Annotated in this window: 55 protein-coding genes and 2 pseudogenes (1 of these 57 running past the window's edge); 13 read left to right on the top strand and 44 right to left on the bottom strand. The window is 37.4% G+C overall.

Going from position 1 to position 57,671, the window contains the following annotated elements:
* From ACOI1C_RS16120 to ACOI1C_RS16055, 14 genes and pseudogenes are all read right to left on the bottom strand, one after another.
* Window positions 1-254 carry the 5' portion of a glyceraldehyde-3-phosphate dehydrogenase gene (locus ACOI1C_RS16120; protein WP_422511605.1) on the bottom strand. Its footprint begins 778 nt before the window's first position, so the window shows 254 of its 1,032 coding nt (coding positions 1-254); the start codon lies at window positions 252-254; the stop codon falls past the left edge of the window.
* Window positions 255-403: 149 nt separating this feature from the next.
* Window positions 404-1,003, bottom strand: a complete 600-nt coding sequence (gene coaE / locus ACOI1C_RS16115; protein ID WP_422511603.1) for a dephospho-CoA kinase — start codon at window positions 1,001-1,003, stop codon at window positions 404-406.
* Window positions 1,004-1,016: 13 nt separating this feature from the next.
* Window positions 1,017-1,652, bottom strand: a complete 636-nt coding sequence (gene ytaF, locus ACOI1C_RS16110; protein WP_422511602.1) for a sporulation membrane protein YtaF — start codon at window positions 1,650-1,652, stop codon at window positions 1,017-1,019.
* 68 nt (window positions 1,653-1,720) lie between these two features.
* Window positions 1,721-2,548, bottom strand: a pseudogene (gene mutM / locus ACOI1C_RS16105) (DNA-formamidopyrimidine glycosylase).
* 26 nt (window positions 2,549-2,574) lie between these two features.
* Window positions 2,575-5,202, bottom strand: coding sequence for a DNA polymerase I (polA, locus tag ACOI1C_RS16100; protein ID WP_422511601.1), 2,628 nt, complete (start codon window positions 5,200-5,202; stop codon window positions 2,575-2,577).
* A 461-nt stretch (window positions 5,203-5,663) separates the two neighbouring features.
* On the bottom strand, window positions 5,664-6,593 hold the full coding sequence (gene hflC / locus ACOI1C_RS16095) for a protease modulator HflC (RefSeq protein WP_422511598.1): 930 nt from the start codon (window positions 6,591-6,593) through the stop codon (window positions 5,664-5,666).
* The gene (hflK, locus tag ACOI1C_RS16090; RefSeq protein WP_422511596.1) at window positions 6,586-7,560 is read right to left on the bottom strand and encodes an FtsH protease activity modulator HflK; all 975 of its coding nucleotides are present in this window, start codon (window positions 7,558-7,560) and stop codon (window positions 6,586-6,588) included. The genes hflC and hflK overlap by 8 nt, the downstream gene beginning before the upstream one ends.
* Before the next feature lie 231 nt (window positions 7,561-7,791).
* On the bottom strand, window positions 7,792-9,561 hold the full coding sequence (pnpS, locus tag ACOI1C_RS16085) for a two-component system histidine kinase PnpS (RefSeq protein WP_422511594.1): 1,770 nt from the start codon (window positions 9,559-9,561) through the stop codon (window positions 7,792-7,794).
* Window positions 9,554-10,273, bottom strand: coding sequence for a winged helix-turn-helix domain-containing protein (locus ACOI1C_RS16080; protein ID WP_422511592.1), 720 nt, complete (start codon window positions 10,271-10,273; stop codon window positions 9,554-9,556). The genes pnpS and ACOI1C_RS16080 overlap by 8 nt, the downstream gene beginning before the upstream one ends.
* A gap of 1,398 nt (window positions 10,274-11,671) precedes the next feature.
* Complete coding sequence (locus tag ACOI1C_RS16075) at window positions 11,672-12,148, bottom strand: MaoC/PaaZ C-terminal domain-containing protein (protein WP_422511591.1); 477 nt, start codon at window positions 12,146-12,148, stop codon at window positions 11,672-11,674.
* A gap of 118 nt (window positions 12,149-12,266) precedes the next feature.
* Window positions 12,267-13,208, bottom strand: coding sequence for a malate dehydrogenase (gene mdh / locus ACOI1C_RS16070; protein WP_422511589.1), 942 nt, complete (start codon window positions 13,206-13,208; stop codon window positions 12,267-12,269).
* A 73-nt stretch (window positions 13,209-13,281) separates the two neighbouring features.
* Entirely contained in the window at window positions 13,282-14,553 is a 1,272-nt protein-coding gene (icd, locus tag ACOI1C_RS16065; protein WP_422511587.1) for an NADP-dependent isocitrate dehydrogenase, read from the bottom strand.
* Between the two features lie 81 nt (window positions 14,554-14,634).
* Window positions 14,635-15,753: a citrate synthase gene (gene citZ / locus ACOI1C_RS16060; protein ID WP_422511585.1), complete on the bottom strand. Its 1,119-nt coding sequence runs from the start codon at window positions 15,751-15,753 to the stop codon at window positions 14,635-14,637.
* 297 nt (window positions 15,754-16,050) lie between these two features.
* Window positions 16,051-16,509 (bottom strand): DUF441 domain-containing protein, encoded by a 459-nt coding sequence (locus ACOI1C_RS16055; protein WP_422511583.1) that lies wholly within the window; start codon window positions 16,507-16,509, stop codon window positions 16,051-16,053.
* 184 nt (window positions 16,510-16,693) lie between these two features.
* On the opposite strand from ACOI1C_RS16055, the gene ytvI reads away from it, so the two are divergent.
* On the top strand, window positions 16,694-17,812 hold the full coding sequence (gene ytvI / locus ACOI1C_RS16050) for a sporulation integral membrane protein YtvI (RefSeq protein ID WP_422511581.1): 1,119 nt from the start codon (window positions 16,694-16,696) through the stop codon (window positions 17,810-17,812).
* Window positions 17,813-18,085: 273 nt separating this feature from the next.
* On the opposite strand, the gene ACOI1C_RS16045 is transcribed toward ytvI, so the two are convergent.
* The 8 genes from ACOI1C_RS16045 to dnaE all read right to left on the bottom strand — a co-directional run bounded on the left by ACOI1C_RS16045 (window position 18,086) and on the right by dnaE (window position 28,855).
* Window positions 18,086-18,478 carry an FxsA family protein gene (locus tag ACOI1C_RS16045; RefSeq protein ID WP_422511580.1) on the bottom strand — a complete coding sequence of 131 codons (393 nt, stop codon included), beginning with the start codon at window positions 18,476-18,478 and terminating at the stop codon, window positions 18,086-18,088.
* 95 nt (window positions 18,479-18,573) lie between these two features.
* Entirely contained in the window at window positions 18,574-20,331 is a 1,758-nt protein-coding gene (gene pyk, locus ACOI1C_RS16040) for a pyruvate kinase (protein WP_422511578.1), read from the bottom strand.
* A 34-nt stretch (window positions 20,332-20,365) separates the two neighbouring features.
* Window positions 20,366-21,325: a 6-phosphofructokinase gene (gene pfkA, locus ACOI1C_RS16035; protein ID WP_422511576.1), complete on the bottom strand. Its 960-nt coding sequence runs from the start codon at window positions 21,323-21,325 to the stop codon at window positions 20,366-20,368.
* A gap of 218 nt (window positions 21,326-21,543) precedes the next feature.
* A complete protein-coding gene (gene accA / locus ACOI1C_RS16030; protein ID WP_422511574.1) occupies window positions 21,544-22,521 on the bottom strand; it encodes an acetyl-CoA carboxylase carboxyl transferase subunit alpha in 978 nt (325 codons plus the stop codon).
* Window positions 22,515-23,378: an acetyl-CoA carboxylase, carboxyltransferase subunit beta gene (gene accD, locus ACOI1C_RS16025; protein ID WP_422511572.1), complete on the bottom strand. Its 864-nt coding sequence runs from the start codon at window positions 23,376-23,378 to the stop codon at window positions 22,515-22,517. The genes accA and accD overlap by 7 nt, the downstream gene beginning before the upstream one ends.
* Window positions 23,379-23,530: 152 nt before the next feature.
* Window positions 23,531-24,151 (bottom strand): FadR/GntR family transcriptional regulator, encoded by a 621-nt coding sequence (locus ACOI1C_RS16020; RefSeq protein WP_422511570.1) that lies wholly within the window; start codon window positions 24,149-24,151, stop codon window positions 23,531-23,533.
* Complete coding sequence (locus ACOI1C_RS16015; protein WP_422511569.1) at window positions 24,148-25,389, bottom strand: NAD(P)-dependent malic enzyme; 1,242 nt, start codon at window positions 25,387-25,389, stop codon at window positions 24,148-24,150. The genes ACOI1C_RS16020 and ACOI1C_RS16015 overlap by 4 nt, the downstream gene beginning before the upstream one ends.
* Before the next feature lie 118 nt (window positions 25,390-25,507).
* Window positions 25,508-28,855, bottom strand: a complete 3,348-nt coding sequence (gene dnaE, locus ACOI1C_RS16010) for a DNA polymerase III subunit alpha (RefSeq protein ID WP_422511568.1) — start codon at window positions 28,853-28,855, stop codon at window positions 25,508-25,510.
* Window positions 28,856-28,971: 116 nt separating this feature from the next.
* On the opposite strand from dnaE, the gene ACOI1C_RS16005 reads away from it, so the two are divergent.
* The 3 genes from ACOI1C_RS16005 (at window position 28,972) to ACOI1C_RS15995 (ending at window position 30,139) form a co-directional block, all read left to right on the top strand.
* Window positions 28,972-29,313, top strand: a complete 342-nt coding sequence (locus tag ACOI1C_RS16005; RefSeq protein ID WP_422511566.1) for a YtrH family sporulation protein — start codon at window positions 28,972-28,974, stop codon at window positions 29,311-29,313.
* Entirely contained in the window at window positions 29,310-29,825 is a 516-nt protein-coding gene (gene ytrI, locus ACOI1C_RS16000; RefSeq protein ID WP_422511564.1) for a sporulation membrane protein YtrI, read from the top strand. The genes ACOI1C_RS16005 and ytrI overlap by 4 nt, the downstream gene beginning before the upstream one ends.
* Before the next feature lie 110 nt (window positions 29,826-29,935).
* Entirely contained in the window at window positions 29,936-30,139 is a 204-nt protein-coding gene (locus ACOI1C_RS15995) for a hypothetical protein (protein ID WP_422511562.1), read from the top strand.
* Window positions 30,140-30,853: 714 nt separating this feature from the next.
* Here the strand turns inward: ACOI1C_RS15995 and ACOI1C_RS15990 are convergent.
* Both ACOI1C_RS15990 and ACOI1C_RS15985 read right to left on the bottom strand, forming a co-directional pair.
* Window positions 30,854-30,943: a DUF3967 domain-containing protein gene (locus tag ACOI1C_RS15990; RefSeq protein ID WP_422511629.1), complete on the bottom strand. Its 90-nt coding sequence runs from the start codon at window positions 30,941-30,943 to the stop codon at window positions 30,854-30,856.
* Window positions 30,944-31,101: 158 nt separating this feature from the next.
* On the bottom strand, window positions 31,102-32,040 hold the full coding sequence (locus ACOI1C_RS15985; protein WP_422511561.1) for a DHH family phosphoesterase: 939 nt from the start codon (window positions 32,038-32,040) through the stop codon (window positions 31,102-31,104).
* Window positions 32,041-32,185: 145 nt separating this feature from the next.
* Between ACOI1C_RS15985 and ACOI1C_RS15980 the strand changes: the two genes are divergently transcribed.
* Window positions 32,186-32,503, top strand: coding sequence for a YtpI family protein (locus ACOI1C_RS15980; protein WP_422511559.1), 318 nt, complete (start codon window positions 32,186-32,188; stop codon window positions 32,501-32,503).
* Window positions 32,504-32,535: 32 nt separating this feature from the next.
* Window positions 32,536-33,051: a hypothetical protein gene (locus ACOI1C_RS15975; RefSeq protein ID WP_422511558.1), complete on the top strand. Its 516-nt coding sequence runs from the start codon at window positions 32,536-32,538 to the stop codon at window positions 33,049-33,051.
* Between the two features lie 746 nt (window positions 33,052-33,797).
* On the opposite strand, the gene ACOI1C_RS15970 is transcribed toward ACOI1C_RS15975, so the two are convergent.
* The 9 genes from ACOI1C_RS15970 to ACOI1C_RS15930 form a co-directional block, all read right to left on the bottom strand.
* The gene (locus tag ACOI1C_RS15970; RefSeq protein WP_422511556.1) at window positions 33,798-34,295 is read right to left on the bottom strand and encodes a GNAT family N-acetyltransferase; all 498 of its coding nucleotides are present in this window, start codon (window positions 34,293-34,295) and stop codon (window positions 33,798-33,800) included.
* 116 nt (window positions 34,296-34,411) lie between these two features.
* A complete protein-coding gene (locus tag ACOI1C_RS15965) occupies window positions 34,412-35,725 on the bottom strand; it encodes a DRTGG domain-containing protein (RefSeq protein ID WP_422511555.1) in 1,314 nt (437 codons plus the stop codon).
* Between the two features lie 58 nt (window positions 35,726-35,783).
* On the bottom strand, window positions 35,784-36,029 hold the full coding sequence (locus tag ACOI1C_RS15960; RefSeq protein ID WP_422511553.1) for a hypothetical protein: 246 nt from the start codon (window positions 36,027-36,029) through the stop codon (window positions 35,784-35,786).
* Between the two features lie 89 nt (window positions 36,030-36,118).
* Entirely contained in the window at window positions 36,119-36,796 is a 678-nt protein-coding gene (locus ACOI1C_RS15955) for a metal-dependent hydrolase (protein WP_422511552.1), read from the bottom strand.
* A gap of 21 nt (window positions 36,797-36,817) precedes the next feature.
* On the bottom strand, window positions 36,818-38,368 hold the full coding sequence (locus tag ACOI1C_RS15950; protein WP_422511550.1) for a polyamine aminopropyltransferase: 1,551 nt from the start codon (window positions 38,366-38,368) through the stop codon (window positions 36,818-36,820).
* Window positions 38,369-38,447: 79 nt separating this feature from the next.
* Entirely contained in the window at window positions 38,448-38,843 is a 396-nt protein-coding gene (locus ACOI1C_RS15945) for a DUF350 domain-containing protein (protein WP_422511548.1), read from the bottom strand.
* 23 nt (window positions 38,844-38,866) lie between these two features.
* The gene (locus tag ACOI1C_RS15940) at window positions 38,867-39,472 is read right to left on the bottom strand and encodes a DUF4247 domain-containing protein (protein ID WP_422511546.1); all 606 of its coding nucleotides are present in this window, start codon (window positions 39,470-39,472) and stop codon (window positions 38,867-38,869) included.
* 84 nt (window positions 39,473-39,556) lie between these two features.
* Window positions 39,557-40,225, bottom strand: coding sequence for a PspA/IM30 family protein (locus ACOI1C_RS15935; RefSeq protein WP_422511545.1), 669 nt, complete (start codon window positions 40,223-40,225; stop codon window positions 39,557-39,559).
* A gap of 15 nt (window positions 40,226-40,240) precedes the next feature.
* Entirely contained in the window at window positions 40,241-40,747 is a 507-nt protein-coding gene (locus ACOI1C_RS15930; RefSeq protein ID WP_422511543.1) for a DUF4178 domain-containing protein, read from the bottom strand.
* 205 nt (window positions 40,748-40,952) lie between these two features.
* Here ACOI1C_RS15930 and ACOI1C_RS15925 point away from each other — a divergent pair, with 205 nt between their 5' ends.
* Window positions 40,953-42,044 carry a M24 family metallopeptidase gene (locus ACOI1C_RS15925; protein WP_422511542.1) on the top strand — a complete coding sequence of 364 codons (1,092 nt, stop codon included), beginning with the start codon at window positions 40,953-40,955 and terminating at the stop codon, window positions 42,042-42,044.
* Window positions 42,045-42,085: 41 nt separating this feature from the next.
* Here the strand turns inward: ACOI1C_RS15925 and ald are convergent, their stop codons facing one another.
* The 3 genes from ald to ACOI1C_RS15910 form a co-directional block, all read right to left on the bottom strand.
* A complete protein-coding gene (gene ald, locus ACOI1C_RS15920; RefSeq protein WP_422511541.1) occupies window positions 42,086-43,207 on the bottom strand; it encodes an alanine dehydrogenase in 1,122 nt (373 codons plus the stop codon).
* A gap of 182 nt (window positions 43,208-43,389) precedes the next feature.
* Complete coding sequence (locus ACOI1C_RS15915; RefSeq protein WP_422511539.1) at window positions 43,390-43,761, bottom strand: hypothetical protein; 372 nt, start codon at window positions 43,759-43,761, stop codon at window positions 43,390-43,392.
* An 84-nt stretch (window positions 43,762-43,845) separates the two neighbouring features.
* Window positions 43,846-44,607 (bottom strand): SDR family oxidoreductase, encoded by a 762-nt coding sequence (locus ACOI1C_RS15910; protein ID WP_422511537.1) that lies wholly within the window; start codon window positions 44,605-44,607, stop codon window positions 43,846-43,848.
* Window positions 44,608-44,702: 95 nt separating this feature from the next.
* Between ACOI1C_RS15910 and ACOI1C_RS15905 the strand changes: the two genes are divergently transcribed.
* A complete protein-coding gene (locus ACOI1C_RS15905; protein WP_422511536.1) occupies window positions 44,703-46,064 on the top strand; it encodes a purine-cytosine permease family protein in 1,362 nt (453 codons plus the stop codon).
* A gap of 291 nt (window positions 46,065-46,355) precedes the next feature.
* Here the strand turns inward: ACOI1C_RS15905 and ACOI1C_RS15900 are convergent, their stop codons facing one another.
* Window positions 46,356-46,523: a hypothetical protein gene (locus ACOI1C_RS15900; RefSeq protein ID WP_422511534.1), complete on the bottom strand. Its 168-nt coding sequence runs from the start codon at window positions 46,521-46,523 to the stop codon at window positions 46,356-46,358.
* 136 nt (window positions 46,524-46,659) lie between these two features.
* Here ACOI1C_RS15900 and ACOI1C_RS15895 point away from each other — a divergent pair, with 136 nt between their 5' ends.
* On the top strand, window positions 46,660-46,974 hold the full coding sequence (locus tag ACOI1C_RS15895) for a hypothetical protein (RefSeq protein WP_422511533.1): 315 nt from the start codon (window positions 46,660-46,662) through the stop codon (window positions 46,972-46,974).
* Between the two features lie 744 nt (window positions 46,975-47,718).
* On the opposite strand, the gene ACOI1C_RS15890 is transcribed toward ACOI1C_RS15895, so the two are convergent.
* The 6 genes and pseudogenes from ACOI1C_RS15890 to ACOI1C_RS15865 all read right to left on the bottom strand — a co-directional run bounded on the left by ACOI1C_RS15890 (window position 47,719) and on the right by ACOI1C_RS15865 (window position 53,074).
* Window positions 47,719-48,900 (bottom strand): endonuclease, encoded by a 1,182-nt coding sequence (locus tag ACOI1C_RS15890; protein ID WP_422511627.1) that lies wholly within the window; start codon window positions 48,898-48,900, stop codon window positions 47,719-47,721.
* Window positions 48,901-49,190: 290 nt separating this feature from the next.
* Window positions 49,191-50,414, bottom strand: coding sequence for an MFS transporter (locus tag ACOI1C_RS15885; protein ID WP_422511531.1), 1,224 nt, complete (start codon window positions 50,412-50,414; stop codon window positions 49,191-49,193).
* Between the two features lie 119 nt (window positions 50,415-50,533).
* Complete coding sequence (locus tag ACOI1C_RS15880) at window positions 50,534-51,379, bottom strand: MBL fold metallo-hydrolase (protein ID WP_422511529.1); 846 nt, start codon at window positions 51,377-51,379, stop codon at window positions 50,534-50,536.
* Between the two features lie 15 nt (window positions 51,380-51,394).
* A pseudogene (locus ACOI1C_RS15875) lies at window positions 51,395-52,371 on the bottom strand (quinone oxidoreductase family protein).
* A gap of 287 nt (window positions 52,372-52,658) precedes the next feature.
* Window positions 52,659-52,922, bottom strand: a complete 264-nt coding sequence (locus tag ACOI1C_RS15870) for a GNAT family N-acetyltransferase (protein WP_422511527.1) — start codon at window positions 52,920-52,922, stop codon at window positions 52,659-52,661.
* Entirely contained in the window at window positions 52,919-53,074 is a 156-nt protein-coding gene (locus ACOI1C_RS15865; RefSeq protein WP_422511525.1) for a hypothetical protein, read from the bottom strand. Before ACOI1C_RS15865 ends, ACOI1C_RS15870 begins: the two co-directional genes overlap by 4 nt.
* A gap of 345 nt (window positions 53,075-53,419) precedes the next feature.
* Between ACOI1C_RS15865 and ACOI1C_RS15860 the strand changes: the two genes are divergently transcribed.
* From ACOI1C_RS15860 to ACOI1C_RS15850, 3 genes are all read left to right on the top strand, one after another.
* A complete protein-coding gene (locus tag ACOI1C_RS15860) occupies window positions 53,420-54,700 on the top strand; it encodes a YheC/YheD family protein (protein ID WP_422511523.1) in 1,281 nt (426 codons plus the stop codon).
* A 160-nt stretch (window positions 54,701-54,860) separates the two neighbouring features.
* Window positions 54,861-55,373, top strand: coding sequence for a transposase (locus ACOI1C_RS15855; RefSeq protein WP_422511522.1), 513 nt, complete (start codon window positions 54,861-54,863; stop codon window positions 55,371-55,373).
* 36 nt (window positions 55,374-55,409) lie between these two features.
* Window positions 55,410-56,411 (top strand): IS3 family transposase, encoded by a 1,002-nt coding sequence (locus ACOI1C_RS15850; protein ID WP_422511625.1) that lies wholly within the window; start codon window positions 55,410-55,412, stop codon window positions 56,409-56,411.
* A 210-nt stretch (window positions 56,412-56,621) separates the two neighbouring features.
* Here the strand turns inward: ACOI1C_RS15850 and ACOI1C_RS15845 are convergent, their stop codons facing one another.
* The gene (locus ACOI1C_RS15845) at window positions 56,622-57,023 is read right to left on the bottom strand and encodes a hypothetical protein (protein ID WP_422511520.1); all 402 of its coding nucleotides are present in this window, start codon (window positions 57,021-57,023) and stop codon (window positions 56,622-56,624) included.
* A gap of 141 nt (window positions 57,024-57,164) precedes the next feature.
* Between ACOI1C_RS15845 and ACOI1C_RS15840 the strand changes: the two genes are divergently transcribed.
* A complete protein-coding gene (locus ACOI1C_RS15840) occupies window positions 57,165-57,527 on the top strand; it encodes a hypothetical protein (protein ID WP_422511519.1) in 363 nt (120 codons plus the stop codon).
* Window positions 57,528-57,671: the final 144 nt, after the last annotated feature.

The raw sequence follows: 57,671 nt of genomic DNA, 5'->3' as shown, positions 1-57,671 counted from the left end.
CAAGGTAATTCCAGAGGATCTCTTGAGCTTAACAGTTGTACTCGTTTTCCATTTACAATTAAGGCTCCATCTTCTGCAATAACTTCTCCTACGAATTTTCCGTGTATTGTATCATACTTGATCATATGAGCTAGCGTCTCTGCTGGATAGCTTGCATTGATCGCAACAATCTCTAAATTGTCCTCTTGGATTGCATTTCTAAACACCATTCTCCCAATACGGCCAAACCCATTGATTGCTATTCTTCCTCTCATGTCTTCGTCTCCCTTATATATGTTATACTTTATATTCTTTTTCTTGTAATTAGTATAACATAAAACGTTTACATTTTGATCATATTTTTTTTTGTAAACCTTCTTTTTGTAGATTGAACCCAATAAAAAAACTTGCCAGTATTGGCAAGTTAATTTACATTCCATTTTTTTAGAATTTCCATGAGTTGTTTTTTTGTTTCTTGTAGAGTTCCATTATTCGTAATCACATCGTCGGCCAATTCTTTTTTTTCTAGTAAAGGCATCTGAGAACTAATTCTTGCCCTTGCTTCTGCTTCTGTTAATGAGTTTCTTGTCATTAATCGATCAAGCTGTAAATCAAAATCAACATAAACAACGATGGTCTTATTCACCATATAAGTAAGTTTACTTTCAAACAATAATGGTATATCTAAAATGACTGTTTCAAACCCAGAATGTAAATACTGCTCTTTTTGATCCGTCATTCTTTTTCTGATTGCAGGATGAACGATGCTATTTAACATTTTCCGCTTTTCCTCATCTTGAAAAATAATGGAACCCATCTTTGCTCGGTCGATAGTACCATCTTGCTCTACAACTTCATTTCCAAACACTGCAATAATTGCTTCATAGGCAGGCTCACCCCTAACGACTACTTCTCTTGCAATAATATCCGCATCAATGATTGGAAAACCTAATTCTCTAAGCATGTTAGATACTGTACTTTTCCCGCTGGCAATTCCACCAGTTAAACCAATTGTTACACCCATTTAATGCCTCCGATTATAGTTTCCAGATCCCAATCATGATGAGCAATAGTCCTGGTAGAAATGAGAACTTTTGAATCCATTTGTTATTTGAAAAAAGTTGACCGCCTTTTAACCCTAAAAACAAAAAAAGAGAAGACATTGTTGCAACTAAAAGAGCCATTATATATGGGGAATAACCTAATAATGCAGCACCAATACCAGCTCCAAATGCATCAAGTGATAGTGCAACACCTAACAACAACGCTTCAATCCCAGTTATAGCGCCGGATTTGTCAATATCTGCTGCCATTGGTTTTCGCAAAATGTGAATAGCAACACCTAAAGCTTTAATTTCAAATTTGACAATCAATGCTTTTTCTTTGGTTTCATCTTGTTCTTTCTCAGGTCGAAAAAATTGAAATAAGACCCAAGCCCCAATTCCTACCAAGACAATACCACCAATTTTTTCTGCCCATTCTGGAGAGAGGACTAAGGATATGAGACTCCCTACTCCCATTGCTAAAATCAGCGTTAAAGCTGAACATAGGGCAATGACAAGTATAGAACGCAACGGCATATGCATTTTTCGTAGGCCATAAGTAAAACCAACGCTAAAGCTGTCTAAGCTAACAGCAAATGCAAGCAGGATGAGAGAGATGGATTGTAACATAATCAGTGCTCCTTCCATTTATCAACTAAGATAGTATATGGAAGGAGCCCATCCATTGTTAAAGTGATTTAGTTTTTCTGGCAAATAGGACAGATATGAGTTCCTCGTCCTCCTACAACTAGCTTCTCAATCTCTGTACCGCAACTTTTACATGGATCACCCTTACGTGCATATACGAGGTGATCAAGCTGAAACATGCCTATTTGCCCTTGTGTATTAACATAGGAGCGAACGGTACTTCCACCTTTTTCAACAGCTTCCGATAGAGTCGCAACGATCTCTCTATGAAGACCTTCCACTTCTTTTCTTGTTAAAGAATTAGCTGCGCGTTCTGGGTGAATTCCTGATCTAAATAAAGCTTCGTCAACATAAATGTTCCCTAGACCTACAACCAGCTTTTGATCTAATAAGACCACTTTAATTTTCCGATTTGACTTTGTTAATCCATCCAGTAAATGCTGTACCGAAAAATCATGCGAAAAAGGTTCAGGTCCAAGCTGTGTAAGTGGAGAGTCCTTTTCCTCATCCCCTGCTAGATAAAGATGCATCGTTCCAAATTTGCGGACATCTCGATAACGAAGCTGAGAGCCATCCGTAAAGGTAAACAAAACATGAGTGTGTTTATCTTAGGGTTCATCAGCAAGGTATACTCCGTATCGTCCCTCCATTCTTAAATGCGAGACTAGTACATAATCATTGAACAGAAACTTTAAAAACTTCCCTCTTCGTTCAATATCGCCAACCGTTTGACCGACTAAGGCATCTGTGAATTGCTCGACTTGTTCTGGCCTTTTGATCATTTTCGGCCAAAATACTTCAACCTTTTGTATCGTTTTTCCTTTGACAAGCTCTAGCAAGGTTCTCCGCACTGTTTCGACTTCTGGTAACTCTGGCACATTCTCAATTCCTTTCAACGAAACGTTTATTTCGCTTCATACCATGACGGACCATAAGCATAATCAACCTTTAATGGAACCTTTAGCTCAAGGGCATGTTCCATGACCCTAGGAATGAGTTCCTTTAACGCTTCGATTTCATTAACAGGAGCCTCTACAATAAGTTCATCGTGTACTTGTAATAGAAGTTTAGCCTTGAGGCCTTCCTCTTTTAATGCAAATGCTAAATCAATCATTGCTTTTTTTATAATGTCCGCCGCACTTCCTTGAATAGGAGTATTCATAGCTGTTCTTTCTGCAAAACCTCTTAAGTTAAAGTTTCTATTTGTTATGTCAGGGATATATCGACGTCGCTGCATCAGTGTGCTTACAAACCCTGCTTGCTTTGCTTCATGGACAATATCCTTCATATATTCCTGAACTCCTGGATAACTTTCTAAGTACCGCTCAATAAAAGTAGCAGCCTCTTTTCTCGTAATGTTTAGCCCTTGTGATAAGCCATAGTCACTAATGCCATAAACAATTCCAAAGTTAACAGCCTTTGCTTGTCTTCTCATATCAGACGTAACTTCTTCTGCCTTGACCTTAAATACATCCATCGCTGTCTTCGTATGAATGTCTAAATCATTTTGAAAAGCATCTATCAGCTTTTCATCATTAGCTATATGAGCTAAGACTCTAAGCTCAATCTGTGAATAATCCGCTGCAAAGATGACCCAATCTTCGTGTGAGGGAACAAAGGCTTGTCTTATTTTACGACCTTCTTCTAAACGAATTGGGATATTTTGAAGGTTTGGATCAATCGAGCTTAGTCTACCTGTTTGAGTAAGAGCTTGATTGAATCTCGTATGCACTTTACCCGTTTCTTTATTGATGACTTTTAGTAAGCCTTCTAAATACGTGGAATTTAATTTACCTAATTGACGGTACGTTAAAATCGCCCGGATAATTTCATGTTCTCCTTCTAGCTTTTCTAATATGTCAGCTGAAGTAGAATAACCAGTCTTTGTCTTTTTAGCAGTTGGTAAGTTTAATTTTTCAAAAAGAATCGTTCCTAACTGTTTTGGAGAGTTAATATTAAAGATTTCACCAGCGAATTCATAGATTTCCTTTTCAAGCTGAGCTAAGCGTATTGAAAGTTCATCTCTCATATCCTCTAGTCTCTTCTTATCTACTTTTATCCCCGTGCACTCCATTTCAGCTAAGATAAATGACAACGGTAACTCAAGATGCTCATATAGTTCTAACTGCTGATTTTCCTTTAACTCCGCTTCAAACTGCTCACGAAGCTCTCGTAGGGCAATAGCCTTTCTAATTATGTGCTCACTATGCAGCAATTCATCTGGAGCTTTTCGTTTTGCGCCTTTCCCGAATACAGACTCATCAGATTGTAGTTGAAAAAATCCTTTCTTCTTTGCAATAACAGCTAGATCCTCGGTTGCTTCTGCAGGATTTAGGATATATGAAGCTATGATTAAATCAAAATCTATTCCCTTTAATTCAATGCCCTTACATTGAAGTGCCACAATGGCTTTTTTTCCATCAAAAAGAGTCTTTTTATTCGTTTCGTCACTAGCCCATGTCTTAAATTCCTCAGAACTTAGGGCAACGTCTGTGGGGATATAATAGTTTCCATTTTCATTTACAATAGCAAACCCTTGAATGTCAGCCTGATGATAATGCACGTCCATAATTTCAACAAATAATGTAGCTTCTTCTGTTAAAATCTCTTTATGAATCGCATCGACATGTTCGAAAGAAATCTCTGTTAATTCAACCTTTTCTTCGACTTCTCCTACATTCATTTTATCTAGCAATGTTTGAAAATTAAGCTCTTTAAACAGTGAAATAACGGCTTGCTCGTCATAGCCATCGTATGCAAGTTCATCCAATGTCATGGTGATTGGTGTTTCACGGAATATAGTTGCTAGTTCTTTACTCATTAATGCTTGCTCTTTATTTTCTTCAAGCTTCTCTTTTAACTTCCCTTTTAACTCATCAAGATGCTCATACATATTTTCTACGGTTCCATATTCTTTTAACAGCTTAATCGCTGTCTTTTCTCCAACGCCAGGTACTCCTGGGATATTATCTGAGTTATCTCCCATTAGTCCCTTCATATCAATCACTTGACTTGAAGTAATTCCTAACTTTTCATCTAGGAAGCCAGGCGTGTAGGAATCTACCTCTGTAATTCCTTTTAGAGTGATGTCAACAGTCGTTTTTTCGGAGACTAATTGTAAAAGATCTTTGTCTCCTGTAATGATTTTTATTTCTGTATCCGATTCTTCGGCTATCTTTGATAACGTTCCAATAATATCATCAGCTTCATAGTTTTCAAGCTCATAACGTTTAATTTGATAGGCATCCAGTAGCTCTCGAATGAATGGCATTTGCTCAGAAAGCTCGGGTGGAGTTTTCTGTCTGCCACCTTTATATTCCTTAAACGTAGTATGTCGAAATGTCGTTTTTCCCGCATCAAAGGCTACTAACATATGACTCGGTTTCTCTTCTTCTAGAATTCTTAATAAAATCATCGTGAATCCATATATCGCGTTTGTATGTACACCTTTATCATTATTCAATAAGGGTAAGGCAAAGAATGCCCTATAAGCTAAGCTATTTCCATCAATTAGTACAACCTTTTTAGTCATAGTAACCATCTCCACTTCTTTTTTAAGTGCTATGTATTTTAAATATGTACTGTTTTGGTTTTTGGTTTTTGCTCTTTTCTAAAAGATTGTTGATTTTAGATATGAGTTAGTGAAAGCAACGCGTTGATAAATATGTTGATTGGAGCGGAAGGTGCGAGACTCCCGCTTAGAGCAGCGGGACAGGTGAGACTCACGAGAGGCGCATGGCGCTGAGATAGGTTTTTTCACGATAGTGAAAAACAACCTTCCTTTATCGCCCGCCCCGGGCAATGGTGCATCCTCTCGTTCCAATCAACCACTCCTCGTTTTGGTTAATAGCAACAAAGTTTACGAAAACAGCCTTGTTTTTAAAATTGGTTTTCGTGCTTGGCTGCCCTACCCCGAGTTGCCTCTCAATAATAAAAGCCATTTTCCTTATTCTATCATGAGATAGTTTTGAAAGGAAAATGGCAGGATAGGTTCTAGTCTAAATTTCCAGTTAGAATTCTAGCGTAAGGTGAATCTGAAGGAATGATGATCACTGTTTCGCCATTAATTGTTTTCTTATAAGACTCAAGTGTACGATATAAGTCATAGAATACTTGATCTTGACTATATGTTTCATTATAAACTCTTGCAGCTTGAGCTTCACCCTCTGAACGTATTAATTCAGCATCAGCTTTTGCTTTGGCTAGTAGTTCCGTTACTTCTCTATCCGTATTGGCAATCAATCGGTTTTTCTCAGCGTCCCCCATTGATAAATATTGTTGTGCTGTCGATTCACGCTCTGAAACCATTCTTGTAAAAACAGATTGTTCGTTTTCTGATGGAAGATCTATGCGTTTAATTCTTACGTCTGTCACAGAAATCCCGTAGTTCGCTTCTTTAAGTAAGTCATTTACTCGCTCCGTCACACGGTCATTCAAGCTACCTCTTGAGGATTTTTCATCGTTTATTATTTCATCATAGTTTAACTGACCAAGTTCTGCACGAACGACGGAGAAAATAAATTCGCCCATCTTTGTTTCAGCATTTACTACGCTTCTTGCATTTGAGATCATTTTCTTTGGATCTTCAATTTGCCATACAGCATAGTTATCAATTGTCATACGCTTTTTATCTTTTGTATTTATTTCCTCTTTCTGAACCTCAAAAACCATTTGGTATTTTGGAAGTGTTTCAACGGTTTGGATAAATGGGATTTTATAGGCTAATCCTGGGGTTGGAATGAAATCAATGACTTCACCAAACTGCCGAATTACTTTATACTCACCTTCTTTTACGATGAATAAATTAGTGATTAATGTAAGAAATAAAACAAATAGAATAATTAAGAATAATCCTGCTTTTGTATATTTTTTCCACTCTGGTGGTTTCTTCTCATTAATATTGATAACGTTTTGATCAGTCATTTTTTTCACTCCCTTCTGTTACTGCTGGTGCTGGTGGTGTTTGAGTTTGCCCATCTAAAGGGCGAATCGGGAAATATTTCATCGTGTTACCATCATCATTCATGATGTAGATTTCTGCATTAGGTAGAACAGACTCTAGTGTTTCTAGTATAAGTCTTTTTCTAGTAATTTCAGGCGCTTTCACATATTCCGTGTAGATCGCATTGAATTGAGCCACATCTCCTCGAGCTTGCTCAATACGGGCTGTTCTGTCACCCTCCGCTTTGGAAATTAGAGCGTCCTTTTCTCCTTCAGCTTCTTGGCTTCTTTTGTTTGAATATTTATTAGCCTCGTTTATCTTTGTATTCATCGTTTCACGTGCGTCTGTTACATTGGTAAAAGCTCTTCTTACCTCTTCATTCGGTAATTCAACATCCTGTAGCTTAACAGTAGCAATTGAAATTCCAATATCATACTTCTCTATAAGTACAGCTAATAACTCTCTAACCTCAGCTTCAATTTCTGCTTTTCCAGATGTTAAAGCGTCATCTATTTTTGAACCACCTATAATACTTCGTAGGGAGGAAGAGGTCGCATTGTATAGAATAATCTCTGGGTCCACAGAGTTGAACAGGTACTTTGATGGTTCTGTAATTTTCCATTGTACAACCAAGTCAGCGAGCACAATATTTTCATCCCCAGTTATCATCTTTGTTTCCTCTGGGTATTCCGTTACTTTTCCGTCTTCCTCTTTATATCCAAATTGTAAACTGAATGTTTCTCTAGATAGTTTTTCAACATCTTGAATTGGCCAAGGTAGTTTGAAGTGTAGGCCGGATTCCATTACAGAAGTGTCTACTCTTCCTAATGTTAAGATGACTGCTTGATCTGATTCATCCACGGTGTACCATGAAGTGAACCCAATAATTCCTAGGATGATAATCCCAAGACCTAATCCAGTTATATTTAAAAGACGTCTTATACTCATAGATTTAATCCCCCTAATTCTTATGTCCTACTATTTACGTTTTGAGAATGCATTTGGTTTCAAAAAAAGGCTAATTAACTTTGCTTATTTATAAAATAAAAAAAGGACGAGAGCGAACAAGTTCGTCTCGTCAAAATGATTGGCTCCTTGGATGAAGGGGTTTCATTTCAATAGTATATATTGTATATGAAGGAAAAATGAATTCACCATTAAGTTATTGTAAATGTTTCCCTACTTAATTAAATTCTTTTGAAATTTGACTGTAAATGTAGTTCCTTTTCCTTGCTTACTTCTTACTGCAACTCTTCCATGGTGGGCTTCAACTAAGTGTTTGACTATAGCAAGACCGAGCCCTGTCCCACCTGAGTTTCTCGTTCTTGCTTTATCTACTCTATAAAAGCGTTCGAATATACGTGGTAATTCATCTTCAGTGATTCCAATCCCATTGTCCGCTACTTTTACATGTGTTTGATTCTGATGATTTTCTAATGAAACAATCACCACGCCATTCGATGGAGTATAGGCAATTGCATTGTTGATGAGATTGATAAAAATTTGCTTGAGTCTGTAAAGATCACCATCAATAATGGTTCTCTCTTTTACATGAAGTTCAAGAGAAATCTGTTTATCTTCTGCTTTTCCTTTGAGCATCACAATGATTTCTTCAAGGACTTCTTTTAAATCAACCTTTTGCCAGTTAATGGAGAAGCCTTGCTGTTCCATTTTGGATAGATCAAGAAGGTCTTGAATTAAACTTTGTAAACGATCACTTTCTTTTAATATGATGGTTAGAAAGTTTTCTGTAAGCTTCTCATCCTTCATCGCACCGTCTAATAAGGTTTCAGAGAACCCTTTAATTGAGGTAATCGGTGTTTTTAATTCATGAGAAACATTCGCTACGAAATCTTTACGCATCTGCTCTAGCTTTTTAATTTCTGAAATGTCATGGAATACGAGAACGATACCTTTCCATTCATCATTTGTTCCGATGATAGGTGCCCCATAAACTTCAAAATGCTTTCTCTCAATTTCAAAAGAAAGAAGCATTTGCTTACGTACCTTGACTTCAGTCATAAAAATTTCTTCAACTAATGAGATAATCTCTTTATGCAAAATGGCCTCGTAATAAAGTCGATAAAGATAATCAATTGGGTCAACATTAAAAATTTCTTTGTATGTACGATTAATGAGATTAATGTAACCTCTACCATCAATTAGAATCAACCCACTACCCATACTTTCAATAAGGGTTGTAAGTCGATCTTGCTGCATTTCTTGTGCTTTGGCCATATCTTGAAGGTTACGCGCAAGTATATTTATCGACTGACTAAGCATCCCTGTTTCATCCAAGTGTTCTTCATAGGTTCTGGCTTTATAATTTCCTTTTGCAAGCTCTGTTGCCACAATTGTGGCTGCCTCAATCGGTTTAATATAGTGCCTGGTTATCCTAGTTCCTAAAAGTAAAATCACGATGAATGCTAAACCAAGGCTACTAATCAGTAAACCCCAAATTTGTTGATTGATTTTTTTTAAGGAGTCCACTGATAAACTTAGTAATAGATACCCTTCAACTAGGAAATCAGTTTCTTCTAAAGGAACCACATAGTAGAATTGATCCTTCTTTTCATCAATGACATGGAATGGTTTATTTTCCTCGGATCGATCCTTTAGAATTCCTTCATATTTTTCCAAGGTATCTCTAGATACAAACCCCGGTGGTTTATCTGAATCTAAAATGATCTCACCGTTTGCCCCCATGACAGTAACTCTGGAACTCAGTGCATCACCAATTTTACGAATTTGTGCTTGTAATGTAGTATCAGTAATCCCTTTTTCCTCAATTAATAACGCAACTAAATTTGCTTCCTTTTCTAATCTTTGATTAAATGTTCCTGTGTAAAAGCTTTTAAATAATTGCCCTAAAATAATTCCTAATCCCAGCATGACGATTAATATTAACGTAATGAGACCAAATATTAATCTGGAACGAAATTTATTCATCCACCTTTGGCTCCTCGAGCTTATACCCTAAACCGCGGATTGTTTTTATATAGATAGGCTTTTTCGTATTACGTTCAATCTTTTCACGTAAATGACTAATATGTACATCAACAATCCTTGTGTCACCAGCAAAATCATAGTTCCAAACAGCACTTAACAGTTGATCCCTCGTTAGTACGCGCCCTTTGTGCTTAGCTAAATACACAAGTAATTCGAATTCTTTAGGAGTTAGTTCTAGTCTTTCCTCACAGAAATAGGCCTCATAATGTTCAGGCAAAATTTTCAGATCAACAATAGAAATTTTTTCAGAGTAATCCTGATCCTTTGATTCTGGTTCATTGACAAACTGTGTTCGTCTTAGGATCGCCTTCACTCGTGCAACCACTTCTCGAGGACTAAATGGCTTCGTCATATAATCATCAGCACCAAGCTCTAAGCCCAATACTTTATCAAATTCATCATCTTTTGCTGTCAGCATTAAGATCGGTGTCATGACTTTCAACTGACGAAGTTGCTTACACACTTCAATACCATCCATTTTGGGTAGCATTAAATCAAGCACCATAATATCTGGTTGTTCTTCAATGGCCATGTTTTTCCCTGTTTCCCCGTCCATTGCTGTAATTACGTCAAAACCAGCTTGCTGTAAATTATATTGTAGCAACGTAACAATCGATTGTTCATCATCCACAACGAGTACTTTTTTGTTCATGAGATCCTCCAACCTAGACTAAAATTTCCGATTTTAATACAAGATTCATTATTTTCTTCCATCATACTATGAAAAGTCAGTATTCACAAAGTTTTTCCAGCAAAATTAGCCAAATGTAGTTTCTTAGCTTTAAAGAGGAATATACTCACAATTGCGTTTTTTCCAGTAAGGCGTTCGTTTAAGGAGGAAAATATTGATCCTTAGTGAATCTGTCGATAATTCTTATTATGGGTGAAAGTATCCACCTAAAATGTTCTTAATGTATCAAATTGTGTCTCATTCAACCTTTGTTTGTCAGATATTTTTACGAAATAGGAACCTTTCCTATAAAAAAGATCATCTCCTTAACAAATGTGGGTTGATTTATGGTGAGTAATACCTTTATCAGCTTTTATTTGGTTATATCGGCGATTTTCCGGATATATCTGCGATTATTTGGATATATCAGCGATTTTCCGGATATATCAGCGGTTTTTCGGATATATCGGCGATTTTCCGGATATATCGGCGATTTTCCGGATATATCAGCGGTTTTTCGGATATATCGACGATTTTCCGGATATATCAGCGATTTTCCGGATATATCTGCGATGATTTGGATATATCAGCGATTTTCCGGATATATCAGCGAATTTTCGGATATATCGGCGATTTTTCGGTTATATCGGCGATTTTCCGGATATATCTGCGATTATTCGGATATATCGACGATTTTTCGGATATATCAGCGATTTTTCGGTTATATCAGCGATTTTCCGGATATATTAGCGATTATTTGGATATATCAGCGATTTTCCGGATATATCAGCGATTTTTCGGATATATCAGCGATTTTCTGGATATATCAGCGATTTTTCGGATATATCAGCGATTTTCTGGATATATCAGCGATTTTTCGGATATATCAGCGATTTTTCGGATATATCAGCGATTTTCTGGATATATCAGCGATTTTTCGGATATATCAGCGATTTTTCGGATATATCGGCGATTTTCCGGATATATCAGCGATTTTCAGAATTTATCAGCGATTTTTCGGATATATCAGCGATTTTTCGGTTATATCAGCGATTTTCCGGATATATTAGCGATTATTTGGATATATCAGCGATTTTCCGGATATATCGGCGATTTTCCGGATATATCAGCGATTTTCCGGATATATCAGCGATTTTTCGGATATATCAGAGATTTTTCGGATATATCAGAGATTTTTCGGATATATCAGCGATTTTTCGGATATATCGGCGATTTCCCGGATATATCAGCGATTTTCCGAATTTATCAGCGATTTTCTGGATAAATCGGTGTTAAGCTAAATTAATCCAAATTCTGTGTTTTACATTCCTTTTTAATCAAAAAAAAGAAAGCTTCCGCCTTCTCAAAAATTGGATTTGGCTAGAAGTTTTCCAGTGCTTTCCCAGTCAGAGTTTCTATAAGGACGGGAGGAGAAACTTTTATATTTCCTTCTATTACAACCTTCTCTTCTTCATCTGTTGCCTTTACAGTGATTTCAATTTCGTCATTCTTCATGTTTATTGCAGTTACTTCAAGTAAAAATTGGATAGTCGCATAATGATAAACAGGTTTTAAAAAACGAATATGCTGCTCGATAATCATACTACCCGGTCCTGGTAAATACTTCGATACGGCAGCCGAAATGATCCCGGTTAGCATGATGCTCGGAACGATAGGTTTCTTATAAGGAGTTTGTGATGCATAGTCGTGCTGAATAAAAAGTGGATTCGAGTCATTCGTTAAACCTAAATATAAGAGTAAATCCTTATCTTCTATTTTTTCAGTGAGAATGAGCTTTTCACCGATAGTCATTTCTTCGATTCTACGACCCAGTTTTCTTTTTTTCCCTAGTAACATGTAGATGTCCCCCATATCGGTCAACTTTTCATTTAATGAAATCGCTTTCACTGAATTTGTAAAAAAACGGGGAAATAATCCCCCGTTTTTAGTAATTCTATCAACAAGCTTTAGAAGCTTATGGTAAAACGCTCATTACACTCTTCACAGATTCAACAGATTGAGATAAAGCTTTCTTCTCATCTTCTGTTAAGTCTAGCTCTATTATTTTCTCTAGTCCATTTCCACCAATGATAGTAGGAACTCCTAAGTACAAGTCGGTAAAGCCATATTCTCCTTCTAGATAGGCAACTGTAGGAAGAATACGCCTTTGATCCTTTAGGATTGCTTCAATCATAACTACGATCGAAGCAGCTGGTGCATAGTATGCACTCCCATTACCAAGAAGGTTAACGATTTCGCCGCCACCTTTGCGAGTTCGCTCTACAATTTGCTCAAGACGATCCTTCGGGATTAATGTTTCTAATGGAATACCTCCAGCATATGAATAACGAACTAAAGGTACCATATCATCACCGTGACCACCAAGAACAAATCCTGTTACATCTTTAACAGAAAGGTTTAATTCTTGAGCTACGAATGTACGGAAACGTGCAGTATCAAGCACACCTGATTGTCCAATTACACGGTTCTTAGGGAATCCAGACTCTTTATATACAGTGTAAGTCATCGCGTCAACTGGGTTAGTTAAAACAATAATCACGCAATCAGGTGAGTGCTTCACGATTTCTTTGGTTACACTCTTCATGATTTTCGCATTTGTATTCACAAGATCATCACGACTCATACCAGGCTTTCGAGCAATACCAGCAGTAATGACAACGATGTCTGAATTTGCAGTGTCCGCATAATCAGACGTACCCATAATAAATGCATCAAAACCTTGAACCGGGCTAGCTTCTAGCATGTCTAACGCTTTCCCTTTAGTCGGGTTTTCTAGTTGAGGAATATCAACTAAAACAACATCGCCAAGTTCTTTTTGAGCAGCCATTAGAGCAGTTGTCGCCCCAGTAAAACCAGCACCAACTACAGAAATCTTTCTACGTTTAATTCCAGCCATTATAAGATCCCCCTCGTGTAATTCTTATGAAAGAGTAGCTACCTCATTTGACCCGAGGTAGCTGTGGAAAAGCTTACGCCATGTTTTCAATTAATGCATTTGCAAACTCAGAACATTTCACTTCTGTCGCACCATCCATTAAACGGGCAAAGTCATACGTTACTACTTTTGAGGCAATTGTTTTTTCAATGGAATCCATAACAAGCTTTGCCGCTTCGTTCCATCCTAGATGCTCTAGCATTAATACTCCAGATAATAAAACGGAAGAAGGATTAACCTTATCTAGTCCTGCATACTTTGGAGCCGTACCATGTGTTGCTTCAAAGATAGCATGTCCAGTCTCGTAGTTAATGTTTGCTCCTGGAGCAATACCAATTCCGCCAACTTGAGCAGCTAATGCATCAGAAATATAGTCACCGTTTAGGTTTAGTGTTGCAACAACGTCAAATTCACTTGGACGAGTTAGGATTTGTTGTAAGAAAATATCAGCAATTGAATCCTTAATTACAATTTTACCAGCAACTTCTGCATCAGCTTGAGCTTTGTTCGCTGCTTCTTTTCCATGAGATTCAACGATACGATCGTACTCACTCCATGTAAATACTTTGTCACCAAATTCTTGCTCAGCTAATTCATAACCCCAAGTCTTAAATGCACCTTCAGTGAACTTCATGATGTTACCTTTGTGTACAAGTGTCACTGATTTACGTCCTTCAGCAATTGCATAAGTAATTGCAGCACGAACTAAACGCTTAGTTCCTTCTTCTGAAACAGGCTTAATTCCGATTCCAGAAGTTTCTGGGAATCGAATTTTGTTTACTCCTAATTCATTCTGTAGGAAATCAATTAATTTCTTAGCTCCTTCAGAGCCTTTTGCATATTCAATACCAGCATAAATATCTTCAGTATTTTCACGGAATATTACCATATCCGTATCTTCTGGACGCTTTACAGGTGAAGGAACACCTTGGAAATAACGAACAGGACGTAAGCAAGTATATAAATCTAATTCTTGTCGAAGAGCTACGTTTAGTGAACGAATTCCTCCACCAATTGGAGTTGTTAACGGTCCTTTAATAGCAATTATGTATTCACGAATCACGTCTAATGTTTCACTTGGTAACCATTCACCCGTTTGGTTAAATGCCTTTTCTCCAGCTAAAACTTCTTTCCAGACAATCTTCTTCTCGTCATTATATGCTTTCCCAACTGCAGCTTCTATTACTCTTGAAGCAGCAGCCCAAATATCAGGACCGATTCCATCACCTATAATAAAAGGAATAATAGGATTATTGGGTACGTTTATTGCGCCATTAGATACAGTAATTTTTTCACCTTGTGTCATTAAAATTTACCCCCAGTTAGATGTTTTATAAGTAATTAGAGGTTAGAAAGAGAATCTCTATCTAACCTAATCTTGTATTATTTAGCTGCGTTGCTCGATTGGAATGTAAGACTGCTTTCTTGGACCTGTATATTCTGCACGCGGACGGATGATACGATTGTTTTGATATTGCTCTAAAATGTGAGCTAACCATCCAGATACTCGGCTTACTGCGAATATTGGTGTGAATAAATCGTGATCAATACCTAGGCTATGGTAAACAGATGCAGAATAAAAATCAACGTTTGCAGGTATTCCTTTTTGAGAGGTAACCATTTCCTCAATTTTGATAGACATATCATAATACTTTGGCTCGCCTGTAGCAGCCGTTAACTCTTTTGACATCTTCTTAAGATGTTTTGCACGCGGATCTCCATTTTGGTAGACACGGTGTCCGAAGCCCATAATTTTTTCTTTATTGTTGAATTTTTCTGTAAGGTAAGATTCAACATTCTCCACATCGCCAATCTCTGCAAGCATATTCATTACTGCCTCGTTTGCTCCACCATGCAGAGGACCTTTTAATGCACCGATTGCTGAAGTAACACCTGAATATACATCTGACAACGTTGCTACACAAACACGTGCTGTAAAAGTAGAAGCATTTAATTCATGATCAGCGTGAAGGACTAATGCTTTATTTAACGCCTCAATCGCAACTGCATCAGGCTCATTTCCTGTTAGCATATAAACGAAATTTGCAGCAATTCCTAAATCCTTTCTAGGAGCTACTGGGTCTAAGCCTTTACGAATTCTAGAAAAAGCAGCCACTATTGCTGGAAGCTTTGCTTGAAGACGGATGGCTTTACGATAATTAGCTGCATCTTCCATCACGTCTGCTTCTTCATCATAAAGGCCTAAAAGTGAGACAGCGGTTCTAATTGCACCCATTGGATGAACTTGGTCAATTCGATAGGATTTAAAATGGTCAAGTACTCCTTGTGGAAGTGTTGCATTTTCAGCAAGTTGTTTCGTTAATTCGTCTAACTCAGATTCGTTTGGTAGCTTGCCGTGCCAAAGTAAGTAAACCACCTCTTCAAAGCTAGCATGTTCAGCAAGGTCGTCAATATTATACCCTGCATAAGTAAGTACATCATCAATAATAGAACTGATAGACGAAGTTGTTGCTACAACGCCTTCAAGACCTCGTGTTGCTGTCATAAAAAACCTCTCCTTTTTACTATTTTTTTCCCATCCCAAATTTCTGATATCCCTCTTAAATGCTTACATTTTATAACACAACAAAAAATCGTGATAAACCTACCTTTAAGTTTATCATGAATATGTAGGATGTAGGATGTAGGATGTAGGATGTTGATTCTATGTGTCTAGTGTTCCCTATTGGACAAACACTATCACTAAGCTTCATTATAAACAATTATCAGATTTTTGTGAACTGATAGGACCAATTAGTTCATATAATTATTATTACAGTAAAATATTTTGAACTCGTTTAGATCAAAACAGCTCCAAGAGTTTCATCGCTAAAAAGGCAATACCAGCTCCTATCATTGGTCCAACTGCTACTCCGTTAAATAAAGCAACTGCTAAAACCGTACCAAAAACTAATGCAACTGTTATATGGGGGTCATCGGCTAATAGCGTTAATCCGCTTTTCGCAATGAGAGCAACTGCTATACCAGACGCTAAAGCTACCCATGCATAGGCTGATTTTACCGCTTCACCGAGCTGTTTGAACCCAATTTCTCCTGTTGCAATGGGTACTAAAACAGCGATTGTAATAATCGTGACACCCCAGTTAATGCCTTTCGCTTGAATAGAAGGAAACAGTTTATCACTTAGACCGGTAAGCTTGATACCTAACAAAAAGACAACCGAAAAGATCAATGATTGATTTTTGGCTAGTAACCCCACAAGTAAAAGAATAATCAGAAATAGTACAGGCTGCGTAAACATACAGTACACTTCCCTTCAATTGGAGGCTTTATCATGTTACCATACTTTTTTTTGTTGCAACAAGAAAAGTTATCCAAGAAATCTCGTTTCTTACAGAAATTCTTCCCTAATCCACTGTATTTCCTTTATTTCATTGGCATCTCATTGTAAAATATTACTATAAGGTAGAAGAGGAGGATTTTAATTGAATTACAAGCTCATTTATCAAATATTACGATTCTTTCTAGTTATTGGAGTCGTTATTGGTGGTTTTCTAGCTTTTTACTACTTATCAAGCGTTACATACCCGTTTATTATAGCCATAATCATTGCTTATATGATTAATCCACTCGTTACTATTTTTGAAGAGAAAATAAAGATGCCTAGGTACTTAGCTGTTTTTCTAGTACTCACCCTCGTTTTTGCAGTTATTGCTGGACTTTTAACCTTGTTAATTGCTGAAATCATTAATGGTTCTAACTACTTAGCTACAAGTGTTCCCCAGCATTTCGAAAAATTAGTTACCTATATTGAACAATATTTTGCAGGTCAAATTATTCCTTTGTACAATCAATTAGCCAACACGTTTGAAAATCTTGATCCCGGTCAAAAAGAAACCATTACTGCAAACATTGAAGACTTTGCAGGCAATATTATTAATTCCGGAAAAGGCGTACTAGAAAGTATTTTAGGTAGCATTCCGATAGCTGTTGGTTGGATTCCAAACGCTGCGACAGTTATTATTTTCGCTCTCCTAGCTACCTTCTTTATAAGTAAGGATTGGGAGAAACTTAACAGACGTTCTTCTAATCTGCTTCCAAAAAAGGCACGCGAAAGTGGAAAATCAGTATTTATTGACTTGAAAAAGGCTCTTTTTGGGTTCATTAAGGCTCAGGCTACTCTAATCTCAATCACAACAGTTATTGTTTTAATTGGATTACTCTTTTTACGAGTTGAGTATGCCATTACAATTGCTCTTATCATTGGAATCGTCGACATTCTACCCTACCTAGGAACAGGTCTTGTTTTTGTTCCATGGATCATTTATTCATTCTTCACTGGTGATGTACCGTTTACAATTGGTTTACTAGTTCTATATGCGATTGTTATTGTGCAAAGACAAATTATGGAGCCGAAAATATTATCATCAAGTATTGGTTTAGACCCACTTGCAACGCTAGTATCCCTTTTCGTTGGTTATCAGCTATTTGGCTTTCTAGGTCTTATCATTGGTCCAGTGATTCTTGTTATTTTCAAAACACTTCATACTGCTAATGTATTCAGAGATTTATGGAATTATATTGCAGGAAGCAAAACAGTCTGAAGAAAGAGCCGCGAGTCGGCTCTTTTTTTGTTGGATTGGGTTAAGTCACTGCAAGATTCCTTATTATAGGTAAGGGAAATGCTCAATTTTTGAGTTATTAGTTGAATTCAGGTCGTTAGAAGTATAAAAATGCGGATAAATTAAAGAGGCCCTCCGCACTTGATTGTTTTATCGGCGATTATTTTAATATATCAGCGATAAGACATTTTTTCACAAAAGTTTGTTACTTACAACAAAAAAAGAGCCCGCTCTACCCGGCCCCTCTCTAGACGTCTATCTTCTTATATAAGTAATTGTATTCCTGTTCATCATTGAGCGAATCATGTTGAAAATATATGGTTTCACTAGCTTTCTACCGCCTGGAAATAACAAAATGAAACCGATTGTATCTGTTATAAATCCTGGGGTTAAAAGTAGCACACCACCAACTAGGATGCAGAGTCCATCTACAATAACTTCGCCTGGCATCTGACCGTTTTGAATTTGCTGCTGGACTTGCCCGATGGCTCGAAGTCCTTGTTTCTTTGCAAGCCAAGCACCAATAACGCCTGTACTAATGATAAGCAAAACTGTCGGAATTGTTCCTATTACATTTCCAGCAACGATAAGTAACCCAATTTCCATAGCAGGGACAATAATAATCAAGGCAAGCAATAATTTAAACATCACTACATTCCTCCGAATAACTAAAAAGTCTTTGATAAATAAAAAAGAGAAGGGATAACCCTTCTCTACACTATATCATATGAGTGATGAATGTATTACAAAACACTTGCATGCCCTGTATAAATAGCTCCTCTTGAAGCGTCTACCGTTACATCCTGGCCATCCTTTAGTAAAGTTGTTGCCCCTTCGACACCAACTATTACCGGAATTCCTAAGCTTAATCCCACCACAGCTGCATGGCTTGTTAAGCCACCTTCCTCTGTAATTAGTGCCCCAGCTTTTTCAAGTGCACGCATCATATCTCTATCTGTATTGATCGTTACTAGGATTCCACCATCCAACATTTTAGCGTTGGCTTCCTCACCGGTATTGGCAACAACAACCTTACCAAAAGCTGTTTTTCTTCCGATTCCTTGCCCTTTAGTAATGATATCTCCGACAACATGAACCTTCATTAGGTTTGTTGTTCCTGCTTCTCCTACGGGAACCCCCGCTGTAATGACAATGAGGTCTCCATGTTTGACGAGTCCAGTATTGATTGATTCTTGTACAGAAATATCTAGCATTTCATCTGTGGTACTTGCTTTTTCACCAATCTTAGCCGTAACTCCCCAAACTAAAGCCAGTTTTCGTGATACACCTTCATCAGAAGTTACGGCAATAATTGGAGCCTTCGGACGGTATTTAGAAATCATTCGAGCCGTATGGCCACTCTCTGTTGGTGTTACAATCGCAGTTGCATCCAAGTTCAAGGCCGTATGAGCAACCGATTGTCCGATGGCATCTGTAATCGTGGTACCACTGATGCGACTTCTGTTTTGAAGAATTTCACGGTATTGTAAAGCTTGTTCAGCCCTAGAAGCTATATTGTGCATGGTTTTTACCGCTTCTACTGGATAGGAGCCGGCCGCTGTCTCTCCAGACAACATGATAGCATCTGTTCCATCAAAAATTGCATTGGCAACATCACTAGCTTCAGCTCTTGTTGGCCTTGGATTTCTTTGCATGGAATCTAGCATTTGAGTTGCTGTGATAACAGGCTTCCCAACTGCATTACATCTTTTGATTAAGTCTTTTTGTACAAGTGGAACTTCTTCAGCAGGTATTTCTACACCAAGATCTCCACGAGCAACCATTAATCCATCGCATACTTCAAGTATCTCTTCAATATTGTCTACCCCTTCTTGATTTTCAATCTTAGGGATGATTTGAATATGTGAAGCTCTATTGCTTTCGAGTAATTCTCTTATTTCCAGAACATCTGAAGCTCTTCTAACAAATGATGCGGCAATAAAGTCTACTCCTTGTTCTACTCCGAACCTAATGTCATCGGCATCCTTTTCTGTCATGCCAGGTAACCTAACTTTAACATTTGGAACATTTACCCCTTTTTTGTTTTTAATTGTTCCGCTATTTAACACTTTAGTTAGTATTTCATTTGTTCCCTTACCCATTACCTCAAGCTCAATTAGTCCATCATCAAGTAAAATTCTAGAGCCTATTGTAACATCTTCAATTAGACCTGGATAGCTGACCGAGAAGCGATTAGCCGTTCCTACAACCTCTTCTACTGAAATAGAAACCTCTGATCCAGTTACAAGCTCGGCGGAACCATTTTCAAATGTATGAGTACGGATTTCTGGACCCTTTGTATCTAAAAGAATGGCAATTGTATTTCCCGTTCGCTTTGCTGCCTCACGAATGTTTATAATTCTATTTCCGTGCTCTTCAAAATTACCATGTGAAAAATTTAATCTTGCTACATTCATCCCAGCTTCCATCAACTGCATAAGCTTTTCAACAGTTTCACTTGCAGGACCTATTGTACAAACGATTTTTGTTTTACGTAACATGAATACACTTCCCTTTTTATTATATGAATCTGTTTTAAATTGAAAGCTCAGTAGAGAGCTTGTACATGTCAAGATCTACAGTGTGTTTTTGTGCTAAAGCTTCTGAAATCGAGAAATCGACAAGCTGATTACTTCTAATTCCTACTGCACGACCCTGTTTACCTTCTATTAAAAGTTCAACTGCACGTGCTCCCAATCGACTAGCTAACACTCGGTCGAAAGCTGTTGGTGAACCTCCTCGTTGAATGTGTCCAAGAACACTAACACGAGTTTCTAAATTCGTAGCCTCCTGAATTTGTTTCCCAAACTCTACTCCACTTCCAACGCCTTCTGCAACAACAATAATACTGTGACGCTTCCCTCGTTCATGGCCACGTTTTAAGCGTGAAACGATTTCATCCATTTCGAAGTCAGCTTCAGGAATTAAGATCGTCTCGGCACCACCTGCAAGCCCTGCCCAAAGAGCAATATCTCCTGCATGCCGCCCCATAACTTCAATAATATATGTACGTTCATGTGATGTTGCCGTATCACGGATTTTGTCTATCGCATCAATAACCGTGTTTAATGCTGTATCAAAACCTATCGTGAAATCTGTGCCTGGTATGTCATTATCGATAGTACCCGGAACACCTACACATGGAAAGCCGTGCTCGGTCAGCTTTTCTGCTCCACGGTAAGACCCATCGCCACCAATCACAACGATTCCTTCAATGCCGTGCTTTCTGAGCTGCTCAATGCCCTTTTTTTGACCCTCAAGTGTCTTAAATTCTTCAGACCTAGCTGTATAGAGGAAAGTTCCTCCACGTTGGATGATGTCACCCACTGAACCTAGCTCTAGCTTTTTGATTTGACCTGTGATTAAGCCTGTGTAGCCTTGATAGATCCCGTAAACCTCTAAGTCGTGATAAATGGCTTTTCTCACTACAGCACGCACTGCAGCATTCATACCAGGTGAGTCCCCACCACTCGTTAAAACGGCAATTCTCTTCATTCTTCCACCTCTTTATCTTTATGAGACGATTTCACTTTAAAAGTAAGAAAAACCAGTATACATTTAATGGTAAATTCTGTACATATATATATCTAGTATGTGAAAGTATGCGTCTCTTTCATTCCAATGTTTTAAAAATAACATGAAGAAAAATTGAAAACAATAGCCAAACATAAGTAAAACGTGCATTCCTCAAGGGGGAGGAGCTGCACGTTTCCTTATTTCACGCTAATGGTATCGTTTACAAACGCATATTGACCGATTTTTTTGTATTTTTCATATCGGTGCAATCGGAGCTGCTCACCATTCAATTGTAATAGTTCTTTCAAGGATTTTCTCAGGTAGCCATCCACTAAATTAGCTTGCTCAGCTATATCGCGATGAGCCCCGCCTTTTACCTCTGGAATAATATCATCAATCACGCCTAATTCCAACAAATCAGGTGCTGTGATCTTCATAGTCTCTGCCGCTTTTTTTGCGAGGCCCGCATCCTTCCATAGGAGAGCAGCAGCACCTTCTGGTGAAATAACTGAATACCAAGAGTTCTCGAGCATAAATACATGGTTCCCAACACCGATGGCTAATGCTCCACCACTTGCCCCTTCGCCGATGACAATACAAATAACAGGCACAGATAAACCAGCCATCTCAAAAAGGTTTCTGGCAATAGCCTCTCCTTGACCTCTTTCTTCGGCTGTTTTACCAGGAAATGCACCCTTTGTATCTAAAAAACAGATAATAGGACGATTAAACTTTTCTGCTTGCTTCATCAGCCGAAGTGCTTTTCTGTAGCCTTCAGGGTGTGGCATTCCGAAGTTTCTACGAAGGTTTTCTTTTGTATCCTTACCACGCTGATGTCCGATAACGGTAACAGGTAAACCTTGATACTTCGCAATACCCGAAACAATTGCTTCGTCGTCACCATAATAGCGGTCTCCGTGACACTCAAAAAAGCCTGTAAAAAGATATTTTATGTAATCCAGAGTAGTTGGACGTTCAGGCTGTCTGGCAATTTGAACACGATCCCATGGCTGTAAATTCCCGTAAACATCTGATTCTAGTTTTTCTAACCTTACTTCTAGCTTCTCTATTTCACTGGATAAATCGACATCTGCATTCTTAGTAAACTCTTTAAGCTCTGCAATCTTTTTTTTCAATTGGGTCACCGGTCGCTCAAACTCTAATTCTCCTAGCATTCTAGCTTCCCTCCCGGCTCATGAATATCTAAAATATTGTTTAAGGTTTCCTTCATCTCTAAGCGGTGAATGACACGATCAAGCTGACCATGCTTCAATAAAAACTCCGCCGTTTGAAAGTCCTCTGGTAGATCTTCTCGAATTGTTTGCTCGATAATTCTTCTTCCAGCAAATCCGATAAGAGCACCAGGCTCAGCAAAATTGAAATCACCCAAAGAGGCAAAGCTAGCTGTTACACCACCTGTAGTAGGATGGGTCATGACTGATATATAGAGCAAACCAGCTTCACTAAATCTTTTCAAAACGCTACTTATTTTCGCCATTTGCATGAGACTTAAAATACCTTCTTGCATTCTTGCCCCACCAGATGCTGTAAACACAATAAATGGGATTTTTTTCTCCATAGCTTGTTCTATTGCTCTGGCTATTTTTTCTCCAACAGCAGAACCCATACTAGCCATACGGAAAGAGGAGTCCATTACTGCAATAACTAGCGGATGTCCTCCAAGTTCTCCTTCACCTGTAAGAACAGCTTCATTTAAACCCGTTTTCTCTCGGTCCTTAGCTAATTTATCAAGGTAATCAGGAAATCCTAATGGGTTTACTGAAATCATATCTCGATCAAATTCTTTGAATGTGCCCTCATCTAATAGACTCTCAATTCTCTCATAGGCAGTCATCGAATAATGGTGATCACAACTCATACAAACCCGTAAATTCTTAACTAATTCCTTTGTATACATAATCTTCTTACACTTTGGACACTTTGTCATAATACCCTCTGGAACATCTAGCTTACTTTGTTCAGAAGGAATCGTCGCATATTTTTTCTTTTTGGTGAACAAATCTTTTAACAACGGTTAACCTCCCTTAATCGTGATCCCTGCGAGTTTCACTGTATACCATGAATTTATAAGTGCTAGAAACATCAAGATTAATTCTTTTTAACTGTACTTAAATTCAAGGCAGGATGGTGTAGAACTTTGTCGTCTCTCATTCGACAATTAATTCAACCTCTCCATTTTCGATAAAGTTTACGTGATTCCTCACGATCTCCTTGTTCAAAAGACGAAATGAGTTTTTCATAGACTTCATCTGAAACAGTTTTCCTCTCAGCTGATGATGCGGAATCATATTCAGAAAGTAGAAGCCAAATCTTAAATAAGAGCCGATTATTTGAACAAAGTATGATAGTCCTCATAATTGTCTCATGGTAATCTTCTTGTTTTTCAATGACGAGCCTCTTCAGTAATTCAATTTGAGTTTCTGACATTTTTTCACACGCTAAGACTAGTGCCTGTTCTTCGATTAACATTCTTGTCTCAAGTAAATCTTCTTTTGCTTCATCATTTTGCAGAATAAAGCTTCCAACAAGCTCAACAAGGTGGTGACCACCAAAATCTTTAACGAATGTACCTTCGCCTCTTTTGGTTTCGATCAAACCTAAAAGTTCAAGAGCCCTTAGTGCTTCACGAACTGAGGACCTACCAACTTTGAGCCGGTCTGATAATTCTCTCTCAGAAGGGAGTTTATCACCTGGCTTTAGGGAATCCGTTTCAATCATTGCATGTATCTGTTTAATCGTCTCAATAAAAACCTTTGATTGTGGCTTCGGTACAGCCGAACTCACTCGTCTTTTCCGATGATTGCTAATCGACGTGTTTTCTCAGCGATTGCCTCTGGATCCATTTGGATTCTAGCGACACCTGTTTCCATTGCCGCCTTTGCAACTGCTGCAGCAACAGCAGGTGCTACTCGAGGATCGAATGGTGCAGGAATCACATAATCTTCTTTTAACTCATCTGTCGTGATTAATCCTGCAATTGCCTCAACGGCTGCGATCTTCATTTGTTCATTAATATGAGTTGCACGAACATCTAAAGCTCCTCTAAAAATTCCTGGAAAGGCTAAAACATTATTCACTTGGTTAGGAAAATCAGATCTTCCTGTTCCAATGACTCTTGCCCCTGCTTCCTTAGCTTCTTCTGGCATGATTTCAGGGTTTGGATTTGCCATAGCAAATATAATAGGATCCTGATTCATTTCACGAATCATTTCCTTCGTTAATGCACCTTCCACTGAAACACCAATAAAAACATCTGCACCCTTCATCACATCTACTAAATTACCTTCAATTTTCTTTCGGTTTGTGTAAGTTGCGATATCTTGCTTCACACTATTCATCCCAAAGGGTCTTCCTTCGTAAATGGCACCTTTAGAGTCACACATGATAATATCTCGAACACCGTAACGGTAAAGCAGTTTCATGATGGCAATACCAGCTGCACCTGCTCCATTAGCCACTACTTTAATTTCAGACATGCTCTTACCAATTAACTTTAATGCATTTACAAGACCTGCAACCGTCACAATGGCTGTCCCGTGCTGATCATCATGAAAAATGGGAATATTCGTTTCTTTCTTTAGTCTCTCTTCTATAACAAAGCAATTAGGAGCCGCAATATCCTCAAGATTAACGCCGCCGAATGTAGGCTCTAATAGCTTTACAGTTTCAATAATTTTTTCAACATCAGTTGTAGCAAGGCAGATTGGGAAAGCATCAACCCCTGCAAAGCTTTTAAACAACACTGCCTTACCTTCCATAACGGGTAATGCTGCTTCTGGGCCAATATTGCCTAACCCTAATACTGCTGTTCCGTCTGAAACAATCGCCACCATATTACCTTTCATTGTATACTCATATACCTTGCTCTTATCATCATAAATGGCTTTACAAGGCTCTGCAACGCCTGGTGAATAGGCAAGACTTAAGTCATAAGCATTTCGAACAGGTATCTTTGATTTTGATTCTAATTTCCCTTGATTAATACGATGAATATGTAATGCCTCTTCTTTTAAAGTAGACATGATTTGTTCACTCTCCTAACTATTACGTGGGTGGGGGTGGTCTATTTTTTTTAAAAAAAGTGGTCTGACCACGTCCGACTATTTAACAATATATCAAATTTTCGATAGATGTAAAGAATTAAAATGATTTTAAGACAACATTTTTATCCCCAATAACCTCTTTGATCCTCTGTAAACATTCGTTTACAGGGTCAATATGATATTCTTTTGGGAGCTTAATCGACTTCTGGCTTTCAACATAATACAGTACCACTTCAGTATCTCCATGATACTGACTAAATAGATGTTTTAACTGTGATAAAGTTTCTTGATTCTCATCATTTGGTTCGATCTTTACAAACAATTTTTGATCTACGTGATTTTCTTTTAGTACTTCCATCGACTTCACTTTTTGGACGATTAATTGTGGTTCTCCATTTCGCAAATCCATTTTCCCCTCTAGTAATAGAACATTTCCAACTTGAAAACAGGACTGAAATTCCCTATAAGTAGAAGGAAATATGGTAGCATCTACTTCTCCAGTCTCATCACTTACTAGAATAAAGGACATTTGCTCACCCTTTTTTGTTCGAATGGTTCTTTCATGAACAACAAGGGCCACAATGGTCACTTTCTTATTCATATGCCCTGTTTTGGCATTCTGAACGAGTAACGGTTGATATTTTCTCCAATATTTTTCATGAGCCGTAACAGGATGACTTGATAAATAAAAGCCGACAGCCTCCACCTCAAACTGAAGCCTTTCCTCATCCTTAAATGGTTCCATTCGAACATATTGTGGCTTCAACAGCAATTCCTCTTCGAACGTGATGTCCATTTGACCTCCAATTTCAGGTTTCACTAGCTCTGCATAGTTCAAGGCAACATCAAGGCTCGCTAGGAAAGTGGATCTTTCTTCCCCAAATTCATCAAAACATCCTGCAAAAATAAGAGATTCCATCGTTTTACGATTGACCATTGTTCTCACGCAAAAGTCAAATAGATCCTGAAACGGACGTTGCTTTCTTTCTGCAACTATCCTTTTTAATGTTTGAACGCCTACACTTTTAATTGCTGCTAAACTGAAGCGAATTGCTCCCTCTTGGACTTGAAAGGGGAAATGACTTTTGTTTATGGATGGTGGCAGAACTTTAATATTCTTTGTTTTGGATTCACGAATATATTGAGCGATCTTATCCTCATTTCCAATAACACTCGTCAGCAACGCTGCCATAAAATATAACGGAAAATTCGCCTTTAAATAAGCTAGCTGGTACGCAATCATACTGTAGGCAACAGCATGACTTCGATTGAAACCATAGTTCGCAAATTTTACAATTAAATCATAAATTTCGTGAGCAACGAGCGACGTATACCCTTTACGAGTACATCCATCTACAAAATGCTTTCGCTCTGAATTTAAGACCTCAAGCTTCTTTTTACTAACGGCGCGTCTTAATAGGTCTGCTTCTCCTAAAGAAAAACCCGCCATCAAGGCCGCTATCTGCATAATTTGTTCCTGGTAAACTATGACACCATTCGTGCTTTTTAATATGTCTTCTAAATCAGGATGAGGATAGGTTATCGTATTTCGTTTATTTTCTATATAGAGAGGTATATTTTCCATTGGACCTGGTCGATAAAGAGCATTGACTGCAACGATGTCCTCGAAATGGGTTGGTTTTAGACGCTGTAATACGCTTCTCATTCCAGACGATTCGAGTTGGAAGATCCCAGTTGTGTCACCACTTCCTAGCAACTCAAATGTTTTAGGATCGTCAAGTGGTACATCTTCAAGTTCTAGTTTCACCTTTTTTTCCCATTGAATCATATCTAGAATCCGTTGGAGAATAGTAAGGTTCCGAAGACCTAGAAAATCCATTTTTAGTAAGCCAATGTCTTCTAAAATATCCATTGAATATTGAGTTAGATAGACTCCTTGATGACCGTCTTGTATCGGAACCATCTCCGTTAACGCAATATCACTAATGATGACTCCTGCAGCGTGTGTGGATGTATGCCTCGGTAACCCCTCAAGCTTTAGTGCCACTTCATACAATTTTCCAATTAAGCTAGACTGATCGATATGTGTTCGAAAAGAATCTGATTCTTGATAGGCTTGAGCTAGAGTAACTCCTAAACGGGACGGAACCTTCCGTGCTATTGCGTCTGACTCTTTCGGTGAAACCCCAAGAACCCTACCCACATCACGAAGAACAGCCTTTGTTGAAAGCGTTCCAAACGTAATAATTTGAGCAACGTGTATTGGACCATATTTTTTTGAAACATATTGAATCATTTCATCTCTTCGGTCATCTGGGAAATCTATATCAATATCAGGCATTGAGATTCGTTCAGGATTTAGGAATCTCTCAAATAAAAGGTTGTACCTAATGGGATCCACATTGGTAATCGATAAAACATAGGCAACAAGTGAACCAGCAGCAGATCCACGACCTGGTCCTGTCAAGATATTATGGTCATGCGCATACTTCATAAAATCCCAAACGATTAAGAAGTAATCGCTAAAGTCCATTTCCCTGATTACCCGAAGCTCATATTGAAGACGTTCTTGGTAAACCACTTTGTCTATTTTTTTTGCCTTAAGCCCTTCTAAGCATACTTGCTCTAAGTAAACATGAGCATTTAACTCATCAGGGACAGCATATTTAGGTAAAAACCTTTGACCAAATTCAATTGTAAGCTGACATTCATGAGCAATCCTCGCTGTATTTTGAACAGCCTCTTCAAACCCATTAAATTGCTGTCTCATTTCTTCTTCTGTTTTTAAATAGTATTCATTATTTGGAAGTCTTTCTCTATGATCATCTGAGACTCGATTTCCATTTTTAATGGCTAGCAAACAATCATGAACAAACGAATCCTTTTTCTCTATGTAGTGAACATCATTTGCAGCAACACATGGAATCTGAAGTTTTTGTCCTAGTTCAACTATTGCTTCATTTATTTGCTTATCTTCTTCTAAACGGTGCTGTTGAATGGAAAAATAAAAGCTACTACCGTAAATCTGTTTCAATTGTAGAGCCGTTTTCTCTGCTTTATCTGTCTCTTTTTGAAGAATATACTGTTCAACTTCCCCTTTTAATCCAGGAGTGATGGCAAACAGCCCTTCTTTATATGCTACTAGCCATTTCTTTAAAACAGCCTTCCGGTCCATCGTTAGTGCGGTGCTACTAATCTTAAGTAAATTCTGATAGCCTTTGAAATTCTTAGCCAATAAGAGTAGCGGAAAAGATTTTTTCTCCGATTCATCTTCAAATACTGAAATAGTTAATCCAATAATGGGCTTGATCCCTTTTGCCAGACATGCTTTATAAAAAGGAATCGCCCCATACAAATTATTGTCATCCGTTATTGCTAAGGATGTAAACCCAAGTTCTACCGCCACCCTCACTAAATCATGTATCTTACAGCTACTCGTCAATAAACTGTATGCACTTTTCACTTGGAGGTGAACAAAGCCCATTTTTCCCCCACCTTCATTCGATCTCTTTTTTTTCATTATAGAGGCTATCAAGGACCAAATCAAAACATACTTCTCAGGGGATGTCCATATAAATGGAGTAGAGGGGTGAACAAGACATGGGATTAAAAGATGGGTTTGTCGTTTTTTTCTTTAGTAGTTATTTCGTTGCACTGGGAGTTGTTCTTGGGGGCTGTATTGTTGGAGGGTTAGGGGCTTTTTTCGTAGGAAATCCACCATTGATGATTATGGTAAGACTGGCAAGCAGTCTGAAAATATGGGCAATTGTTGCGGCAATCGGTGGATCATTCGATGCCTTTTATAGCTTTGAGAAGGGGATATTTGAAGCAGATACCCGGGATATAATGAAACAAATTTTCTTCATTTGCTCAGCGACAGGTGGTGCACAGACAGGCGCCTTAATTATTAATTGGCTTGCTCAGGAGGAACCAAATGTATGAGAATTCCGCCGTATTATGAGAAAGGAAGCTGGCAACGTTTTTTTGCAGGTGGAGTCTTTGGTGCACTTATTAGTTGGATCTTATTTGTATATATGTTTGGAGTATTTCAAGATATTCAGATTAAGCATATTTCAAAACAAGCTTTAGAAATAGAAGATTTAAAAGATCATATTCAAATATGGCAAGATGATTATAAAAAGTTAAACGAAGAAAATCAAAAAGGACTAACCCTACAAGAAATAAATGTAAAGCTGACGAATGCCGAAGATTATAAGTTTGATACCTTTAGAGAGTTTCAACTCGAGTCAGTAGCAAAAAAGGAAATTAATCATTTAATTGCAAAAGAACTAAATACCATTTATCAAAGTCAGGAGTTAATCATAAGAGCTATCGAAAACAAAGTCTTTACAATTGATGAAAAAGATTATCGGCTTGACGTGAGAGGTATTTATTTGCTGAATACCAATCTTGAGATTCAAGTTATGTTACAGTTCAAAGAAAACAACAAATAAATCAATAATTAATGTAATATTCTGAAATCATGAGCAATCCCCCACCCAACTGTATACAATAGATATAGGCATTGAAGAATGTTCTTATTTTGTAACGGGGGGGAAATCCATTGATTATAACTCGAAAGCAAATAGTAAAGGTTAAACTTCAACAAATTATTTCTGGCTATTGTGCTTATGTTGAAACAAAAGAAGCTGCAGCCATGTTAAAAAAGGAAATTAAACTACTTAACCTTGATGTTTATGAAGATTGTACGGAAATTGGATCATGGTTTATTCCTGTGAAAGAAAGGTCAGAATCTCAAAGTAACTAACCTCTAAAGAAACCCCCTCTTTTTTAAACCACAATTTTTAGTAGAGCTTTGACAAAGACCTTGCAAAACGACAATAGGATTAGGATTTTTTATGGAACAAAATAAAGAGGGGAAGAGTCATGAACTAAGTAGTTCAGTTTTGAAGTACAACATTAAAAAACAATGACTTTCACATACGGATTCTCATTATAATTCGTATGTGATTTTTTATTGTTATTTCAACATTTTAATGATATTTAGGTGTATTTTCACATATCAATTTGTACACCTTTTCAAACTACTGAAATTTTTATTGTAGAGTCTTGGTTCGTCTTACGAATTAATCTGTGAATTAACATAAAATAGCCATAACGGATTTAACAATTCGTTTTGGCTTAAAATTTACATTTAATTTCATATTTGATTCGTAATAGGAACTAATGCCTATACTAGAATTACAACCAATACTGGTTCATTTAATTTATATGCATTTTAATAAGGAATGGGAATAAATGATTACTTTCAGTCCAATAGGATTACTACTATTCTTAATTATTGTTTCTTTAATAGGATTTATTGTTTTTAAACTAGTTAAATTTGTGAAAAAGAAATAGTAAGCTTTATTGAACCAAGAGAGACCCTAGTCTCTCTTGGTTTTTCTTTTGTAATCTATATGGTGATTATGTGTTTTTCATCTTATCTAAAAAGTCTCGTAAAAAAACCTTTTTTCTTTTCCTAACCACCTGCAATTTCTTTTCTAGCTTCTTGTGATTCTCTTAATCCTTCAATTAGTCTAAGATCTCTTTCCTCGAGTTTTGTGTCAATACATCATCAACATCTTAATACCATTATAGGGTATTTTCTAAAATAATGTGTAAGTTCCCTTGTTATTTTTACTTCATTTTCATATACGAAATACAGTTTGAAAAGTAGTTCCATTTAGGGCAAGAAATTGAACTACTTAGTCATGAACTCCCACCTCTTTATTTTGGATTGCATAATTGTTCTAAATCCGAAATGACTTGATCTGCTTCCTCCCATGAATAAATGGAGGCTCCTGCTGCTAGTGGATGTCCTCCACCTCTGTATTTTGCCGCAATTGTGTTAATAACTGGTCCCTTCGAACGCAGTCTTACACGAATTTGATCAACCTCTTCAACAAAAAATACCCAGGCTATAATACCTTCTATACTGCCAAGGGATCCGACAAGCTGTGATGCATCTGATGGTGAAACTTGATATTTTTGTAAGATTTCATTCTTAATGACCATCGTAGCTACACCAGTCTCAGATAAGGTGAAGTTTTGTAAGACATAGCCACTTAAATGCGCCACATTCATTTTGATCGTATAAAGGCCATCATATAGCTCAGGAAAATTAAATCCATATTGTACTAATTCACCTGCATATTTGAAGGTTTTCACGTTTGTACTTGGAAATAAAAAACGGCCTGTATCTCCCACAATTCCTGCATAAATAAGTCTTGCTGCTTCTTGATTAATTGAAAGTCCTTTATCTTTACCGTACAAGTAGAACTCATAAATCATCTCACTCACAGAGCTTGCTGATGTATCCACCCAAATAATATCTCCATACGGATCCTCATTTGGATGGTGATCAATTTTAATCAACAGCGAGCCTAGATTAAAACGCTGATCACAAACTCTTTCTTGATTAGCGGTGTCACAGACGATCACAAGGGCATCATTATATTGTTCATCACTAACCATATCTAACGTATGCAAAAAAGTGAAAGATTTCTCTTCCTTACCGACAACATAAATTTCTTTTTTCGGGTAAGAAGCCTTTAGGATTTCAGCCAATCCACATTGTGAACCGTATGCATCGGGATCTGGTCTTACATGTCTATGTATGATTATGGTATCGAATTGTTCAATCGCATCTATAATTTGTTCTTTCATCCATGTCACCAACTTTGCGTCAATTAGTACCTATATTTAAACACATTTTCTTTTAAATGTGAAAGAAGACGAATTATATTATTGGAAATCTACTGATCTAGAGAGTAAAATAGAAGGGTATATGAGAACAGTTTGGAGGACGAGCATGCCTATATTTATTATATTAATCATTTTTTCCTTATCCTTTTACGCCTATTTTAAAATCAAATATTTTAGAGTAAAAGAACCCATGCATCGAGGCTGGATTTCAGCTAAATCCAGTATTGCATTAGGTGCTTTTATCGTATGTTTTGCTCTAAACCAGATGATTGCCCTGCCAACAACGATCGCATTAATAATCGGAATTATACTACTACTAGTAGGTGGTGGCAGTATTTGGGCAGGGGTAAAAGCATATAAATATTATTATCCTAGAGTGGTGGAAGAAGCTAGAAATAACAAAAAAACAAGTTTTAAAAAATAGCTAGTAAATATATGATAAAGGAGCTTTTAGGTATGACTAAAGTATCCCTTGCAGAAGCTGTAAAATTAAAAAGTATATTATCAAAAAGAATTCACGAATTAGAAGAAGAAATGTATCGAGTAGCGTTTGTTCAAATTGAAGTTGGTCATGAATTACCTAAACAACCTCGTTCACTTTTGGATGTCGAAAATGATTTAGAGGTTGTTAGAAAAGATTTACGCTTACTCGACAAGCTGATGTATCAAGCGAATATTGAAAATGAGATTATTTTCAACGAAGAGGCTCTAAGTATTGTTGAAGCCATAGAATATGCTACCCAGCTAAGGGCTAAAGCTAAAAAATGTAAGGAATTTGGAACTTACCAGAAGATAGAGCATCTTTACTCCTATGGGGAAAATATATCGCTTACGAAGGTTGCTATGTTTGATCCAGAATCCTATCGACTAAAAGGGCTAGAATGTGAGCGTCTAGCAAACAAGCTTTCTAATCTAATAAACGCGAAAAACTATTCCATTCAAGTAGATTTTGATAGTGCGAATTATTTTTAACCTTGAAGAGGTGAGACTCCTCTTCAAGGCATAGAAGGAGAATACTTGGAGTACCTTGGTACTGATTTGATGGCAATGGTAAACCAATGATCCATAACCCGTCACACTTTTACCCGTTACCAATAACCAACTATAGCAATGGATGGTCGATGACCAAATTTGTAATTTTCATTTCTCCTTCTATGAATCCCCTAACCCATGGTTAGGGGATTTTTGTTCGATACCTGAAACCACCTAGTAATGGGAGTAAAGTATGACTTATTCGGAAATCAAAGTAAAATCGGCGATATATACAGATAATCGCCAATAAAATTGAAAATGATTATCCCTTTAACTCAGAACGAAATTCTCCGACACCAATTGTTTTTTAAGAAAAGGTCAAATGTGTTTCTATTTAGGATTTTCTATAGAAAATCTGTTTTCGAAAAACTTTGTAGCTTTTTAGAATAGGGGTTGATTGTAACGAGAGGATGCACCATTCCCCGGGGTGGGCGGTGAGCCTCCTCGGCCGAGAACGCCATGTGTTGAGTCTCACCTGTCCCACTGCTCTAAGCAGGTGCCCTAGCACCAACTGTTCCAATCAACTCATTTATTTAAGGGTTGCCTGACACTTTTTAGAGAAAGAGCTTAAAGAAAAACACCAACACGACTACTTATTCTGAGCTAGTGGGATAATCAGTTTATATTTTAATTTTCTATGATATTAGTATTTAAAAATGGTAACATAGCCCAAGAAAACAGTGAAATTATAACTTCATTTGTAAAATGTATTGTTCTCCTGCTCTGCCTATCACTCTTTTACAAGTGTCAACAAAACCACATGTAAAATATAGTTTTTGTGCAATGGTATTCTTTAGGTTTACAGCAAGAACAATTTCATTTATCTCAGGAAAATGCTCATTCACAAATGTCGGAAGTAAAATTAAAGATCGTTTGGCTATTCCTTCCCCTTGAAAAGGTGTGCTAATTGAATAGGCTCTTAATAGAATTGCTTTCTTGTTCTCGCTATACTCCTTTGCACCATCCCCTAAGTGAAGGACAAAGAAACCTGCAGGGACATTATTATAGAGAATAACAATTGGATGTCGTTTTGGCTCACCTTGGCACTTGATTAAGGCCTCTAAAGGATGAGCTGTGAAGTTTAGTTGTTCGCCTGATAAATGGTAATCCTGAAGCGGAGAATCAAATTCGTTCTTATAGAATTCTAAAGCAACTGAATTCGTGTTAAGTTGATAATTTTTCATTGGTTCACCTCTTAAATAGACTTATTTTTCTCCACTAAATCATATCAAAAGTTGCACCAGGTTATATCTAAAAAAGAACTAAATCACTAAGATTTAGCTCTCAAGCAATTTCCATATTATCGATCAATCAACTGAACCATCATCATTGCTTTTCCTACGATAACTCCCTCGTTAAAAACGGAAACATCTACTTTCCCAAATTTACGCCCAACTTCTAACACTTTTGGTCTTACTTCGATAAGACTATCAATTTGGACGGGTCGAATAAAGTAGATGGTGATATTTTCAACGACTAACTCGCCTTTTTTATACGAGCGTAAGGCACGACTCCCCGCCTCTGTTACGATTGTTGTAAAAACACCATAAGAAATATTTCCAATATGATTGGTCATTTGAGGGGTGACTTCACATTGGTAGACTTCTTCCCCTTTTTGATCCTCGACCTCGATAAACCCACTTATTACGATATCATCTATCGTTTGTCCCACTTGTGGCTGTCTCTGAATCATTTGCAGGGCCTTCAAGACATCCTGCCTACTTATAATTCCTTTAAGCTTATGGTATTCATCCACAACTGGAAGAACCTCAATTCCTTCCCAAATCATCATATGAGCAGAAGCAGCGACTGAGGTTTTCTCGTTCACTGTTATAGGGTTTTTCGTCATAATCCTTTCAATTAAGGTAGAACGGTCGGATCCTAAAACATCTTTACCTGTCACCATTCCTTGTACCTTAAAGCTTGCATCTACGACAGGAAAGCGACTATGCTTTTTCTCTCCGCTTAATTCATACCACATTTCAACTGAATCGTTCATTCTTAAATAAACTGTATCCTCAATTGGAGTTAAGATATCCTCAACCACAACGATTTCTTTTTTTATAAGTTGGTCGTAAATGGCTCTGTTAATCATCGTGGCTACCGTAAAGGTGTCATAGCTTGTCGAAATAATCGGTAGCTTTAACTCATCTGCTAGATTTTTCACCATTTCATCTGTATCAAATCCACCCGTAATTAAGACAGCTGCCCCCGCTTCAAGAGCTAATTGATGAGCATTTGTACGGTTACCGACAATTAAAAGGTTTCCTGCACCTGTATATTTCATCATCGCTTCAAGCTTCATAGCACCTATGACAAACTTATTTAATGTTTTATGAAGTCCTTCCCTACCGCCGAGCACTGTACCGTCTACAATATTTACGACTTCAGAGAATGTCAGCTTCTCAATGTTTTCTTTCTTTTTCTTCTCAATTCGGATCGTACCCACTCGTTCAATACTACTTACATACCCTTTATTTTCTGCCTCTTTAATCGCTCGATAGGCCGTTCCTTCACTTACATTCAGATCCTTGGCAATCTGACGAACGGAAATCTTGTAACCAACCTCTAAATCATCTATGTATTGCAGTATTTGCTCATGCTTTGTAGACAAGTCATTCACCCTTCGCTTTTGATTCCTTTTTTAATTATAAGGGTGAATGACATTTGGTTCAATGCTGCGTGAGATAACGGCGAACTTTTTGTGATCTGAGTTGCTGATTTTCAAAGCGAATCTTTTGTTTTTTTGTACTATATAGAAACCCAGAAAGGTTTCCACCTATCACTAATATTGCAAGCATAAACCAGGCGAAACCAAAGATCCCTTCTATTCCTGAAAAATGAATGGTTAATCGTGGAACCGCGTAGTTCAATAACACCGCACAAATTAGTAAACATAAAATAACTCGATTTCGCATCCTACATCCCTCCAGAGCTTGTTCCATTCATATGTATGCAAATAGACAAAAAAAAGAAGCAAATGCTTCTCTTTTGCTTCAAACTAACCCTATAATTCTATAAAATCACCCGCGTGTAAAACTTGTCCAACACCAGATTCAAGTTGAGCCACGAATTCATCTGGATCCTGCTTAATTACCGGGAAGGTATTATAATGAATCGGAACGATCTTCTTTGCACGTAACCACTTAGCTGCAAGCAAAGCATCAACAGGTCCCATAGTAAAATTATCACCTATTGGTAAAAAGGCTAAATCAATATCATTTTGTTCTCCTATTAATTTCATATCAGAAAACAAGGCTGTATCACCAGCATGGTAAATCGTTTTTCCTTGGATCGTCAACAAGATTCCACTCGGCATACCTGTATAGATTATCTGGTTGTTCTCTTCATAAGATGAACCATGTATTGCCTGAGTGAGCTTAACTCTTCCAAACTCAAATTGGTAGGCACCACCAACACTCATTGGGTGAACCTTAAGTCCCTTCCTGCTTAAAAAGTCAGTCAGTTCAACAGGTCCAATTACTAAAGAATCATTCCTCTTAGCAATAGACACAGTGTCGCCAACATGATCGTTATGTCCGTGTGTTAAAAGAATAACCTCCGCCCTCACTTCACTCGCCACTAAATCAGTCAAAGAATTACCAGTGATAAATGGATCAAACAATATTGTCTTCCCGTTCACTTCTACTTTTACAACAGAATGCCCATGATAAGAGACTTTCATCTCCAACACCCTCCTTTAGGATTAATAATGCAGCCATGCTTTTTCATACTTCTCAATGAGATGTGGATCAATAAGCGAATTCACCTCTAAGTCTACTTTTTTCCCATCTTCAGTTGTGATGTCTCTATCTTCATCCTTGCCAAAATAGGTCGATGCTAACAAGGTTTCGCGAGTTAAGTAGCGCGTATCCACTTCTAAATCTTCTCCAATTAATTCGAATTCCTCACGTTTCGCCAAGATAAAACCCCAGTTCCCAAAGCTCGGAATGTCTAAATGAAGATTTTCCGTATGTAGTCCCGTTGCTCTTATTGTATGGTCAATAGTCCAATACACCTCAGCTGCGAACACCGGGCTTGTCGCTTGGACGATTAATGAACCACCTGGTTGTAGATGATTTCGAAGCAACGAATAAAATTCTAGCGTATACAGCTTATTTAGAGATTCATTGTTTGGATCTGGTAGATCGACAATAATCACATCATAAAAAGACTCTGCATCCTCCATAAATTCAAAGGCATCCTCATTAAAGACTTGAACCATTTTATTCGAAAATGCATCTTGATTCAGTTTGAGTAAATCAGGATGTTTCCGAGCAAGCTGGACAACTGCAGGATCTAAGTCTACTAGCGTGATAGATTTCGCCTCGTCATACTTTAATAATTCTCTAAGCGCCAGTCCATCTCCTCCACCTAACACTAGAATCTTTTCCTTTTGATTGGCGAGCATCATCGCAGGATGAATAAGCATTTCATGGTACCTATATTCATCACTTGAGCTAAATTGTAGCTGCCCGTCCAAAAACAGTCGAATATCACCTTGTTCTTTCGTTAAGATGATTCGTTGATAATTGGTTTCTTCTGCGTGAACAATGGGGTCACGATACATCTTTTGTTCAAATGAAAAGGCAGCTTCTTCTCCAAAAAGTAATCCTCCAACTAAGGTGAAAAAAATGAGTATTCCTACAGCACCATGAACTTTGTATCGATGTATTTCTTTTCGGAAGTAAAAGAGGACACTCATGGCAACCGTTACATTGATTAAGGCAACAAAAAAAGCTGTCTTTACCATACCAAGCTGTGGTCTTAATAAAAAAACAAATAATAACCCACCGATTAGACCTCCAGCATAGTCCGAGAATAATACCCGTGCTGTACTTTTACTTAAGGTTACACCAATCTCATTAGCCTTCCGAATTAAAATAGGTAACTCAACTCCGGTTAAGGCCCCAACTAATAATGTTATACTATACAAGAATAAAGCATCTGTTCCATCACTTAAATAAGCATTAATACCGAATAGTAGAAAGGTAGAAAACCCTCCAACAAGGGCAATCGCAAATTCAATCCAGACAAACGAGAGTATTAACTTTTTTGTCACATGCTCACTGAAGTAAGCACCTATCCCCATTCCAGTTAGAAATAAAGAAATGGTTAGCGTATACTGCTTTACACCATCACCCAATATGTAAGAACCAATCGCACCAAACAATACTTCAAAAATAATTCCGCAAATCGAAACAATACCAGACGCCCAGTAGATCGCCTTACTTTTTTGTATATCACTTTGTAACATGTACATCACCCTTCTGTGGAAACATGGATATTACTAACTAAAACCCCTCGAGCATTAGTAACCGAGGGGTCTATGCCTGTTAGGTAATGGATGCACCAATTACAAATGCTAATCCCACTGATACACAGAAAGCCACTATACCTACTGCAATGTTTCCTTTTTGTAGCTGCTCCTCAACGGAAAATTTACGCGTAACAGCTTCGAATATAAGATAAGCTAGCATCTGCAGAAACACCCCGAAGGCTCCCCATATTAACGTGTCTGATAGCCTCACACTATGGTAAATAGAGAATGACAAAATAATACAAATACCAATAATTTTTCCACCAATCGATAAGGCAACGGCATGATTACCCTTTTCAATTTCATCCCAATCTTTATATTTTTTTGTAAGCATTTCAAAGATGAATAAACCAATGATGACAACGACAATAGCAATGACAAAGTATAAAAACGTCAATAAAAATGGTTCCATTTTCAAGCTCCTCTCAATTTTTATTACTTTCCTGTCCCAGGCCCCCCGCCTCTAACAGAGGAAGAACCTCCTCGTAAGAATGGCTGACCAACAGGGCCCTTATACCCTTTTCCACTTCCTATATAACCACCATAGCAGCCACCAGGGGAATTTAAGCATCTACTGTTTTGCTTTCTACCCCAATCATCTACATCTAAAAGTGAACTTAAGAGATATCCGGCCATAAGCCCATTAAAAAAGCTAGGCTGATAATTATCTCGAACAAATCCATATGTAGCGACTTCAACTAAAGTATTTTCTTTGTTTTCAGGATCCGTTGTCATCGTGACGAAAAAATCATCATATACAATTACTTGTTTTTCATTTGTTCTTTCCGACACTTCAACGGGCTCACTTTTAATACCGCTTTGGATTTTACTTGTCACTTCTTCAATTGAGGACCCTTCAGCATTAAATATTCTCGTTACATCCCTCTGATCTGAACTACTCTTTACAACATCAACAAGAGGGTAGGTAGCTTGTATATAATCTAGGACCTCTCCTTTACCCGTTCCACCTGAAATACCTCTATCCGTCCCACATGCCGATAAAAGAGCTAGTAGTATGACTAGAAAAAACAATCGCCGCACTGGTATCACCTCCCACACTAAGGTATTACTTCTAGAAACAAAAAAGCTAGCGCCTCTTTTTAGAAGGCGCTGATCCTTTACCTATTACTCTTTCCCAAGCTTCTTCTTAAGAGCTGCAAGCTCATCGTCTACTCCAGTTTTATCTAATGCTGCAAATTCATCATCTAAACTTCTGCTCTTTGTTGAAAGATCTTCACTCGTTTCGGCTTCTGCTTCAAAACGCATAACCTTTTCTTCCATTCTTTCAAAGCCTTTACGAGAGTCATCTCCACCAATACCAGACATAACACGGTTCATCTTTGTACGTGTCTGAGCCGATTCTGCTCTTGCCTTCAATGTATCCTTCTTAAGCTTCATTTCGTGGTATTCACGCTTCATTTCGTCAAGCTTTTCTCGGAGAATATCAGCATCACTTTTTGCACGAGTATAAGATTCCTTCAGCATTTCAGCTTGCCCGCCTTGGAGTTTCTTATCCTCTAGAGCTCTTTTAGCTAGATCTTCATTTCCAGCCTCTATTGCCTTAATGGCTTGTTCTTCACGTTTTAAGACCATGCTCTGTGCATCATCTGATTTCTTTTTAAGCATCTTCTCATTCGCAATTTGCTTCGCCACCGCTGCCTCTGCATCGCGAATATCTGCTTCCATATCACGCATGAACTGATCGAGCATTTTTACAGGATCTTCAGCTTTATCTAGCATCGAATTTAACTCAGAATTCACTACTGTACCCATTCGTTTAAAAAATTGAAACATGTAAACTCCTCCTTTTTAGTTGGAAGCAATTATTTTTAACTCATATTCTTCAATATCATAGCCTTTGCTAACTTCTACTTCACTGCCCCAAATTTCAACAGACAAGTATGCTTCCTCTTCATCATCACAAAATTGAAAGTACTTACATGATGCACCATTGACATTTTGCCCTCTTCCTATACCTGATACTCTTGCTGTACCCTTTTCATCGAGGTAATATTTGATACCCTCGTAGTCAATTTCCTTTGGTATTGGTTCAGACAGCTTCAATTTGCATTTCTCATATATCCCAAGAAGTAACTCATCATCCATTTCAACACTTAGCCAAATGGACCGGTCCGTTGCTTGAAGCTGATAAGCGTGCCATGTGAATCCATTGTCTGAATAAGTTAGCTTTCCCACCACTTGATAATCCTCCAAGTCGTACGTCACAAAATCGTTGATTTTAAGATTGAATACGGTTCTCTCTTCAACTTTTGGCCGTTCATCCTTTTTCGGAAAAAGTCTTCGGAAAATACTCACTGCTTCACCTCTTATTTGTTTTACATATAAATACTCTCTTGTCTTCCTTATGTATTACGAGTAGGAAAAAGAATAGTTTCAAGTAATTATTAACTTTTTCTACCTTTACTTTAGTCTACACATGTTTACACTTTCCCTATTCATTGATAAAGTTAAGTAACAGAAACTTTACAAATAATTTCCACTTAAAAGGATGTGCTTGTAGATGAAAAACGAAAGAATGGAACAACTCATTCAATGGATGAAATCAGAGGATATCTCAGCAAGTCTAATTACCTCCAAGGCTAATGTCTTCTATTTAAGTAAATTTTATACAGACCCTCATGAACGGTTAGTCGCAATCCTAGTATTCCCAAATGAAGCGCCCGTCCTAATCGTTCCCAATATGGAAAAGGAACAAGTAAAGGCAGTTGGCTGGAAATATGAAATTCTGGGATACTCGGATACAGACAATCCTTGGGAGCAAGTAAAAGAGGCAGCTAACCATAGTAAGGTTGAAAAGCTTGCCATTGAAAAAGAGCATATGATATATGAACGCGTAGAGAGATTAAATGACATATTTGGTACACCCCAGCTAGTTTCAGTAGAAGAAAAACTCCATGAGCTTCGAATGATCAAGGACCATCAGGAGATTTCATTATTAAAAGAGGCGGCAAAGCTGGCTGATTATGGTGTGGAAGTCGGAGTTGCTGCTATCAAAGAGGGAAAAACAGAATTAGAAGTCCTCGCAACCATTGAGTACGAGTTGAAGAAAAAAGGGATTTTAGAAATGTCTTTCTCAACCATGGTCTTAACTGGGGAAAAGACAGCTTCCCCTCATGGAAAGCCTGGTTTGGACGTAATTAAAAAAGGTGACCTTATTCTGTTTGATCTAGGAGTTGTGTATAAAGGTTATTGTTCTGATATAACACGTACAGTTGCTCTTGGAGAAGTGAGCGATAAAAAACGTGAGATTTATGAGACCGTATTAGAAGCACAAGTTGCCGCTTTAAATGCCTCTAAGCCAGGAGTGAAGATTGGGGACATCGATACAATAGCACGAACCATTATCACTGAAAAAGGCTATGGTGAGTTTTTCACGCACCGAATTGGTCATGGACTCGGGATTGATGTACATGAATTTCCTTCAATGAATGCAACCAATACGAGAACACTTCAAACTGGAATGACCTATACGATCGAACCAGGTATTTATGTACCAGGTTTAGCGGGCGTTCGAATTGAGGATGATGTGTTGATTACAGGGACGGGGTTTGAAGCATTGACTACATATCCAAAGGAATTGCAAATTTTATAAAATAAAAAGAGGATCCAATTTAATTGGATCCTCTTTTTATTTTATAAATACATTAATGTTTCACGAGCATCCGCGTAATCAAGCTCATGTGAATCCGCAACTGCTTTGTAGGTTACATACCCATTTAAAGTGTTGATTCCTTTTAGTAAGGCTTCATTTTCAAGACAGGCTTGCTTGTACCCTTTGTTTGCAATTTGAACTGCATAAGGAACCGTCACATTTGTAAGTGCCATCGTCGATGTACGTGGGACAGCCCCTGGCATGTTGGCTACTGCGTAGTGAAGAACGCCGTGCTTTTCATAGGTTGGGTTATCATGAGTTGTAATACGGTCAGTCGTCTCAAAAATACCACCTTGGTCAATCGCAATATCAACCACAACTGAACCAGTTCTCATTGATTTAATCATTTCTTCTGATACAAGCTTTGGTGCTTTTGCTCCAGGAATTAAAACGGCACCGATAACTAAATCAGATTCTGCAATCTCTTCAGCTAAATTTGACGGATTTGAAATTAATGTTGTAACATCATTTCCAAATATATCATCTAATTGACGAAGACGCTCTGGATTTACATCTAGAATGGAAACATAAGCACCAAGTCCAATTGCAATTTTGGCTGCATTTGTTCCAGCAACTCCACCACCGATAATGGTTACTTTTCCACGACGAACTCCAGGTACTCCACCTAATAAGATACCCATTCCACCTTGAGGCTTTTCTAGGAACTGAGCACCAATCTGAGACGACATTCTTCCTGCTACTTCACTCATTGGTGTTAGCAACGGTAGAGAGCCGTTTGGTAATTGGACAGTCTCATAAGCAATGCCCACTACTTTTCTCTCAATAAGTGCTTTAGTAAGCTCTGGCTCTGGAGCTAAGTGTAAGTATGTAAAAAGAATTAAGCCTTCTCTAAAATAACCATACTCATTTGGAATTGGTTCTTTCACCTTCATAACCATGTCCATCGACCAAGCTTCTTCAGCTGTGTCAACAATTTTCGCGCCTGATTCTATGTATTGACCATCAGTAAACCCTGAGCCAACTCCTGCATCCTTCTCGATAAACACTTCATGTCCAAAATGAACAAGGTTTACAACTCCTGCAGGTGCCATGGCCACACGATTTTCATTATTTTTAACTTCCTTTGGTACACCTATACGCATTTTACATTCCTCCTACCATTAAATACCGTCTAAACAAGCGTATTAACTATATCACCAATCGACTTTTTGTGGAATATGTTTCTAGTAAATATTTAAAAATGTAAGCACTTTCAAAATCGAATGTTATTATACGTAACTAGTGTAACAAATTAAAGTCTCTTAATCAAAAAAGACTCTACTTTTCATAGAGTCTCATCCTTTTTCCAGTGCCATGTATACAGGTTTCCTTTTGGATCCATCCACCTAACAACAAAACGTTTCAGTCCTGGAAAACCATTTTGCTCAAGCGAGTCTTTTATCTGATCTGCTTTCGTTGAACTAGAAACTCTTAGCTGATTGTACATTTTTTCAACAATAACTTTTGCCTCTTCGCCTTTTACAACTCTCGAACCTTTTTCCCATTCATAATGGGAGGGATTTTCATATTCAAATTCATTCTCCATTCCGTTCTGCCAAACGGTTACTTTGAATAAGAGGCTATCGGTATAATTTGCTGCGATTGCAGAAGAACTGATCATAGTTAGAAAGAGTAAACTGATACATACTTTTCTCATCAATATCACCTCATATTTATCATGAGAAAATTTTGGTGATTATATTCAGTTCATTTAGAAAAATTTGCTATTATTGTATCAAGTCTATCTGTATCGATTGATGACATTTAATCCGCCTGTAACTTCAATCACACTTCCGGTCAACATATCTGAATCATCATCACATAAAAAACCTATAACTCGCGCGATATCTTCACCAGTGCCTGAACGACCTATAGGCGTTTCTAAATCTTCTTGAACCCGTGAATTTTGGATGGAAGCCTCCTTCATTTCACCGACAATATTACCTGGGCACACCATATTGGCCGTAATGCCAAATTCTGCTTCTTCAATAGCAATGGTTTTAGTTAGTGAAACAAGCCCAACCTTTGCTGCACTGAAAGCAGAACGGTAAATCCAACCCGGTGCAGAGTCCGCTCCCTGGAAGCCATATGTAATGATTCTGCCAAAATGGTTCTCTCGCATTGATGGGACTGTGAGCTTCATTAAATGAAAGACAGAGCTTAGATTCCCCTCCACCATTTCATACCACTCGTCATCTGTATAATCTAGAAGCTTTTTACGCTCAAAAACATAAGGTCCTGCATTGTTAATAAGAATATCAATTGGCCCTGCTTGTTTAACCGATTCAACTACAATATGACGAATTTCTTCTCTATTTGTAATATCCCCTTTTACAAAATAAAGCTGATCTTGATAGGAGGAAAGTTGATCTTTCAACGACTCAACAGCTGACTCGTCTTGACGATAGTTTACAGTCACAACATAGCCTTTGTTCACTAGATGCTCTGTTACTTTTCTTCCTATACCTTTTGAACCCGCAGTAATAAGTGCATGCCTTGTCATAAAATCCCCCCCGAAAGATTGTTAGAAAAAGCTTACTCTATTTGTAAATCTCGTTATAATAGAAATTGATTACAAAGGCAAAAGGAGTATCATATATGAGTATCGTAGCTGAAAGAAAAAAACAAGAACTAGTTGAACGTTTTGGTCTTGACCCGGTTCCAAAGGAGCTCCGGACTTCATCATGGTTCGATTTTTTATATATTGGAATTGCTTTTTCTGTGAACACTGGCAATTTCCTTGTTCCTGCTTTAGCCGTTTTGGAAGGTGGTTTATCCTTTCCCTTTGCCGTTCTAAGCACAGTATTAGGCGCAACCTTGGCTTTTTTCTTTGTATCTTACCTTAGCCTTCCGGGTGCCGCCCATGGAATCCCATCTCAATATGCGATACGGGCGATGATTGGGATAAAAGGAGCAAGATATGTTGCATCTCCAGTTAGAACCTTAACTTCCCTTTATTGGTTCGCTGTTCAAACCATTGGAGGAACCTATGTAATCAAAGAATTAACACAGCGTTTGTGGAACCTAGATATTCCATTTTATTTTATTTCTATTATATTAGCTTCCATAATGGCACTTCTAGCTTTGATTGGCTTTGATGCGATTAAAAAAGCGACGAAATATTTTATCCCCTTTTTATTCCTTGGTCAGGGGGCTATTCTTTATCTTTACATTACTACAAGTCAAACAGAAAAAACATTTTTCGATGTGTTTAATGGTGAGCAATCTTTTTCAATGACCTCCTTTTTGTTTTTCATGGGTTTAGCCTTTGTGCAATATGTTTCAGGAGTCAGCTCCTCTTCAGATATAGCAAGGTATGCAAAGTCAGAGAAACATTCTTTCTATGGTTTATTTGCCGGGAACGTAATCGGGTTCAGTATGGCTGCTGTGTTGGCAGCTTTTTCAGCACAAGAACTAAACTCAGTAAATCCATTTGTTTCAGCTACTGAGTTAACCGACTCTTATCTGTTGATTGGGTTAATTACAATATGTGCCTTAGTTTCAATGGTTTCCATTAATATGAGTAATGCATATACGGGTGGATTTAGTTTGTTGAATAGTTTACCAAAGCTTGGAAGAGTGAAAAGTGCATTTCTATTCGGGGTAATCGGAGTATTGTTTAGTTGCTTCCCATCATTGGTCACAGAAGCCAAACAGTTCATTTCATTGTTGGGGGCTTTTGTCGTTCCACTTTCAGCTGTGATTATTACTGATTTTATCGTCTTTAAGAAAAGCAAAATAGACATTTTGGACTTAGAGCGAATTCTAGATAAGAGCACTCAGATTAATCAGCCAGCATTCCTAACCATCGCTATTGGTATTATCGTTTACTTTTTCATCAGTGATAATTTCTCACCTGGGCTTTGTACATTTTTGATTTCGTCTGTGCTTTATGTGATTTGTAAAAAGGTACATCTGAGTTTAACTAGAGTAAAGAAAAAATCATCCCTATCAGCTTGATGGGGTGATTTTTTGTATGGTTGGTTAAAGTGTTTTCCAAATAATGTATAATTTCCGAAATAAACAAGGATTCGGCTTATATATTGAGATTTCGGCTTATAAAAGTGGAAAATGGATGATTTATTGCGATTTCCGGATTATAAATCTAAAGAAATGGTTTATAAATGGAACCGCGATGCACTTACGGCACCTTTAACCTGGTTAAACAGCCTGTTTCTGTTTTAGAAGCGTCATTTTAGTCACTTATATTGAAAAAAGGACCCTGCTCGGTCCTTTTATGTAACAAAAATTTTAGAAAGCCTTATTTTCAAAAATCGCCTTCAACTTCCGGTCATTTTGTTGTTCTACCGTACTATTTTCTTCCCCACTTTGATAGGCATCTGTCATCTGTTCCATGATTTCCTTTTCGCCAACTTCTTCATAATAAAATTGATACGATTCTTTGTTTTCCTTAGTCATTGTATCCACCCCTTTGTGGTTATTTTTAAACGCGAGGTTGTAAGATATGCTAATTTTAATCAGGTAATACATGGGAATGGAAAGAGTAATGAATTTTGTGTACAATAAGGGTATAGGGATGTTGGAGGAATAATACATGAATACACAATTTATAGTAGACGAACGTCTTAGAATTCCATTGCCCAATCTAACAATGCCTTGGGATGATTATACAGAAGAAATTCAACAGGAAATTTTAGTGCAATGGGAAACTATTCGCGGAAGAATTCCTGATCGAATTGCAGAGCTTGAGGCTGAGATTAATAGCAAACTACACGATCTTGGTGAAGAAAACAACTTTCCTCGTTCTTGTGAGCTTAATTCGGACATTTCAGAACTAGCTTCTATTATTAATGACTTATGGCTTTATTATCGTATGAATCAAAATGTATCGGAAAAAATTCATATGTAAACTGAATTTTATTTTATAACGGGATAAAAGCTTATGACTCTTGGGTTAAATAATCCTAGAGTCTTAAGCTTTTATTATTATAAGTCCATGACTTGGTTGGTCTTGTAGGAGGATATCCAGACTACTCACGATATACTCTTTTTCTTCAGGTGTTAAAGATAGTTTGAGCGAAGCACCCGTCAAGTTTTTTCACCTCCTACTTTTCACTTATCTTACATAATAAATCTATGATTTCCTTATTTTACCTAATTCTTTCCTCCGAATTGACTTTAATAGCATGTACCCAGAAGAAAATAAATAAAAAAAAGGCAAATGGCAAAAGAACACTTAAGAATAACGGGAAAATGGTAAAGAGAGCCTCCATATATAACCACCAAAATTTAAGATTTCTATTTTATGACCCATATTTATAAAACACAGCGTGTACGAACTTCATTTTGTAAACAACCATATTCCTAGTAAAGTAACAGAAAACATGGCCCAAACCATTACGTCCAATTTCCCCTTTTTCTTCTGACTCATAAAAAACACTCCTCTTGTCAAACTTTTACTAAGAAATCTAGTAGTCTTATTCAAGTATATTCTAAAAATTCATATCGAAATTTGTGCCCATTTCATCTTAGTCAAATTACCAGTATTCATTCTAGTGTACTAAGTAATCATGTTTTAAATTACTATTTTCAAAAAAAAAGAAGAGTCTCCGTAATTGAGACTCTTTCATCGTAGATATAATAGAAGGTTTTGCTAGTTACCCCAAATCGAAGATACCCATTCTGGATGGTCGATAAAGGGATTTCGGTTGTATTGATAGTTTTGATAAATTACATCATTACGACGACGTTCGAAATTATCTACTGGGTCTTGTTGGTTCCAAAGTTTAAGAGTGGACAATACTCCATGATAAGGAAGTGTTCCATTATTGACATAATTATTTAATTCTAAATTAAGTTCTCCGCTATCTCCCTCGTAACGAACAGCCATATAGAATAACATACGCGCTACGTCACCTTTTACAGCATTGGGCGGTTCCCATGAATCACTATCTGCTTTACACCCCGTACATTCAATATGCTGTGTTCCACCGTTATCAAAGTCTTTATTTCCACGAGAGCTGTTAACCGTTACATCTGTAGGACGTAAGTGGTGTAAGTCTGTTCCTGCGCCTAAAGTTGTCCCGAAATCCCCATGAGACTTGGCCCAAACGTGCTCACGGTTCCAAGAATCATTACCTGTTCCATTTGTGAATTTCCCTTGCGAACGTCCAGTATACAGAAGAATAACGTTATTTTTATTAGTAGGATCCTCGTCTGTATTTCGAAGTGCATCCCAAGCAGCATCGTATGAAATTTCACGATGGTCATCAATAATATTATGTAGTGCACTTTTCAATGTTGAACCACTTTTTCCAAGTGCCGTACTATAATACGTACTATCATAGTTTGTTGTTGGTGTACCTCCACCACCCGTTGAACCAGAACTTACTTTCTCCATATAAGTCGTGTTTTTTATTCCAGCATGTGTGAAATATGCGGTAAGATTTCCCGTTACCTTAACAAGACTACCTTTTAATGACGGATTCGTTTTCAATCCAAAAGTTGAGCGGTAGTTCGTAGAAATTTGAACGTAAATCATTTTTGCCGTGTTCGTTTCAGTTGCACTGTCTGCTAATGCAATTGCGTAATCATTTGGATAACCACTTGTCAAAATTGTAGTAGCAGATGTTGGCTGCCCAACTACATAGCCCTGTACTGTTTTTATGGCATTATTTTGGTTTGCCATTCCTTCTGCAACAGAGTAAGGCGATGTTGTCGTTCCAAGACCCGCTGCAAATAATGTCGTTGAAAAGCTTGCTGAAACAAATGAAACTAGAAGCGCGATAATAACTATGATCCGAGATAAAAACCATTTTTTAGTATTCACTAAGATACCTCCGAAGTCATTTTTGTACTACAAAAAATTAAAAGATCAAAAGGAAACATTTACTTTTTATGATATGTAGCCAAAATTAGCTTACCTTCGAATTTTATTAATAGTTTAATTGATTTGTAAATTTGGTGTGAATTTTGGAGAAAAACCGTGAAAATGAGTCTAATGGCCTGCTAGCTGTTCGAGTTGAAATTTGTCGCTATTCTTTAGCATCACTGTTAATCTACATTTCCTATTCGAGTTTATGAAAACAAAAAAAGAGCTATCCTTGAATAGCTCTTTATTATCCGTTATTCTTTTTCTGAAATTTTCATTGTATTCATCACAAACAAATGTTTATTTTTAAATGCTATAAAACTAACAAGCAAAAGTAGTGAACTAGCAATGAGAAAGACACTCCGAATGCCAACTAAGTCGGCCAATATTCCCATAATTAATGCTGCGATCCCAAAAGTTCCTGTCGCTATCGTACCTAAAGAAGTGTATACAGTTGCTAGGTTCTCCTTAGGAACACTGTTTTGTATGATTGTCTGTGTTGGAATACTTTCTAATTGACCTGATATTCCAATAAACGCGGAAAGTAATAACGCTACCATTGGTAGACTGTTTAAACTGAATCCTAGTAAGATGATAAAACTACTAAATGTACTTAGAATGATAAAGTAATTCAAATTCTTTTCTATGAAAGTTGAGTATCGGATGCAATAAATACTTCCTATAACTACTCCCACAAAGAAGGATCCATTAATATATCCCCACCATGTCTCATTCACCTGTAAGGCTTGATCCACAAAAACATACATAATAGCGGAAATCCAAACTGTATCTGCTATTAATTCAAGGAATTGAATGCGGGTAACCGTTCTGAGTACAGGTGTGGTATTAATCGTTTTCCAACCTTTGGTCAAATGTTCCCACATACTTTTTCCTTTATCTTGGATATGCTCAACTTTTTCAAGAAGACTGAGCATAATACTGGCTACACTAAACAAGACAGCAACAAGCAAGATTAGTTGATTGGCACTAAGGAAGATTAATAATGTACTCCCCAAAAACCACACCGTTACTTGTATGATTTGAGTTGAAGTTTCAGCTATTCCATTTGCACGAAGCAATTCTTCACTTCTTACATAGTAAGGGATCATCGTTTGTCTTAATGGATTTGCACACCCGTCAAGTAAAGAGATCCCTATTATAAATGGAAATACCAAGTAAAAATTGGTTCCATTTAGATTTGGCATTAAAAACAAGCCTAGACCAAGCAAGATGAATGTTTTGCCTACTTGAGAACCCAAAATTAGGTACTTTAAGTTAATTTTCACGATGAGAATTGGTGTTAAAATGCTAGAAACGAACATCGCTGTAGTGATAGCAAAAGGAATGAAAGCTACGGTTGTAGCAGACCCCGTTAGATTGTAAACAACACTAATTATACTGACTATATAAAGCACATCACCTATATTTGCGAATGATTGACCCACCATTAAAAAGACAAAGTTTTTATTTGATTTCAAGTTTATCCCCCGTTCCTTGATCATCTAAACAAAGAAGGGGATTTTAAATTGGACTATTCTCCATTGGTTTTCTCCTTTAACATGATAACGAACTTTCGGGGGAAAGGTATATTATCAGACTATTCTACATACCTGTACTTAATTCCTTCTTTGATGTACTCTCTATGAATGATTGAAATATTTTCCGAATGGCAATATTTCGTGAAATTAGATGGAAACGGCAATTCTTTTTCTAGTAATAACAACGCTTCATGATCGTCTTTCATCACAGCGTTGATCATTCTTTCAAGATACTTTTGAGAGAGTTTAATTCTACGATTTATCTCAACTTCATTTGCTGTTGTTTTACCATGGCCAGGCACTAATGATGAAATCTTATGATTCTCTATGATTTGTGAAGCTTTCTGAAGCGTTTCCCCGTATGCCTTCGCACTTTGGTAAATAAACGGCAATTCAAAATCTGATAAATAATCTCCTGCAACCCACAATCCAAGTGGCTCTATTATCGTAAAAAGACCATCATGTGTATGTCCTGGTGCAAGGTAAAAAGTCATAGTTATCTCACCAAGAGCAAGCTTCTGCCCATCTTCTTCAATAACGATATCCACTTCTGGAAAGGCAATAGGATAGGTTGGTTGAATATAGTAATCATGATAAAACTGATGAATCTTGCTTACTTTCAGCTCTTTTTCTGGATGCTCTTGCAGTCCCTTTCTTCCAATAACCCTCGCACCCGGGAAAGCTTTATAGCCGATGACGTGATCGAAATCTCCATGAGTAAATAAAAGATAAAGCTCTTTTTCACCCTGAATCCGTGCTACGTGTTTTTGTATTTCCTCAATTTCATGTGGAAGCCAGTTTGGGTCTACAACTATAATGCTTTCTCTAGCTTCTACCACCGTGCAAGTCGTTTGAAATAAAGCACTTTGAAACACAGTTAATTTCTCGTTTTGAAATTGAATCATATTTTCACTTTCCTCTTATGGAATTAATAATATTTTACCTGTACTCCTGCGGCTTTCTAAGTATCTATGGGCCTCTTGCCCTTCACGCAGCGCAAATGTTGCTGGCTTAGCTACTGTAATTTTTCCCTCTTCCATCATTGGAATAGCTCCTTTGAACGAGTAACTCGTTCTTCATGGGAAGTCAGAACATTCCAAAGATCTCCACCTGTTAGAGTTTTTGACGTGTCCATCAGCATTCTAGGATCAATAGGAGTTGGATTTCCTCCCGCCATTCCGTAAAATACGACCGTACCTCCAATTCGTGTTGCCGCAAAGCTGTCCATGATTGTGGAGCCTACTGATTCGTATGCAACATCTACACCTCTATTGTTTGTAACCTCCAAGACTTCACTCTTCCAATCATCACTGTAAAGGAAAACAAAATCTGCTCCTGCTTCTTTTGCTGACACTGCTTTTTCTTATGAAAGATGTTAAGCCAATCACTTCTCCACCAAGTAACTTTACAATTTGTACGAGAAGCTGCCCAACAGCACCGGCTGCAGCGTGAACTAGCACAACATCATTCTTTTTCACAGCATAGCTGTCACCAGTTAAGTAATGTGCCGTCAAGCCTTGTAACAATAAAGAAGCAGTATCCTCAAAAGAAATAGCTTCCGGCAAAGGAATGGCTTTATCCTTTGGAACCGCAACAAATTCTGCATTCGCATGCGGAACATCGGCAAATACAAGACGATCACCTGCGCTTATCCCTTGCACATTAGCTCCGATTTGTTCAACGATCCCTGCCCCTTCATACCCTAGAATAAAAGGAAGATTTCCTACAAGATGGTAGTTTCCCTTTCTACTATAAATATCAGCAAAATTCAAGCCAATTGCTTTCATTTTTACCAGTATTTCATCTGGTCCTATAACCGGTTCCGCAATATCAAGGAATTGCAGTACTCCGGACCACCGAAATTATTGTAAACAAGAAAACCACACTGATTGTCCATGAAATGCCTGCAATGGCTATAAAAACCGAAGCTTCCTCTGATGCCATTGGTGTAACATGTTCGTTTGTATTAATAGCGAGTAAAAGATAGTATCCAGCGATACTAAATAAAATGATGTATACAAGAAAATATGTAAGGGCTATCTTACTAAATTTGTTTGATATCCAAAGAATCATAGCATAGAGTAATTGTATTAACATGACGATTACAAAACCCCAATTTAACATGCCATAAACCTCAGCTTCGAAATACATTTCAGTCACCTCTTTCTATACTCCAAATCACCACTATTTATTTAATGTTTTTCTAAATCCATAAAAGCTTCGAAAGCCTAGCATTTCGTAGAAGGTGTGTGAACTACTTGTAGCCAGCATTTCCATCCGTGTGTTCGGATATAAATTATGCACAAATTGTAGCATTTCTTTTCCTAGGCCTGAGCCACGATACTGATTTGTTATGAGGATTTCACAGATATAAAGAGTAATTTGTTTATCGGTCATTCCTCTTACATACCCAATGATAGCATTGTCCAGTGTTGCAACAAATGTCACATTGGAATTCCGCCATGCTTCCTTTGTATTCTTGCCTCTGTTACAAGATTGGTCCATTCTTCCAGATTATTTAATCTTTGTATTTCTGCAAAATTGTCTTCTTTATAAGGTAATATGATTACTTTCTGTCCATTCTTTACTAGTACTTTCATTATAAGTCCTCCATAATATCCAAACTTTATTCCCTTTAGTTTTTAGAAACCATATTTGCTTTGTTTCCACATAAGCTCGATTTTTCCTTCAACGTTTTTGTATTACTCTACCTTCTAGTCATACTCTCGGTTTCCTCCTTCAAGCTCCATTATTTTGTTTATCGTGATTATATAGCACGAGCCTTTACGCCAAATCGTACAAACAACCGTGTAAAGACAGCATATAGTAAACTAGAAAAATCTTTCTAAGAGGTGCAAGGTCAAATGAACACTTTCAACGTGGTAAGAGATGAGGAAAACATAGGCAAGGTTATTATTCATCAAGAACACGCAATAAACTGGAATATGATTAACCATGTTCAACTATTACTCAATCATGGGTTAAAAAAGGCAGCAATCCAATTACAGATTTCTACTCAAATACCATATAAAAAAATTATGATTTCTACTGACATTTTTGATGAGCTAAATATCTTTGAGTCAGTAAGGTATGAGTTGTGCTTTACTGGGGATGGACTAATACTAGGCCCTTATTTAGGTATCTTGATGACGAGTAAATTACTAAAGAAACCTAGTAAAAAAAGTTTAAATAGATATATCGAACATTATGAAAAAATTAATGGGGCAATCGTGGCTTTCTCTTTATCTGGTATTAATAAATCGAAAAAAACAGTCAAGGGATGCCTATATGATTCTTCTTCAAAAACTTGGAAAGAAGGAGAATACCCGCTTCCTTGTAGCATATTCAATAAAGTTTCCTTATCTAAATCCTGGAGAAACTACTTTGATTCTATTATTGGAAACAGACTTTTCAACAGTTTTTGGTTTAATAAATGGGAGATGTATCAATGGCTTTGCCACAACCCTAAGGTGGAACATTTTTTACCGGAAACAGAATTATACACAGAACCTGATGACCTTTTGCCTTTTTTAAAAGGTAAAAACACTTCGTATATTAAACCCATCTATGGCAGCTTAGGGAAAGGGATTTTTGTACTCTCAGACACTGAAAATGGTTTTTCATTGAAATATAGAAGTAAAAATAGAAACAATCGATTACATTTTCAAACATGGGAAGAGACGAAGAAATTTTTGAGATCAAAACTCGTCGAACAAGAGTATGTGATACAAAATGCAATTTGTTTACAACAAGTAGGAAAAAGTTTAATAGATTTTAGAATGATTGTTGTAAAAGACCAAACTGGCAAATGGAAGGATGTAGGCTTACTTGGAAGAGTAGGTGCCGAGAACAGTGTTGTTTGCAATACTGCCAACGGGGGTAGCATTGAACTTGGGGAACTAACAATAAAACAGGCTTTCCAAATGACGGATGAAGAAGTTACTAGCTTTAGAGATAGAATGGCGCAAATTTCTATTGCTGCAGTAAGTGAGATAGAACTTCTATTCCATTACGGAAACATTGGCGTTGATCTTGCAGTAGATCAAGATAAGAATATTTGGGTCATTGAATTAAATAATCGAGACCCACATCACTATGCTGCCGCAAAAACCGGAAGCGAGGAAATTATGTATGAAGCCTATTTATGCAATATGTTATATGCTAAGAGGCTTTCAGGATTTGAAAGTGATGAACCTCTTAACTCAGTTGTGCGACAGGTAAAATAAGGTAGTGAAAGTCTCTTGTAACTTTATAAGAAAAAGTAAAAATCAAAAACAACAATCTTTACTTAATATTTGAGGGTCATTTGTAAGACCCCCTCTGTTAGGATAGATGTCGTAGACAACTTTAGTGTATAGTTTAATAAACACACGGAGGTCGATCGACATGAAAAGTAATAATGGAAAACGCTATACGGAGGAAGAGAAAGCACCAATAGTTAAGAGAATGATGCCCCCTAACAATGAATCTGTAAGTCAACTAAGTGAAGACTTGGGCATTACAGAGCCCACACTCTACAAGTGGAGAAAAGAAGCTCGATTAGCAGGGAATCCCACTCCTGGTATTGGACGAAGTTCCGAGCAGTGGAGTAGTGAAGACAAGTTCTTAGTGGTGATGGAAACGTACGTGATGAACGAATCAGAATTAGCCGAATATTGCCGAAAAAAAGGGCTATACAAAGAACAAATCGATTCATGGCGTGCTGTCTGTTTAAACGCAAATGGTCGTGAAATAGATAAATCAAAGCAGTTAAATCAAGAGCTAAAAGAAGAGAGAAAACGGTTTAAAACCTTGGAAAAGGACTTGTTGAAAAAGGAGAAGGCGTTGGCAGAAGCTGCGGCGTTGTTACTTTTAAGAAAAAAGGACCAAGCGATCTGGGGGGACCAAGAGGAAGATTGATCAGCCCGAAAGACTCGCGCACTTGCAGTTGAACTCATCCAGGAAGCAAATCAGAATGGTGCGCGATTGGCTCCAGCGTGCAAGGTATTAAATATCAGTGTACGTACGTATGAGCGTTGGGTTTCAGAAGGTGGGATTAAAGAAGATCAGCGTCCTCACGCTTCCCGTCCAGTCCCTAAAAATAAGCTGACAATCGAAGAAAGGCAAGAAATTCTGGAGGTTATAAAAAAGGATGAATTTGTTGATTTGCCTCCATCTCAAATCGTGCCTAAGTTAGCAGATCAATCTATCTACATTGCCTCTGAATCTAGCTTTTATCGAATTTTACGGGAAGAAAATATGCAGCATCACCGTGGACGTAGCAAAAGACCAGCACATAGATTGCCAGAGAGCTATCTAGCGACAGCTCCAAACCAAGTGTGGACATGGGATATTACATGGCTCAAAGGCCCGGTAAAAGGGATATTTTATCGTCTTTATATGATCATCGACTTGTTTAGTAGAAAGGTAGTTGCATGGGAGGTTTGGGAATCAGAAGAAGCTTTCTATGCGGAAGAGTTGATTAAGAAAGCTGTGATTAGCGAGAAGATTCAAGGTAGACCTCTTGTTCTTCACTCTGACAACGGTAGCCCAATGAAGGCAGAAACCTTCCAATCATTACTTGAGAAACTAGGCATCCAAAGCTCGTATTCTAGACCACGAGTTAGTAATGATAACCCTTATTCTGAGGCTATGTTTCGTACAATGAAGTACCGACCAGAATTCCCATATAAGGGATTTGAAGATGTCCCGGTAGCACGAACGTGGATAAGCAAGTTTGTCCATTGGTACAACTGCGAGCATCAGCACAGTGGCTTGAAATTCGTGACACCTGAACAAGTTCATACAGGTGTTCATATAGAGGTGCTAAAAAATAGAGAACTAGTTTACGAGCAAGCAAAACAGAAGCGTCCAGAACGATGGTCACGGGGAACTAGAGATTGGAGCGCAAACAAATCGGTGGCACTAAATCCAATGAAAGATAACCTGTGCAAATAGAACAGAATGGAATTCAGTTCTATTTGTACAGGCCACCAAGCGAAGTGCGGTAGAAGATATGAAACAATTAAATAGTTATATGCGACAACTATCTTGACAAACACCGATCACGTTCCTATTCATTACAATTAATCTGTTAGTTAAACAAATATTGAAACTTCGCAAAACTTCACTTTTGTTCAACTAACCTCCCCGTTAGTAGAGTAAATTTCATTCAATTACTGCATCTTCTAGAAAAGTAATAGTACCACTCGAAGCATCTAATTCAATTTCAATCCCAATAGGAAAAACATGAGAAGGGAATGTGTGTCCGATATCAACGTTTGTTAGGATTGGGATATTTGTATCCCCTATAATCTCTATTAACAATTCTTCTATTGTAAATGGTGAATCTAAATTATTGAAATGTTCATGCTTTCCTACAATTAATCCTCTAATTTCATCAAAAACTCCTGCTACTTTTAACATGCTTAGCGAGCGTTCTTGTATCGCCATATCCTTAAATGAGTCTTCAATAAATAATATAGAGTCTTTTAGAGTTGGAAAATAGTCAGAGGCCATAAACCCTGACATTGTATTTAAGTTTCCTCCTATAAGGGGCAGTCTAGGCACATAGTTCCTCCCTTCTAACCCATCTAATTCTTCTTACCCATTTTAATTATAGAAGGCATTTACAATATATTTAAATATTGTAAATCTATAGAATCTTATGTAAAATAAAGGTTAAGTAAGGTATTTTTAGGAGGGAAGGGTATGTTGTTTATCATTTCATGTTTATTGTTTTTGATTGGGTCTATTATGATTTTTAAAGTGTTTAAGATCAGGTATGCATTCTCCTGCGGAATATTAATTGGGATTGCTTTATCAATCATAGCAACCATTAGTTTAAGTCAGAATTATACCCAAAGCCTTATAGCCAATGTAAACGACGGTATAGCAATTTCTAACATGATCTCTTCTTGGATTATCGGAGAGAATGGTTGGTCCGTTGAAAGGTTCAAGGAATTGTTTGAGCAATCTACAAACATTACATTACTATTAATATTAATCTATCCTTTTGTACTTTTATTTGATGCAAAAGCAAGAAAAGAACCTAATATTAAAATCGCTAAATAACAAAAAAAGAACAGCTAAAATGATAGCTGTTCTTTTTTTGTTTTCCTAAAAATTAAAAATATAGAAAAATTTATAAAAAATGTTGAATAATGTAATTTTTATAGTTAGAATGTCACGAGTGTTGATTAACCAATAAAATCCAGA

It is taken from the genome of Bacillus sp. DJP31, from assembly GCF_049310945.1.
Classification (GTDB): Bacteria; Bacillota; Bacilli; order Bacillales; family SA4; genus Bacillus_BS.
Note: the sequence above shows the minus strand (reverse complement) of the source record. Positions and strands in the feature narration are given on the sequence as shown.

Bases quoted from the DNA above. Each gene is read 5' to 3' on its own strand.
- coaE (WP_422511603.1), bottom strand. From the start codon at position 1,003: ATGGGTGTAACAATTGGTTTAACTGGTGGAATTGCCAGCGGGAAAAGT.
- ytaF (WP_422511602.1), bottom strand. From the start codon at position 1,652: ATGTTACAATCCATCTCTCTCATCCTGCTTGCATTTGCTGTTAGCTTA.
- polA (WP_422511601.1), bottom strand. From the start codon at position 5,202: ATGACTAAAAAGGTTGTACTAATTGATGGAAATAGCTTAGCTTATAGG.
- hflC (WP_422511598.1), bottom strand. From the start codon at position 6,593: ATGACTGATCAAAACGTTATCAATATTAATGAGAAGAAACCACCAGAG.
- hflK (WP_422511596.1), bottom strand. From the start codon at position 7,560: ATGAGTATAAGACGTCTTTTAAATATAACTGGATTAGGTCTTGGGATT.
- pnpS (WP_422511594.1), bottom strand. From the start codon at position 9,561: ATGAATAAATTTCGTTCCAGATTAATATTTGGTCTCATTACGTTAATA.
- ACOI1C_RS16080 (WP_422511592.1), bottom strand. From the start codon at position 10,273: ATGAACAAAAAAGTACTCGTTGTGGATGATGAACAATCGATTGTTACG.
- ACOI1C_RS16075 (WP_422511591.1), bottom strand. From the start codon at position 12,148: ATGTTACTAGGGAAAAAAAGAAAACTGGGTCGTAGAATCGAAGAAATG.
- mdh (WP_422511589.1), bottom strand. From the start codon at position 13,208: ATGGCTGGAATTAAACGTAGAAAGATTTCTGTAGTTGGTGCTGGTTTT.
- icd (WP_422511587.1), bottom strand. From the start codon at position 14,553: ATGACACAAGGTGAAAAAATTACTGTATCTAATGGCGCAATAAACGTA.
- citZ (WP_422511585.1), bottom strand. From the start codon at position 15,753: ATGACAGCAACACGAGGTCTTGAAGGCGTTGTAGCAACAACTTCGTCT.
- ACOI1C_RS16055 (WP_422511583.1), bottom strand. From the start codon at position 16,509: ATGTTTACGCAGCCTGTACTATTTCTGATTATTCTTTTACTTGTGGGG.
- ACOI1C_RS16045 (WP_422511580.1), bottom strand. From the start codon at position 18,478: ATGTTTAAATTATTGCTTGCCTTGATTATTATTGTCCCTGCTATGGAA.
- pyk (WP_422511578.1), bottom strand. From the start codon at position 20,331: ATGTTACGTAAAACAAAAATCGTTTGTACAATAGGTCCTGCAAGTGAA.
- pfkA (WP_422511576.1), bottom strand. From the start codon at position 21,325: ATGAAGAGAATTGCCGTTTTAACGAGTGGTGGGGACTCACCTGGTATG.
- accA (WP_422511574.1), bottom strand. From the start codon at position 22,521: ATGCTAGGAGAATTAGAGTTTGAGCGACCGGTGACCCAATTGAAAAAA.
- ACOI1C_RS16015 (WP_422511569.1), bottom strand. From the start codon at position 25,389: ATGTCTACTTTAAAAGAAGAGGCATTACATATTCATCGTATTAATCAA.
- dnaE (WP_422511568.1), bottom strand. From the start codon at position 28,855: ATGGGCTTTGTTCACCTCCAAGTGAAAAGTGCATACAGTTTATTGACG.
- ACOI1C_RS16005 (WP_422511566.1), top strand. From the start codon at position 28,972: ATGGGATTAAAAGATGGGTTTGTCGTTTTTTTCTTTAGTAGTTATTTC.
- ytrI (WP_422511564.1), top strand. From the start codon at position 29,310: ATGAGAATTCCGCCGTATTATGAGAAAGGAAGCTGGCAACGTTTTTTT.
- ACOI1C_RS15985 (WP_422511561.1), bottom strand. From the start codon at position 32,040: ATGAAAGAACAAATTATAGATGCGATTGAACAATTCGATACCATAATC.
- ACOI1C_RS15980 (WP_422511559.1), top strand. From the start codon at position 32,186: ATGCCTATATTTATTATATTAATCATTTTTTCCTTATCCTTTTACGCC.
- ACOI1C_RS15975 (WP_422511558.1), top strand. From the start codon at position 32,536: ATGACTAAAGTATCCCTTGCAGAAGCTGTAAAATTAAAAAGTATATTA.
- ACOI1C_RS15970 (WP_422511556.1), bottom strand. From the start codon at position 34,295: ATGAAAAATTATCAACTTAACACGAATTCAGTTGCTTTAGAATTCTAT.
- ACOI1C_RS15960 (WP_422511553.1), bottom strand. From the start codon at position 36,029: ATGCGAAATCGAGTTATTTTATGTTTACTAATTTGTGCGGTGTTATTG.
- ACOI1C_RS15955 (WP_422511552.1), bottom strand. From the start codon at position 36,796: ATGAAAGTCTCTTATCATGGGCATTCTGTTGTAAAAGTAGAAGTGAAC.
- ACOI1C_RS15950 (WP_422511550.1), bottom strand. From the start codon at position 38,368: ATGTTACAAAGTGATATACAAAAAAGTAAGGCGATCTACTGGGCGTCT.
- ACOI1C_RS15945 (WP_422511548.1), bottom strand. From the start codon at position 38,843: ATGGAACCATTTTTATTGACGTTTTTATACTTTGTCATTGCTATTGTC.
- ACOI1C_RS15935 (WP_422511545.1), bottom strand. From the start codon at position 40,225: ATGTTTCAATTTTTTAAACGAATGGGTACAGTAGTGAATTCTGAGTTA.
- ACOI1C_RS15925 (WP_422511542.1), top strand. From the start codon at position 40,953: ATGAAAAACGAAAGAATGGAACAACTCATTCAATGGATGAAATCAGAG.
- ald (WP_422511541.1), bottom strand. From the start codon at position 43,207: ATGCGTATAGGTGTACCAAAGGAAGTTAAAAATAATGAAAATCGTGTG.
- ACOI1C_RS15915 (WP_422511539.1), bottom strand. From the start codon at position 43,761: ATGAGAAAAGTATGTATCAGTTTACTCTTTCTAACTATGATCAGTTCT.
- ACOI1C_RS15910 (WP_422511537.1), bottom strand. From the start codon at position 44,607: ATGACAAGGCATGCACTTATTACTGCGGGTTCAAAAGGTATAGGAAGA.
- ACOI1C_RS15905 (WP_422511536.1), top strand. From the start codon at position 44,703: ATGAGTATCGTAGCTGAAAGAAAAAAACAAGAACTAGTTGAACGTTTT.
- ACOI1C_RS15900 (WP_422511534.1), bottom strand. From the start codon at position 46,523: ATGACTAAGGAAAACAAAGAATCGTATCAATTTTATTATGAAGAAGTT.
- ACOI1C_RS15895 (WP_422511533.1), top strand. From the start codon at position 46,660: ATGAATACACAATTTATAGTAGACGAACGTCTTAGAATTCCATTGCCC.
- ACOI1C_RS15880 (WP_422511529.1), bottom strand. From the start codon at position 51,379: ATGATTCAATTTCAAAACGAGAAATTAACTGTGTTTCAAAGTGCTTTA.
- ACOI1C_RS15865 (WP_422511525.1), bottom strand. From the start codon at position 53,074: ATGAAAGTACTAGTAAAGAATGGACAGAAAGTAATCATATTACCTTAT.
- ACOI1C_RS15860 (WP_422511523.1), top strand. From the start codon at position 53,420: ATGATTAACCATGTTCAACTATTACTCAATCATGGGTTAAAAAAGGCA.
- ACOI1C_RS15855 (WP_422511522.1), top strand. From the start codon at position 54,861: ATGAAAAGTAATAATGGAAAACGCTATACGGAGGAAGAGAAAGCACCA.
- ACOI1C_RS15840 (WP_422511519.1), top strand. From the start codon at position 57,165: ATGTTGTTTATCATTTCATGTTTATTGTTTTTGATTGGGTCTATTATG.